At 46.2% G+C, this 42,526-nt stretch carries 27 protein-coding genes and 1 pseudogene (1 of these 28 running past the window's edge); 13 read left to right on the forward strand and 15 right to left on the reverse strand.

The genetic code is table 11. The features are described from left to right. Together QUB61_RS07210 and QUB61_RS07215 are read left to right on the forward strand one after the other, a co-directional pair. Positions 1-735: the 3' portion of an isocitrate/isopropylmalate family dehydrogenase gene (locus tag QUB61_RS07210; RefSeq protein WP_333124613.1), read on the forward strand. The gene continues 336 nt to the left of window position 1, outside the view; 735 of the gene's 1,071 nt are visible here — the last part of the coding sequence; its start codon lies beyond the left edge, outside the window; it ends in the stop codon at positions 733-735. Between the two features lie 126 nt (positions 736-861). Next, a pseudogene (locus tag QUB61_RS07215) lies at positions 862-1,749 on the forward strand (transposase domain-containing protein); the annotation flags it as partial. Positions 1,750-1,997: 248 nt separating this feature from the next. On the opposite strand, the gene QUB61_RS07220 reads toward QUB61_RS07215, so the two are convergent. Together QUB61_RS07220 and QUB61_RS07225 are read right to left on the reverse strand one after the other, a co-directional pair. Beyond that, positions 1,998-2,339 (reverse strand): hypothetical protein, encoded by a 342-nt coding sequence (locus QUB61_RS07220; protein ID WP_333131140.1) that lies wholly within the window; start codon positions 2,337-2,339, stop codon positions 1,998-2,000. A gap of 1 nt (position 2,340) precedes the next feature. Beyond that, positions 2,341-2,880 (reverse strand): group 1 truncated hemoglobin, encoded by a 540-nt coding sequence (locus tag QUB61_RS07225; protein ID WP_333131142.1) that lies wholly within the window; start codon positions 2,878-2,880, stop codon positions 2,341-2,343. Between the two features lie 383 nt (positions 2,881-3,263). On the opposite strand from QUB61_RS07225, the gene QUB61_RS07230 reads away from it, so the two are divergent. Beyond that, positions 3,264-3,458, forward strand: a complete 195-nt coding sequence (locus QUB61_RS07230) for a hypothetical protein (RefSeq protein ID WP_333131144.1) — start codon at positions 3,264-3,266, stop codon at positions 3,456-3,458. A 54-nt stretch (positions 3,459-3,512) separates the two neighbouring features. Here the strand turns inward: QUB61_RS07230 and QUB61_RS07235 are convergent, their stop codons facing one another. Further along, positions 3,513-3,983 (reverse strand): hypothetical protein, encoded by a 471-nt coding sequence (locus QUB61_RS07235; RefSeq protein ID WP_333131146.1) that lies wholly within the window; start codon positions 3,981-3,983, stop codon positions 3,513-3,515. 129 nt (positions 3,984-4,112) lie between these two features. On the opposite strand from QUB61_RS07235, the gene QUB61_RS07240 reads away from it, so the two are divergent. Further along, positions 4,113-4,325, forward strand: a complete 213-nt coding sequence (locus QUB61_RS07240; RefSeq protein ID WP_333131148.1) for a helix-turn-helix transcriptional regulator — start codon at positions 4,113-4,115, stop codon at positions 4,323-4,325. 576 nt (positions 4,326-4,901) lie between these two features. Here QUB61_RS07240 and QUB61_RS07245 read toward each other — a convergent pair. The 3 genes from QUB61_RS07245 to psaA form a co-directional block, all read right to left on the reverse strand. Beyond that, positions 4,902-7,043, reverse strand: coding sequence for an NACHT domain-containing protein (locus tag QUB61_RS07245; protein WP_333131150.1), 2,142 nt, complete (start codon positions 7,041-7,043; stop codon positions 4,902-4,904). A gap of 268 nt (positions 7,044-7,311) precedes the next feature. Then, a complete protein-coding gene (gene psaB / locus QUB61_RS07250; RefSeq protein WP_333131152.1) occupies positions 7,312-9,540 on the reverse strand; it encodes a photosystem I core protein PsaB in 2,229 nt (742 codons plus the stop codon). Between the two features lie 110 nt (positions 9,541-9,650). Continuing rightward, positions 9,651-11,945, reverse strand: a complete 2,295-nt coding sequence (gene psaA, locus QUB61_RS07255; protein ID WP_333131154.1) for a photosystem I core protein PsaA — start codon at positions 11,943-11,945, stop codon at positions 9,651-9,653. Positions 11,946-12,586: 641 nt separating this feature from the next. Here psaA and QUB61_RS07260 point away from each other — a divergent pair. From QUB61_RS07260 to QUB61_RS07275, 4 genes are all read left to right on the forward strand, one after another. After that, positions 12,587-14,215, forward strand: a complete 1,629-nt coding sequence (locus tag QUB61_RS07260; RefSeq protein WP_333131156.1) for a hypothetical protein — start codon at positions 12,587-12,589, stop codon at positions 14,213-14,215. An 85-nt stretch (positions 14,216-14,300) separates the two neighbouring features. Continuing rightward, positions 14,301-15,269, forward strand: a complete 969-nt coding sequence (arsM, locus tag QUB61_RS07265) for an arsenosugar biosynthesis arsenite methyltransferase ArsM (RefSeq protein WP_333131158.1) — start codon at positions 14,301-14,303, stop codon at positions 15,267-15,269. 162 nt (positions 15,270-15,431) lie between these two features. Beyond that, positions 15,432-16,997, forward strand: a complete 1,566-nt coding sequence (locus tag QUB61_RS07270; RefSeq protein WP_333131160.1) for a GAF domain-containing protein — start codon at positions 15,432-15,434, stop codon at positions 16,995-16,997. Positions 16,998-17,408: 411 nt separating this feature from the next. Continuing rightward, the gene (locus QUB61_RS07275) at positions 17,409-19,049 is read left to right on the forward strand and encodes a thioredoxin-like domain-containing protein (RefSeq protein ID WP_333131162.1); all 1,641 of its coding nucleotides are present in this window, start codon (positions 17,409-17,411) and stop codon (positions 19,047-19,049) included. A gap of 336 nt (positions 19,050-19,385) precedes the next feature. On the opposite strand, the gene QUB61_RS07280 is transcribed toward QUB61_RS07275, so the two are convergent. Together QUB61_RS07280 and QUB61_RS07285 are read right to left on the reverse strand one after the other, a co-directional pair. Continuing rightward, on the reverse strand, positions 19,386-20,189 hold the full coding sequence (locus tag QUB61_RS07280) for a circadian clock KaiB family protein (protein WP_333131164.1): 804 nt from the start codon (positions 20,187-20,189) through the stop codon (positions 19,386-19,388). A gap of 522 nt (positions 20,190-20,711) precedes the next feature. Further along, on the reverse strand, positions 20,712-22,004 hold the full coding sequence (locus QUB61_RS07285; RefSeq protein WP_333131199.1) for a type IV pilus twitching motility protein PilT: 1,293 nt from the start codon (positions 22,002-22,004) through the stop codon (positions 20,712-20,714). Positions 22,005-22,314: 310 nt separating this feature from the next. Between QUB61_RS07285 and QUB61_RS07290 the strand changes: the two genes are divergently transcribed. Both QUB61_RS07290 and QUB61_RS07295 read left to right on the forward strand, forming a co-directional pair. After that, positions 22,315-23,712: an amidase gene (locus QUB61_RS07290; protein WP_333131166.1), complete on the forward strand. Its 1,398-nt coding sequence runs from the start codon at positions 22,315-22,317 to the stop codon at positions 23,710-23,712. A gap of 275 nt (positions 23,713-23,987) precedes the next feature. Next, positions 23,988-25,991, forward strand: coding sequence for a cation:proton antiporter domain-containing protein (locus QUB61_RS07295; RefSeq protein ID WP_333131168.1), 2,004 nt, complete (start codon positions 23,988-23,990; stop codon positions 25,989-25,991). 308 nt (positions 25,992-26,299) lie between these two features. Here the strand turns inward: QUB61_RS07295 and QUB61_RS07300 are convergent, their stop codons facing one another. Together QUB61_RS07300 and QUB61_RS07305 are read right to left on the reverse strand one after the other, a co-directional pair. Continuing rightward, a complete protein-coding gene (locus QUB61_RS07300) occupies positions 26,300-31,768 on the reverse strand; it encodes a protein kinase domain-containing protein (protein WP_333131170.1) in 5,469 nt (1,822 codons plus the stop codon). Between the two features lie 412 nt (positions 31,769-32,180). Then, positions 32,181-33,395: a transposase gene (locus tag QUB61_RS07305; protein WP_333131172.1), complete on the reverse strand. Its 1,215-nt coding sequence runs from the start codon at positions 33,393-33,395 to the stop codon at positions 32,181-32,183. A gap of 120 nt (positions 33,396-33,515) precedes the next feature. On the opposite strand from QUB61_RS07305, the gene QUB61_RS07310 reads away from it, so the two are divergent. Further along, entirely contained in the window at positions 33,516-35,177 is a 1,662-nt protein-coding gene (locus QUB61_RS07310) for an alpha/beta hydrolase (RefSeq protein ID WP_333131174.1), read from the forward strand. Positions 35,178-36,255: 1,078 nt separating this feature from the next. On the opposite strand, the gene ilvC is transcribed toward QUB61_RS07310, so the two are convergent. After that, positions 36,256-37,305 (reverse strand): ketol-acid reductoisomerase, encoded by a 1,050-nt coding sequence (gene ilvC / locus QUB61_RS07315; protein ID WP_333131176.1) that lies wholly within the window; start codon positions 37,303-37,305, stop codon positions 36,256-36,258. 84 nt (positions 37,306-37,389) lie between these two features. Further along, complete coding sequence (locus QUB61_RS07320; protein ID WP_333131178.1) at positions 37,390-37,539, reverse strand: hypothetical protein; 150 nt, start codon at positions 37,537-37,539, stop codon at positions 37,390-37,392. A 207-nt stretch (positions 37,540-37,746) separates the two neighbouring features. Here QUB61_RS07320 and gloA2 point away from each other — a divergent pair, with 207 nt between their 5' ends. Next, on the forward strand, positions 37,747-38,133 hold the full coding sequence (gloA2, locus tag QUB61_RS07325) for an SMU1112c/YaeR family gloxylase I-like metalloprotein (protein WP_333131180.1): 387 nt from the start codon (positions 37,747-37,749) through the stop codon (positions 38,131-38,133). A 111-nt stretch (positions 38,134-38,244) separates the two neighbouring features. Next, positions 38,245-39,537 carry an endonuclease/exonuclease/phosphatase family protein gene (locus QUB61_RS07330; RefSeq protein ID WP_333131182.1) on the forward strand — a complete coding sequence of 431 codons (1,293 nt, stop codon included), beginning with the start codon at positions 38,245-38,247 and terminating at the stop codon, positions 39,535-39,537. A gap of 26 nt (positions 39,538-39,563) precedes the next feature. Here the strand turns inward: QUB61_RS07330 and QUB61_RS07335 are convergent, their stop codons facing one another. From QUB61_RS07335 to QUB61_RS07345, 3 genes are all read right to left on the reverse strand, one after another. Further along, positions 39,564-40,628: an aldo/keto reductase gene (locus tag QUB61_RS07335; RefSeq protein ID WP_333131185.1), complete on the reverse strand. Its 1,065-nt coding sequence runs from the start codon at positions 40,626-40,628 to the stop codon at positions 39,564-39,566. A gap of 123 nt (positions 40,629-40,751) precedes the next feature. Beyond that, positions 40,752-40,892, reverse strand: coding sequence for a zinc ribbon domain-containing protein (locus QUB61_RS07340; RefSeq protein ID WP_333131187.1), 141 nt, complete (start codon positions 40,890-40,892; stop codon positions 40,752-40,754). 53 nt (positions 40,893-40,945) lie between these two features. After that, positions 40,946-41,965, reverse strand: a complete 1,020-nt coding sequence (locus QUB61_RS07345; protein ID WP_333131189.1) for a transposase — start codon at positions 41,963-41,965, stop codon at positions 40,946-40,948. Between the last annotated feature and the right edge of the window lie 561 nt (positions 41,966-42,526).

Here is a 42,526-nt window from a genome sequence, read left to right on the forward strand (position 1 = left end):
TATGCGCCGAACATGAATTTAATTATTGTTCGAGAAAATACAGAAGGATTTCTTGCGGATCGCAACATGATATTCGGTTGTGGCGAATTTATGCCCACAGAGGACTTAGCTCTAGCTGTTCGTAAAATTTCTGCCAGTGCCTCAAAAAGAATTGCTGAAACTGCTTTTGAGTTAGCCCTAAAAAGGAAGAAAAAGGTAACTGTAGTACATAAGGCAAATTCTTTAAAGCTAAGTGATGGGCTATTCCTTCGTGAAGTGCGACTAGTCGCTTCTTCATATCAGGATATTGAATTGAATGAAGTTTTTGTTGATGCTATGGCAGCTCTGCTTATTCGTAATCCTGAAAAGTTTGATGTAGTATTAACTACTAATTTATTTGGCGATATTCTATCAGATGAAGCCGCCGAACTTTCGGGAAGTTTGGGACTTGCAGCTTCTTTAAATCAAGGAGTAGATTGGGCAGTAGCACAGGCTGCTCATGGTTCTGCACCTGATATTAGCGCTCAGGATAAAGCAAATCCTACAGGATTGATGCTTTCTACCGCAATGCTATTAGAATGGATTGGAAATAAGCAGAATAATCTAAGTATGATGAAAGCAGCATTATGTTTTCATAATTCTGTAGAACAGGTACTTTCAAACCCGCATACACTTACTGTAGATATTGGTGGAAACTTAGGAACAGCTAACTACGGTCGATTGGTTGTAGAAACAATTGAGGGTAGCTCTAGCTAACTTGAATCACCGATCATTATATTTAAACGGAACTTACCCCCTGCGGGGTAGTTCGGTGGTTCGCGATCGTATACGAGATATAGGTCAATACGGTTCAGTTAAGGCTCAAACCGTGGTAAATTAGGTATGGTGTCCAAAAAAGGAGAGCAAGTTAGCGTGCATCTCAAAGAATTCTCATTAGTATCTCCCAAAATCCCAAGTACCGAAATATTCAAAGCAATAGAGATAGCGATACCAGCAACTGCAATCGAACAGGCTATTACTAAAACAAATGTTGAAGAGAAACGTCATCGTGCCCTGCCTGCACAACTGGTAGTGTGTCTGGTAATCGCCATGAGCCTGCGGTCGAAAGATTCAAGGCGGGATGTACTAAAAACTTTGATTGATGGTCAAAATGAAGCATGGATAAAAATTGGTAAATATTGGCAATTTCCGTGTATATCGGCAATTACTCAAGCCAGACAAAGATTAGGAGGAGGTGTGATGAGACAGTTGTTTCATTCTGCAAGTGCGACCAATGGCTAGAGTGGAAACAGTAGGAGCTTTTATCAACGAACTCAGAGTCGTAGGGATAGACGGAACCTGCTTAGATATCCCCTCTGGGTGATGAAAATGCCAGGGTTTTTGGTCGTCCGGGTAGCCGTCCGGGTACGAGAGCTGGGTTTCCCTTTCGCTAGATTAGTCATTTTAGTAGAGGCAGGAACACATTTAATCTTTGATGCCTTAATCTGTCCATATAAAATAGGAGAAAGAGTAAGAGCGTTAAAGTTATTACGTTCAGTAACGCCGGGAATGCTATTGATGTGGGATAGAGGCTTACATTCTTATGCGATGGTGTCAGCCACATTCAGCAAAGGTTGTGAGTATTTGGGACTCATTCCATCCAACGTTAAATTCTTAAACGAAACACAACTAGATTATGGTTCATATTTAAGTTGGATTTATCTATCAGGCAAATTAAGAAAAAAAGGATTTAAGCCAATACAGGTAAGAGTAATCGAGTACATAATTGAGCCCACATTCCGCACCCCAACTGGCACACACGCAGTTGGGGTGCCTTTTGAGAGTCTCCAGTCTAAGATAAGAGTCAGTAAGGAATGAGAATTAAATAACTTCCACAAGTTTGTGGGATGGGCGTCCCGCCCGTCCAAAAAGGACGGGCGGGACGCCCATCCCACAAACTTGTGGAAGTTATTTAATTCTCATTCCTAAGGTAAGGGCGATCCTATGGAACCGGTGTATCGCTCCAAATTCTGATTTTTCTACCAATAAATGGGGGTGCTGGCCTTGTCAACGGGAGCGTTCTCCAATTTAGCATTTGTACCCGTTTCGGTGTTCTTAGCCCCACACAGTTTGCTCAAATCAACTATCGTGGTATCCGAGCGCTGATAAAAACACAAAGGTCGATCGTTGGATTGAGAATGGGGTGGAGCAAAAGTAGCAGGGCTGGAAAAGCGCTCTGAAGACTGCCTCGGCATTGGGGATACTGGAACTTTCATCTCGGTGGTTGGCTCTGACGGTTGTGCATGGGCGGAGTCTGCCGTTACCATTCCTGACAGTAGCAGAAATGCCACCGAAAGCAGGAGGAGATTGGAGCGTTTCATATTACTTTTCGACAATCGGGCCTCTGAGACTATTAACAAATGCCAGGACTTCGGCTTTCTCTGGTTGATTGACGCTATTTTTATCGAGAGCTTGGGACACACCATTGGCAAAAGCGTTAAATTCATTGTTCGTGAGACCTCCATTCATTCCACTATGGGAAAGCTTCATAGTCCGCCCTGTATAAACACAAGGCCCCCCTGCCGCTTGGCAGAATTGATCCACTAACAACTGACGCAGCCTCTGTTTTGAGTTTGTGCTCAAGCCAATAAAGTATTTACCAATTAGTTTGTCACCGAATATGTTAATTGCTGAATCATCAATGACCTTTGCGATCGCGTTGTAGCCTCCTAGCCTAGTGTAGAGAGTATTTCCAGAAGAACCTTGTGCAATCAGATCTGTAGTTACTTTTTCTGGTGATACTTGTGCTGACATCGCCGGCGTAGAACGAGCGAAACTAGGGCTTAATCTGAAAGTAGTCACAGCTATGACTGTGATACAAATTAATGTCAACAACATTCCCAAAGATTTACTGAGTTTCATTGAAAATCTCCAATTGTGATGGTAATAGGGTTAATTGAATCTTCAGCACTAAGTCATTTACAGATAGATAGGCTTAAGAAGCCGGCAGCCGAAGTATAAGCCCAAGTAAACTTAGTCTTTCGCTCTGTGCGATGGGAAAGAGGCGATGGGAAAGAGGCGATGGGAAAGAGCGATCGCTCGTCACAGCACTTAATAACTTTAGCATCAAACTATCTTAGGGTAGATTTTGTAATATTTCTTAGATAAGTCAGCATTTTCTGAGAGATTGACTTCACTTTGTGTTGCGTCTTGTCAAAACGCGGTTAAACAAGTTGCATCGCAGCTAAAAGCTCAGGTGAAAAGTGCTAAGATTTAATCGAAGTTGTTAATCTCCGGTTAGTTTTGTGACTAGAGCCAGTACCGCCATTGGAGTCAGCCCCATAATTAAGGAACTTGTGCAGAAAAAGGCGCTAGCAATCCGACTAAGGCTGAAGGAAATCATCTATGTAGGGATACTGGCGATTGACAAGCTAGAGGAAAAGCGCTGGCAAGAATTGACCGATCGGGTGCATCAGATGCAGGTGAATGGGGAGATTTGAGGGAAAAAGGGATCTCGCACTTTTGGTGAAATGAGGTTCGGGGCGATCGTATATTCAAAAATTTTCCCGCCTATTTTTTTGGTATAAATAAGCATCTCGCAGTTGTTGCAAAGCTGTTTCTGAGAACAGGGATTTGACTGCAGCTACCAAGAGGCCCCATGCAAGCTGTTTATCCGCAGTAGTAGCGTATTTGAATTGATGAATATAAAACTGTGTCCAAAAATCAGGTGCTTTTTTGCCTTTCCAGCGTTTGTACCATCTGCCAAAGTCTTGAAGTTTCGGCAATTCTACTTCTAAAATTGGCGGAAAATCGGCATAACTGACAAAGCGACTGATGCCTTTGGCGTGCACGTACACCATGTAGCGACAGCATTCGATCCGGTAAATCTGGTCTGTGGAGATATTGAACAGCAGTGCAACAGTTTCTTCTGTGACAAATCTTGCCAGCGGATGAACGACTGGGGACTTGTGGATAATTTTCGAGCAAGCCAGGGTGCTTGATTTTAGCCCAAATGCTGCTATCATGGTAATTCAGACAGCTAGTAACTGTCTATTTAAGTTTTAAAGACGATCGCCCTTTAGTTGTCTAGGCCGGGGGGCGATCGGCTTTTTAGATATCTTTATCTTAAGGTGGTATGACACCCACTGTCAAGTATGGGTTTAGTTAGAGTAAAAGTCAGAGAATTAGCAGCGGAGAAAGGCTGGACGTTTAAGGAAGTCTCTGAACGCTCTGGAGTTTTGTATAATACGGTCAAACATTATGCCCGCTGTCCGGGGATGTCAACGGTTGATTTTACTGCTTTGCTGAAGTTGGCTCGCACGTTTGACGTGATGATTGAGGATGTGGTCGAGGTTTTGGAGGAATAGGTCGATCGCCCTTAAGTTGTCTACACCCGGGGCGATCGCTTTTTTGTATTTTTTACACTATAGCGATCCTAAATCATTTGTGAATTTCTTACTCCCGGACCGAACTCGCGGGGAGGGCTGGGGTGGGGTAAAAAATTTACGACTGCGGTCAGTTCCGCGATCGAGGAAGTCATTCAAAAACAAGCGCTAGCGACCAGACTAACCCAGAAGGAAGTGGTGTACTTGGGAATGCTGGCAATTGATGCACTCGATAAGGAAAGCCGCCAAGAGTTGGCAGATAAGGTGCATCAGATGCAGGTGAATGGGGAGATTTGAGGCTGAGGAAAACCAGGTCAAACCCTGATTGAATCAGTCCTATCAAATCCGCCCTTCATCGTCCTGTATTCATCTCTCTCTTCTCTGACTCTGCGTTAAGAGCGTTCTCTGCGGTTTAATCATTCCAATGCAACCGGAATTGATATTACACATGGGCGTCCAGAAACCGGGTTTTTACGAAAAGAGGCGTTGCAACCAGCAGATTAGGAAAAAAACCCGGTTTCGAGGAGTCGGAGTGCGTCCAGGACCGTATCTAGAATCTCAAAGGGTAGAATTCTCTGGAACTACCAACATCCGCGATTCTATTTCTTCCCAGGTTTTTGCTGATATTCTCACTGCTGCTGCTTTGCATTTAATGATTAAATAATTGGCATATAAATAATCTCTCACCGCCCTTGCTTCTTCGTTATATAATTTGACTATTTCTGGATTGAGATGGAGTGCGTTACACCAGGTATCTAAAAGACAATCTAAAAATGCTAAGTCTATTAGGTCGGATTGGTTAGCATCAGCAAATCGAGCTTTGAGTGCTGTCAGTTGAGCAATCAGTTCCGTCCAATTCACATCCTTGAAGATTTTGATTTTTTGAAATTCTTCGGCGTTGGCGATGGCCTTGGCGATGACGTTGGCGATGGCGTTGGCGTAGGCGTAGCCGTAGGCGATGGCGATGCTGTTAACCATGGCGATGGCGTAGGCGTTGCGGATGGCGTTGGCGATATCGTAGCCGATGCCGTTGGTGATGCCGTTGGCGTAGGCGTAGGCGTAGGCGTAGGCATGGGCGATGGCGTAGGCGTAGAGGATCGCCGCAGCACGTTTACCCACAGGCTTAAAATCATCTTCCGAGTCTTTAGTCGCTGCATCTGCCCATTGCAATAGCCCTTGCAACTTCGGCGCGTTAATGTACTTTTGAGCCTCTTTTTCCATTAACAGCAGCAAGTCATCAGCCCCATTTTTTGCACGCACCAACCCCGCTACCAACAAAAACACCTCTCGCCAGCGTGCATCGGAAAGATGGCCGGTAACTAACTGCTCAATTAAATTATTATCAGCAATATATTGCGCCGTGAGATATTCCTGAAGCGTCAAATGCGAAAACGAGAACACATCCTCAGCTCGTTCTACCAAAATCCCCTGTTGAACTGCAATAGCATTCAGAACCGCCTCACCGTCTAAATGCTTCGGTACATTCAAATTGCCTGCTAAAAAAGTTTTGATTTCCTCAACCACTTCTCGCTGCGAAAAAAACAGCTTATCAGTCTCAAAACCAGTATAAGCAATCTCCGATAACAAACTCTCCTCTAACTCCGTGCTGAGTCCTTGATAAATTTCATCTCGCAGAATCCGCTTTTCCGCCGCCCATTCTTCCAACAATATCCGCAAAGCCTTTTTATAGAGAACGCTGCGATTATTCGGAAAGTTTTGCGATCGGTCGTAATTGAGACAGAGGAAAGTTAGCAATAAAGGCGTGTGGGCTAACTCTTTAGCTGCTGCATATTCTGGCTTTTGCAATAACTCCCAACATTTTTGAGCAGTTCCTGCTTGTTTATCGACCTCAGACTGAAACCAGTTACCAATAAATTGCTCAATTTGAGTATCGTCAAAGTCTGCTAGTTTGACATCGGTAAAACGTTGAAAGTTGTTTCTATAAGCGGCTGTACGACAAGAGACAATGAAGCTATTTTTATAATAGCGGTCAACAAAATTTTGGATTTTACTAATGACCTCATTTGTGTTGACTGTCGGCACTTCATCCAATCCATCCAGCAAGATTAACAGCTTTCCCTGCTCTAATGCCTTAGCGATAAATTGCTCGGAAGAGGGAAAGCCACAAATGCTAAACTCTTCAACAATTAATTTTTCTATGTCTATCTGGCTAGATGTAAAGCTTTTAAGTTCGATAAAAACGGGAATGCGATCCGACTTAAATCCGCCTTTTTTGCCCTTCAGTGCTTCGAGTCCTATTTTCCGCAAAAATGTAGATTTTCCAACTCCGGGCTGCCCTAAAACCATCAAATATTGCTTCTGATTAGCAATTTTTAGCCCTTCTTGCTTCTTGCAGTCTTGCTGCTGAAAATTTCGCTCTTTTGCTTGGCGGTAAGCTTCCTCTAAATTTTGGATTGATTCAAAACTGCGGATTTCTTGCTCATCCAAAAACTGCACAGCAGTATAAACCGACTCTAATGGCACAGCCTCCCGCATTCCCAATGCTTTCAGAATGCCGTGACGCTTGAAGTAGCGCTTGCCGTATTCCCCCGATGCCGTGTAAATTAGCTGTTTAGTTTGATCATCTAGCTTTTTGCCCATCAAACCGAGAAACTTGCCACCAGTTTCAAAGACTGACTGGAAAATGGGGAGGGCGATACCGCTAACACAACTTATAGCAAATGGTTCAATTCCTGTCATGGCAGTATTAATGAGGTTTTTATGATGGGACTTACGCTCAAAATTCACTGTGAAATCCAGATGCACAGTACGTTAATCATAGGGCGATCGCACTATAAATTTCTCTGTAGTCTTCAATTATCGCCAGCAGCTTTGACATAAAGGGTTTTAGAAAAACTCGATCGCCCTCAGATTTCTGATTAACAGCTTCCATTAACCCAAATACCAAAAAATCCCCCGCCAGAAGGCGGGGGATTTCATTTAATTACCTAGAAACCAGAGTTCAGAGTTACCCGAATTTCCCGGCCGTCGAGGCAATTACAAAGGCGGCGTAAGTGAGGATGTATCCCACAGTAAAGTGAGCTAGACCAACTACACGACCTTGGATGATGGACAAAGCAACAGGCTTGTCTTTCCAGCGAACCAAGTTAGCCAAAGGAGTGCGCTCGTGAGCCCAAACCAAAGTCTCGATCAACTCTTGCCAGTAACCTCTCCAAGAGATCAGGAACATGAAACCAGTTGCCCAAACAAGGTGTCCGAATAAGAACATCCAAGACCAGACAGACAAGTTGTTAGTACCATACGGGTTGTAACCGTTGATCAACTGAGCGGAATACAGCCAGAGGTAATCGCGGAACCAGCCCATCAAGTAGGTAGAAGACTCATTGAACTGAGCCACATTACCTTGCCAGATGCCCAGATGCTTCCAGTGCCAGTAGAAAGTTACCCAGCCCAGGGTGTTTAGCATCCAGAACATAGCCAGGAAGAAAGAGTCCCAAGCAGAGATGTCGCAAGTACCGCCACGGCCGGGGCCGTCGCAAGGGAAAGCATAACCGAAGTCTTTCTTGTCCGGCATCAGCTTAGTACCGCGAGAGTCTAGAGCTCCCTTGACCAAGATCAATGTGGTGGTGTGCAAGCCTAGTGCGATCGCGTGGTGAACCAAGAAATCGCCAGGTCCGATCGCCAAGAACAGAGAATTAGTACCGTTGTTAATCGCGTCCAACCAGCCTGGGAGCCATACGTTGCCGTAGTTGGGCCAAGCGGTAGAAGCAATGCTGTCAGGGTTAGACAACAGCACGTCCATGCCGTAGAGAGCTTTTCCGTGAGCAGCTTGGATGAACTGTGCGAACACTGGTTCAATCAAGATTTGCTTTTCAGGAGTTCCGAAAGCAACTACAACGTCATTGTGAACGTACAGTCCCAGAGTGTGGAAGCCCAAGAACAGCGACACCCAGCTCAAGTGAGAGATAATCGCTTCTTTGTGCTGCAACACCCGATCGAGCACGTTGCCTTTATTTGCTTCAGGATCGTAGTCCCGCACCAAGAAGATAGCTCCGTGGGCGAAAGCGCCGACCATGATGAATCCAGCAATGTACTGGTGGTGCGTATACAGCGCAGCCTGAGTCGTGAAGTCCTTACCTATGAAAGCGTAGGGAGGCATCGCGTACATATGCTGTGCTACCAGGGAGGTAATTACGCCCAAAGCAGCGAGGTGAAATGCCAGTTGGAAGTGCAGCGAGTTGTTGTAGGTTTCATACAAGCCTTGGTGAGGCAAGTTGAACTGCCCTTCACTCTTGCCGCCGATCAAACCAGCCTTAGAATCCAACATCTCTTTGATGCTGTGACCGATACCGAAGTTAGTCCGGTACATATGACCGGCAACGATAAACAGAACTGCGATCGCCAAGTGGTGGTGAGCGATATCTGTCAGCCACAGGGATTCTGTTTGAGGGTGGAAGCCACCCAAGAAAGTCAGAATTGCGGTTCCCGCGCCTTCGGAAGTACCGAAGACATGGTTCGCTGCATCTGGATTCTCGGCGTATACGCCCCAGTTACCACTGAAGAACGGACCCAAACCAGCCGGGTGAGGCGGGGTTGACAGGAAGTTGTCCCAACCTACGTGCTGTCCGCGAGATTCGGGGATAGCAACGTGAACCATGTGACCAGTCCAAGCCAAAGAGCTGACACCGAACAAACCAGCCAAGTGGTGGTTGAGGCGAGATTCAGCATTTTTGAACCAAGACAAGCTGGGGCGGTACTTGGGTTGGAGGTGCAACCAACCTGCGAACAGGAAGACAGCGGCCAGCAGTAACAAGAAGATAGCTCCTTGATACAGGTCGGCATTTGTCCGAATCCCTTGGGTGAACCACCAATGGTAGACACCGGAGTAAGAGATGTCTACTGGGTTAGAAGCGCCCCCTTGAGTGAAAGCTTCTACTGCTGGAGCGCCGAATTGCGGGTCCCAAATCGCGTGAGCGATCGGGCGGACGTTTAGGGGGTCTTTAATCCACTGTTCAAAGTTACCTTGCCATGCTACGTGGAACAGGCTGCCCGAAGTCCACAAGAAAATGATTGCTACGTGGCCGAAGTGAGAAGCAAAAATCTTTTGGTAAAGATTTTCTTCGGTCATGCCGTCGTGGCTTTCAAAGTCGTGCGCTGTGGCAATCCCGTACCAGATCCGCCGTGTGGTCGGGTCTTGGGCAAGGTCTTGGCTAAATTTTGGAAATTTCGTTGCCATAAGCCTTGATTAATCCTGAATCCTGAACAAAATTGAAGGGATTCGGTTCGGAGTTTGGATTCAGAGTTTGAGATTTCTCCCAAATCCCGAATCCAAAACCTAGGGGTAGTTTACCCTACCGAAATGATTCGCGCTAGGAAAAATGCCCACGTAGTGACAATTCCTCCTAGGAGGTAGTGAGCTACACCCACAGCCCGACCCTGAATAATGCTCAGGGCGCGAGGCTGAATCGAGGGAGCTACCTTAAGCTTGTTGTGAGCCCAAACAATGGATTCAATCAGTTCTTGCCAGTAGCCGCGGCCGCTGAACAGGAACATCAAGCTGAAGGCGAACACAAAGTGTCCGGCTAGGAACATCAGACCGTAGGCCGACAGTGCCGAACCGTAGGACTGAATTACCTGAGAAGCTTGCGCCCAGAGGAAGTCCCGCAGCCAGCCGTTAATCGTGATCGAACTTTGTGCGAAGTTGCCGCCGGTAATGTGAGAAATTGTGCCGTCTGGCGCTACTGTTCCCCACACGTCCGACTGCATTTTCCAGCTAAAGTGGAAAATCACGATCGAGATGCTGTTGTACATCCAGAACAGGCCGAGGAACACGTGATCCCAACCTGAAACTTGGCAGGTGCCGCCACGGCCTGGGCCGTCGCAAGGGAACCGGAAACCCAAGTTGCCTTTGTCAGGAATCAAGCGAGAACTGCGTGCAAACAACACGCCCTTCAAGAGAATCAGGACTGTAACGTGAATGGTGAAAGCGTGGATGTGGTGGATCATGAAATCCGCCGTACCCAACTCAATCGGCATCATCGCTACTTTGCCGGCGACTACTACTGCACCGCCGCCAAAAGCGTGGCTGACGACTTCCATAGCATTAGGCGCTGTTGTGCCCGGAGCCAAGGTGTGGATGTTTTGCACCCACTGCGCAAATATCGGACGCAACTGAATCCCGGTATCCGAGAACAAATCTTGAGGACGACCGAAAGCCCGCATCGTGTCGTTGTGAACGTACAGACCGAAGCTGTGGAAGCCCAAGAATATGCAAACCCAGTTGAGGTGAGAGATGATTGCATCTCTGTGGCGGATTACGCGGTCGAGCAGGTTATTAACGTGCTGGGCCGGTTCGTAGTCCCGAACCATGAAGATTGCTCCGTGAGCGGCTGCTCCAACAATCAGGAATCCGCCAATCCACATGTGGTGGGTGAACAGGGATAGCTGAGTTGGGTAGTCGGTCGCGATGTACGGATACGGAGGCATCGCGTACATGTGGTGAGCCACGATGATGCTCAAAGAGCCCATCCAGGCTAAGTTCCACGACAGTTGGCAGTGCCAAGACTGCGTGAAGATTTCGTACATCCCCTTGTGGCCTTCGCCGGTGAAGGGGCCTTTGTGAGCTTCCAGAACTTCTTTGAAGCTGTGGCCGATGCCCCAGTTCGTGCGGTAGAAGTGTCCAGCGACGATGAACAGCACTGCCAAAGCTAAGTGGTGGTGAGCTGTATCGGTCAGCCACAGACCGCCAGTGGTGGGGTTCAGACCGCCTTTGAAGGTCAGGAAGTCTGCGTATGCGCTCCAGTTGAGAGTGAAGAAGGGGGTTAAACCTTTAGCGAAGCTTGGGTAGATGTCAGCCATCAAGCCCGGTGTCAAAATCCACTCGTGCGGCAGAGGGATGTCGGCAACTGTTTTGATCAGCTTGCCACCGACTGTCAGCGGTGCGCCTGCATCGATCGCGTCCATGCAAGCATTGATCGGCAGCGAAACGTGAATCTGCTGTCCCGCGTAGCCCAAGCAGCCGCAGCCGAGCAAACCTGCCAAGTGGTGGTTCATCATCGATTCCACGTTCTGGAACCATTCCAGTTTCGGAGCGCGGACGTGATAGTGGAACCAACCGGCAAACAGCATCAAAGCTGCCATTACCAAGGCGCCGATCGCAGTGCAATATAGCTGGTATGAGTTAGTGATGCCGTTGGCGCGCCACAGTTGGAATAGACCAGAGGTGATCTGAATCCCGTGAAACCCGCCGCCTACATCTGCATTTAAAATTTCTTGACCAAAAATCGGCCAGACCACTTGAGCGCTGGGCTTGATGGCTGTAGGATTTGTCAGCCAAGCTTCGTAATTTGAAAATTTAGCGCCGTGGAAATATGCGCCACTCAACCATACGAAGATTACTGCCAAGTGGCCGAAGTGAGCGCTAAAGATTTTGCGCGAAACGTCTTCTAAGTCACTTGTATGACTGTCAAAGTCGTGAGCGTTAGCGTGGAGGTTCCAAATCCAAGTGGTGGTTTTTGGCCCTTTAGCTAGAGTGCGATCGAAATGACCTGGTTTTGACCACTTCTCGAAAGAAGTTGGAACCGGATTCTTATCGACTACTACCCTAACTTTTGCCTCTCGCTCTGGAGGACTAATGGTCATGAAGACTCTCCTCTCGGTAAGACAAGGAACGAGAACTGAATACTGTACCTGACACTCCCCGCGCTTTATTAGGCGGGGGATTCTCGGAAAAGCCGACACTGCTTGCACTTCACTCTTTGCAGAGTTTGACGCAGGTTCATCGTCTACCCAAGCATTTTGCTTCTTTGAAGAAGCCAGTTCCCCAGTGTCGCTAACAATGTCCCTGGGTACTGCCAACTCTTCTCGCCAGATGAGCCGCCGATCGCGTTCCTGATTTAGGCGTGATACGGCTGCTCCTTTTGAGGGAGTTTTATGAATTATAAGCTTGCTAGAGAAGTATTAATCGCTTGTTAACAATACTTAAAAAAGCCTCTCTTCTTGATGTAATAACCCTTTTAATTTCCACATACCCTTGAAAAAGTCAAGGGGTATTGCCATTAACTTTACAAAACTCAAAGATAAGGTAATAGAGGAAGACTCCTTTGTAGAGAGATGTTGCGGAAAACGGCTGCAGGATTTATGAGTCCCAGAGGAGTAGTTGCGCGCTGGGCCTCAATCCCGGCTCCTACGGGCCTGGCGAATGCCCGATCGGCAATTCCCCAATACTCAATTCAGTTTTGGGCTATAGTTCCCTATGAGAAGGCTTCTAGGAGTATAGTTGCGTGATTGGGATCAATTGGCACAGAACGGTTGCGGGCAGGCTGCTGGCATTGTTCGCAGCAGCAGTATTAATTTTGGGTTTAGCAAGTTGTGGCGCGGGCCATCCCGAATTGCCCAAATCAGGGAACAAGAGCGGCTCAGAGCCCGCCCTGGTAAATAGAATTTCAGAGGTTTCTCCCCCAGAAGCCATTCAAAAACTGCGTAAGGCTCTAGAAATCTACCAGCCTCAAATTAGTATTTTGTATCCATTACCTGACGAAGTGCTTCAGGATATAGATGTGTCTGTTCAGTTCCAAGTTAAGGGCTTGCCCATTTTCAAAGATGCAAACTTGGGTTTAGGTCCCCATCTGCAAGTTTTATTGGACAACCAACCTTATGCAGCAGTTTACGACATCAACCAACCTGTAACGCTCTCCGACTTAGAACCCGGAACCCATACCCTGCAGGTGTTCGCCGAAAGCCCTTGGGAAGAAAGCTTTAAAAACGAAGGTGCCGCCGCCCAAACCACCTTTCATATTTTTACCAAAACAGACGACAACAATCCCGTGAGAACATTGCCCCTATTAACGTACAACAGCCCCCAAGGCAGCTACGGGGAACAACCCATCCTGCTCGACTTTTACTTGACAAATGCCCCCCCGCACCAAGTGGCCCAAGAAAATTCCCAAGATGAAATACTCGATTGGAAAATTCGAGCCACAGTCAACGGCGAAAGCTTTGAGATCGACCAGTGGCAACCTATATATCTTAAAGGATTCAAACCAGGGAAAAACTGGGTAAAGCTAGAATTAATCGACGAACAGGGAAATATCGTCAAAAACGCCTTTAATAATACAGTCAGACTGATAAATTACCAACCGCTGGGCCAAGATACTCTTTCAAAATTAGTGCGGGGCGAACTAACAGCAGCAGCAGCTCGCGGTATAGTCGATCGCACCTACCAAGCCCCCGCTCCCACACCAACCCCAACCCCCGAACCCAAACCGACACCTGCATTAGAAAAAACACCTGTTACCGAGCCCCCACCTGCCGTTCCAGAAACCCCAGTTACCCAACCCAGCTTAGAGCCAACAGTTGGTCCGGAAGTTGCTCCCGTTCAAGTAATAGAACCGACACCCACAGCAACCCCTCAACTCGAAACCCCGAAAATTGTGGCTCCCGTTCAAGTAATAGAACCGACGCCCACAGCAACCCCCCAACTCGAAACCCCAAAACTTGTGGCTCCCGTTCAAGTAATAGAACCGACACCAACAGCAACTCCACAGCTAGAAACCCCAAAACTTGTGGCTCCCGTTAAAATAATAGAACCCACACCAACAGCATCCCCCCAAACAAATAAACAGGAATATAAAGGATACTACAATCGGTTCCGCAACTTTTTGCATCTAGATCCCGAACCTGCTACTCCTTCAGAGCCACCAACCCTGCCAGAAATAACAGGAAAAGCTCCAGTACCAAAAGTAGTCGCTCCTGCCATACCAGAAAAGTCTCCCAATCTTGTACCGCCAACGCCACCAGTTGCCGCTGAAACTCCTACCCAGCAAACCACCGAATTAGTAGCTCCCGAACCAACAGTTTCCCAACCCGAAAATCAGCCAAAATCCGAACAAAAAGTCGAATTTGCTACCTAACAAAAACATTCTGCATTCATCTGCGTTCATCCGCGTAAATCCGCCTACATCTGCGGTCAAAAATCAAAAATTAGGACACTAAAAAATGACCTACCTCGAAACAGCAGCCAAATTCTACAGCGATGTTGCCCAAACCCCCCAACTCGGACTTTGCTGCGTCCAAAGCAGTCCCTTGCAATTGCCAGGATTAAAAATTCCCCAACAAATGCAAGAAATGAATTACGGCTGCGGCACAACCGTTCACCCCACCGAACTTGTCAGCAATCCATTCGTGCTTTATGTAGGCGTCGGCGGCGGCTTGGAAGCACTACAATTTGCATATTTTTCTAGACACGAAGGAGCGATTATTGCCGTCGATCCGGTTCCAGCAATGCGAGACGCGGCTGCACGAAACTTGCAAATAGCCGCCCACGAAAATGATTGGTTTGATGCGAGTTTTGTAGATATTTGTGAAGGCAATGCTTTTGCGTTGCCGGTGCCGGATGCTTCTGTAGATGTTGTCGCACAAAATTGCTTATTTAATATCTTTGAACCAGCGGATTTAGCTAAAGCATTAAAAGAGGCTTATCGGGTGTTAAAACCGGGTGGCAGGTTGTTGATGAGCGATCCGATCGCAACTCGGTCAATACCTCCGCATTTGAAGCAAGACGAACGCTTGCGCGCGCTGTGTTTGTCCGGTGCTCTGACATACCCAGAATACGTTCAACACCTTGTAGACGTAGGTTTTGGGCAAGTGGAAGTGCGGGCGAGAAGGCCTTACCGATTGCTCGACAAACACAATTATCAATTGGATGCGGATTTGCTGTTAGAAAGCCTGGATTCGGTGTCTTTCAAAGTGGATGTCCCCGATGATGGAGCTTGCATTTTCACAGGCAAGACGGCGATTTATCGGGGCATCGAAGAGCTATTTGATGACGGAGCAGGCCACGTTTTGCAGCGGGGAGTTCCGGCGGCTGTCTGCGATAAAACTGCTGGGAAGTTGGGGGGATTAATGCCCGATAAGGTGTTAATTACTGATTCGACTTGGCATTATAACGGTGGCGGTTGCTGTTAGATTTATTTCGGGATCGGGAGGTAGCGTTCACCACAGAAATAGCTGCCTCTTTCAACTCTTTCTGCTAAGAGTTATCTCTGCATTGTGGCTCAGAAAAATTATCAGAGGAGTTATTGTATGAGTATTTTCGATGTGTTAAAGCAGGAGATATTCTAGGTTAGTATGAAAAATATTTTTTGCGAAGGACATCAAGAGTGTGAAATTCTAAATCTCATCCTGTCATGCGTAGAAGATAATATCCTTTACGATCGAGGATTTGATGCATTCCTTTATGAAATGTTGCCGAAGATTACTCTACAAACAGGGGAATTGTTGAATGCAGATAGAGCCACAATTTTTCTATTCGATGAAGAGCAGAATGAACTCTGGGCAATTGTAGCCAAAGATGAAAATGGCAAAAGCCTAGAACTCCGTATTCCTGCAACAGTAGGAATCCTAGGGGAAGTCGCAACCTTCAAAAAAGTTGTAAATATTCCCTATGACTTTTATGATTATCCACGTTCTGTCAATGCCAAAAAGTTTTGTGAAAGAATAGCATACCCCACCTATTCACTACTGGCTATGCCCTTGTTAAATGAGGAAACAGGCGAGTTGATCGCGGTAGTCCAACTCATTAATAAACTCAAGCCCAACCACCAAGATTATGGTACTTTAGACGAACAAATTGACAAGGTAGGGTTTACTCAAGCAGACGAACAAATTTTTAGAGAATTTGCCCCGTCGATTCGCCTACTTCTAGAGTTTTCTAAATCATTCTACGCAGCAACTCAAAGACAACGGGCCGCGATAGCGCTGAGGGAGGCCGTCAGGGCTCTTTCTCAGAGCAGTCTAGACTTAGATGATACCGTGAAGCTGGTGATGGATCGGGCCCAAGAACTGATGAACGCCGATCGCAGTATCTTGTGGGTGATCGACGAAGATAAAGACGAACTCTGGACGAAAATCCCGATCTGCAGCAACCTTAAAAAAATTCGCATACCCAGAACCGCCGGTTTGCCAGGCATCGTCGCGCAATCGGGGGAACCCCTGCTGATACCCTTTGACCTGTACGACGACCCCCGCGCCGCCATGTGCAAAGAAACCGACAAAAAAACTGGCTACCGCACTTGCAGTATGCTGTGTCTGCCAGTATTTAACTCAGACCACAAATTGATTGGCGTCACCATATTAGTTAATAAAAAACGAAAAGGAGAACACCCCCCCTACAACTCGGAAGATTGGCCGCAGGTCCCCGAACGGTGGAAAGCGAGTTTCAATCGCAACGACCTGGAATTTATGAAAGTGTTTAACATCCAAGCAGGAGTCGCCCTGCAAAACGCTATCCTGTTTTCCGAGGTCAAACAACAAGAAAACAGACATAAAGATATAGTGCGATCGCTCCCTAACGGCGTCATCTCCACTGATGAAAAAGGTAAGATTATTACCGCTAACGAGCGAGCTAAACAATTGCTAGGTGCTAGGGAGGGAGAAGTCGTAGAGGGTGTATCTTTGGGTGATTTAATTAAAATCGAGAATGAGAATTTTAGTCAATGGTTAAATGCTGCTTTGTCACCCCAAAGCGATCGAGATAGAGAGCAATATTACCCCGATCGCGTCCTATTGCCTTTGCAAGGGGAACCGCAGAAGCTCGATCTGTGGGTTAACTCAATGACAGACGCGATCGACCCGAATAAAATTAACGGTGTATTGGTTATTTTGGAAAATAAGAGCAGGAAAAACCCCGGATAAAATTTGAATAATTAAGTTCGTAAACCTGATTTAACTAATGTTTATAGTTGCGCTCTTTGTGCACATATGGCAACTCTAAAGATCGCAATTATAACAGGGCTTACGCAGCTACGCTACATAACATAGGTGGTGCGTTACGCTACGCTAATACACCCTACAGATAGAAGCTTTGGGTAAGTCCTCTAGATTGTCGGTAAAAAAGGATTGATTGAGTATTTATACGCAACAAGGACAGTGAGATGCGATCGAGTCAAGGACGGACGCATCCCTCGCCGCCCTCTTGTGGCACAGGCGTCTCGTCTGTGTCCTGAAGCAGAACCCTCCCTTAACCTGCCCTTTTCCCCATCCTGCCAAACTTCCCGCTAAATTAAAGAAGTAAAAAAATCATTCACGCCTTACCAAGGAGATGCCATGCCCCGCGTCAGAGCACCAGAATTCCCCGCAAACTACCCCTGGTTAAACACCGACAAACCTTTATCCATTGAATCTCTAAAAGGCCGGGTCGTCCTCCTCGACTTCTGGACCTACTGCTGCATCAACTGCTTGCACGTCCTCCCAGACTTAAAATACCTGGAACAAAAATATAAAGATTCCCTCACGGTTATCGGCGTTCACTCGGCCAAATTTGAAAATGAAAAAGATGTAGAGAACATCCGCCAAGCTATCCTCCGCTACGATATCGAACATCCCGTAATCGTTGACAGCGGCATGAAAGTTTGGCAAAGCTACGCTGTTCGTGCTTGGCCGACTTTAATGGTGATCGATCCTGAAAGTTATGTCGTCGGCTTTGTTTCCGGGGAAGGCAATAGAGAAGCACTTGACGCGCTAGTTGACAAGTTAATTGCTGAATACAAAGATAAAAATGCGATCGACTTAAAAGAACTCAGTTTTCGCTTAGAAAAGCAGCGCAAACCTCTATCAACCCCCCTGGCTTTTCCCGGTAAAGTGCTGGCATTTGCCATCACTGCAACGGAGGCAAAAGTGCTTCACCAACATCAAGCACTTTTGGGCGAAATGACTGAGGATAATGAATCTCTAGAGGAAACTGTATTGCCCGGGCCGGCTAACTCGGTTCAACAAAACTTGGTCGGTTCTTGCTTGTTTATTGCGGATTCGGGACATAACCGAATTGTTATTAGCACTACCGAAGGTGAGGTGCTGCACGTCATCGGTACAGGGAAACCCGGTTTAACTGACGGGGGCTTTGAGGAGGCTGAGTTTTTTGCACCTCAAGGTATGGCTTTTGATGCAGAAAGTCAAATTCTCTATGTTGCTGATACGGAAAATCATGCTCTCAGAAAGATTGATTTTACGACTCAACGAGTGGAAACTTTGGCGGGTACAGGCGAACAAAGTCACGAAATTACACTCGGCAGCGGCAAGGGTTTAGAAACGCAATTGAATTCGCCTTGGGATTTAGAAAGAGTTGGAAATAGACTTTTTATTGCAATGGCGGGTTCGCACCAAATTTGGGAAATGGAATTAGACACTGGCACGATCGGCATTTATGCGGGTATTGGCCGAGAATCCTGTGTTGACGGGCCTCTGGCAGAATCTGCTTTTTCTCAGCCCAGCGGCCTGTCTACGGATCGATCGGAGTTGTTTGTTGCTGACAGCGAAATTAGTTCGATTCGCGCTGTGGGTATTGATGATGACCCGAAGGTGCGGACTGTCTGCGGTAGCGGTGAATTGTTTGGTTTTGGGGATAAAGATGGTCGCGGTGATGAGGTCAGGTTGCAGCACTGTTTGGGTGTTGAATACGCTCAAAATTACCTCTGGGTTGCTGATACTTACAATCACAAAATTAAGCGGATCGACCACCGGGGCGGTACCTGCAGAACAATGATTGGAGATGGTACAGCAGGTTTGGTTGACGCTAAGGGTCTCAAGGCTCGATTTTTTGAACCTTCAGGGTTGAGCGCGATCGGGTCTCACTTGTTTGTTGCTGATACGAACAATCATGTAATTCGGAGAGTTGAGTTGGATACGCTGGAAGTCACAACTTTGGATTTTGCCAATTTGTGTGCTCCGGATGTTTGTCTTCCTGATTAGGTCGATCGACCTTTTTTATCTCAGGCAGGGTGCTCTATTCTTCTGATTGCCAGGATTGTCGTAACGTAGGGTGCTCTTCGGCGCACCTTACCGCAATTTTCAACCAAAGTAAGTTAACCTAATTATTTGCCGCGAGTGCAGTGTCTCAGCAGCAATTGGGTACTGGACGCAGAACCTAATTATTTATGGTGGACGGCCCAAGAACACCTGACGGCTATAAGTAGAGCATCAAACCACTTTTTGCCTCCAGGACCCAATTGCTAGATGTTTTTAATTCCAGGGCTACTCAACTTGCGATCGCCCGTCTTAAATAATCGCAAAAATCATCGCCCCAATCTAAAATTCCGAATAGGTCAGCAGCCGCATTATTTTTTCATCATCGTTCAATTCGCCGACAATTCGTCGCACGGGTTTCGGCCAGATTTTAATCAAAGTAGGAGTTGCTGAAATCTGATCTGCCTCAGCTTGTTCGGGATGTTTCAAAACATCAATTACTTTTAATGTGTAGGGACGATCGAGCCATTGCTCTAAGAACTGGTGTAAAGTTTCGAGGGTGCGTTCGGTGCTGGGGTTGCTGCCGGAAACAAACAGACGCAAAACGTACCCTTGAGTTTGTGGCGGTGGGGTGAGTGCTGTTGGTTTGGGAACTTCCGTGTGGTGCGATTGTGGCAAGTACGAGGGAGGTACTATCGGGGAACTAGACCAGTCCGATCGAGCTTCCGAGCTGGCATACTTTACAACTAAGTCGTGATTTTCCCAAAGTTCGGGGAATTGTTGGTGATAAGTAGCGATCGCCATCGGTTCGCACATTTCTTCGCGGAGGGGGTGCCACACTAAGTCGCCAGTCCCAAAAATGGCATTCAGCAGCGTTTGATGTCGCAGCACCGGGGGGTATGCCTCGGCAACAACCCGCACCTGCCGATCGCCTGAATCGAGCCACGAGTCAACGGTTGCGGTATAGCAAGGTATCAGAAAATGCGGCGGTTCCGACAAACCGAGGATCTCCTGTAGAGCTACGCACAACTGCAAGTGCCACCGAGTTTGCTTGCGGGGGTCTATGCAATAGATTAAGTCTCCCCCTGGTGTAAACAGCGCAATGCCTTTGAAAAATTCCGGCAAAATTGGGCGATCGACTTTCAATTCACTACACCCTTGACACTCCCGGGCCTAAAGGCGAGGGGATTCTTAATTCAGCGACTGACCTTTAAGTGTTACGTCATGAAAGGCAATACTCAAACCTTTTAACCGTGGGGATTCCACCAATTAACGAGCCTGAGAAAGCAGCCACCCTCCTAGGGTCTATCTCCAAAAGCTTACTAGGATACTGACAAGCGAGTTTGGGTGTGCCCCACCCTACTTAACAAGACTAGAATAGTTTGTTTTTCTGGTTTTGAGACTGTGTTAAGCCTCTAGCTGTTTAAAGAGTTTTCGCCGCTCTTTGCCCCCCGGTTTATGCCTAAAAGTGTGTCTCATGTCCCGTTTCACGAGGGCATTGCGAGTTTAACCTCGACTATTGCAGTATACCACGATTACTGGAATTGCCAGAAGTTTTAGGAATAAATTAAAGCCGTCCTAAAAGGACGGAGTTTTAGACCCAACTCCTTTGATAAAACTTAACTGTTAACAGTTAACTGTTAACAGTTAACTGTTAACACTCGACCTTTAGACTCGACCTCGGAGCATCTGAGCCATTTCGTTCGGGAACGGCGAGTTCTCTACACAAAGTTCTTCAGTAATCCGACCTTCTTGATAAAGACCGTAGAGCGACTTATTCATCGTCGTCATGCCTTCATAAGTATCTTTGATCATGATTTGATTGATTTCCTCATTCTGGCCCTTCAGAATGTATTCCTTAACCACGTCAGTATTGATCAAAACGTCGTGGAAAGCAGCCCGCTTCCCGTCTGTGGTTTTGCACAGCAGTTGAGCAATAATCGCCACTAGGGATTCGGAAATTGAAACCCGTATAGCCTCCTGTTCTTCCGCCCCGAACATATCCAGAATCCGGTTCAGGGTTTTAATCGCACTGTTGGTGTGCAGGGTTCCTGCCACTAAGTGACCGGTTTGAGAGGCTTTGAGGGCGATTTCCACCGTCTCTCTGTCCCGAATTTCTCCTACTAGCAGCATATCCGGGTCTTGTCGCAGAGCGCCTTTGAGAGCGCTCATAAACTTGAGGGTGTGCCTACCGACTTCCCGGTGCTTGATCAAGGATTTTTTGCTTTCATGTACGAATTCTACCGGGTCTTCGATCGTGATGATGTTGTAGGCTTTATTCTTATTGATGTAGTCGATCATCGCGGCCAAGGTGGTAGACTTACCCGAACCTGTCGGGCCGGTCACCAAAATCAGCCCTTTGTGGTAGCCGCATATTTTCTTAAACACCTCCGGCAGTTTCAATTCCTCCATTGTCATTATTTTGGCAGGAATTAGTCGCAGCACCATCGCCGGCCCGGCCAAAGAGTCCATGCAACTGATCCGAATGCGGACGAACCCGAAGTCGAAAGCACCGTCAAAGTCTAGGGTTTTTTGGAAAATTTCAATTTCTTCATCGCTCATGCACTCGCGCAACCAGCCAAAAAACGTATCTAAATCCGACTGTGGATAGCCGATGTCGGCAATCTCGCCCCGCGTGCGGAAGCGAGGGAATTCGTTTACTCCCAGGTGAAGGTCGGATACTCCTTCTTCTTTGGCTCGCAGGACTAGCTCTTTCAAACTCGGAATGTTGCCGTTGCTGGCTTTCGGGTCTTTAGGTGTGGCGAAGGATTGGGGCGCTGGTGCCGGCGGCGGTGCTGGTGCTGGCGCCGGCGGCGGTGCTGGTGCTGGTGCCGGCGGCGGTGCTGGCGGCATTCCTGCTGCTCTGGGGGGCATCCCTGGAGCTGGAGGGCGGGGCATTCCTGGCGGTGGGGGAGCTCCGGGTACGGGCGGGCGACGTGCTGACGGATGCTGTTGTGTCATATGCGCTACCTTAAGTTGGTGAGAAGGCTGACTCGAACAGAGAATTTGTGGAAGTTGGACAATGCCGATCGCCATTGTGCGTGTCTTGCACAAAAGCTTAACTGTTCTACTCAGTCTATCCCAAGATTGAGTCACACTGCTGCACTACTAAGCAAATATTCTGCCAATTGGAGGATGCGATCGCTCTTTCTATATGATTAAATATGGATTTTCCACATTTTGTTGAGATATTTTTTTAAAGGAAAAGATTTTTTTGGGCAAGCAAGCAATATAAATTGATACTTGAGCCAACTATTAAGGACTTAAACCGATGAATTGTGTCGATCGGGCTTTTACTCCAGCTCTGCAGTTGGCGGAGTCGATTCGCGCCAGGGAAGTGTCGCCTTTAGAAATTGTCAATCTGTACTTGGAACGGATCGATCGATTAAACCCTGAGCTTGGCAGTTATTTTACAGTAACGGCCGATCGGGCGATCGACCTGGCCTCATCTCAAACCGAGCAACTAGCCGGGTTAAACAAGTCACAGGAATTGCCACCTTTTTTCGGAGTGCCCATCGGGATTAAAGACTTGACACCAGTTGCCGGCGTTCCCTGTACCTACGGCACTCAGGCTTTGCTGGGTAACATATCTAGCTACAGCGAGTCAGTGGTATGGCGGATCGAAGCAGCGGGATTTAACATTCTGGGCAAAACAGCCACCTCTCAAATTGGCTCATTACCTTACACCGAACCAGAAGGTTTCCCACCGGCGCGCAATCCCTGGAATTTAGACTATACGGCCGGAGGTTCCAGCGGAGGCTCAGCGGCCGCTGTAGCAGCGGGTTTGTGCGCGATCGCCCAAGGTTCAGACGGCGGCGGTTCGATTCGAGGCCCAGCTTCCTGCTGCGGTTTAGTGGGCATTAAACCCTCGCGGGGGCGAGTTTCCTGGGCACCTGTCGGAGATCACCTCAGCGGCATTTCTGCAAACGGCCCACTCGCGCGCACTGTAGCTGACGCCGCCGCACTTTTGGACGTGATTTCAGGCTACACCACAGGCGATCCGTACTGGATCTCAGATTCAAATCCGACGTTTCTAGAAGCTTCCCGTCAAAAGCTGGGCAAACTGCGAATCGCTTTTTCTACCGATATTCCCCCCGTGGGCGAGGCGGATGATATCTGCCAACAAGCGGTACTCGAAACCGTAAAATTATTGACTGATTTGGGTCACGATGTCGAACCTGGATGCCCGGATTTTACGGGTTTAATCGAACCGTTTACCGCTATTTGGCAGTCTGGGGCGGCGGCAAGCGGCATTCCAGGCCCTGCTTTGGAACCAATGAATCGCTGGCTGTTAGAAAGAACTATTTCGGCTGGGGAATATTTGCGGGCGGTAAATCAAATGCAGGTTATTTCACGGCGGATTGTGGGATTCTTTGAAAAATTTGATGTGTTAGTTTTGCCGACTTATCTGCACTCGCCAATCCGGGTTGGGGAGTGGGCGGATTTGAGTTGTGAAGAAACTTTGCAGCGGATTATTAATTGGATTGCTCCTTGTCCGCCGTTTAATGCTAGCGGTTTGCCTGCGATCGCACTTCCTGCCATTTTAGATAACAACGGTTTGCCCGTGGGAATTCAAATTATCGGGCGGCCGGCTGCGGAAGCAACTTTAATTGCTTTAGCAGCGCAGATGGAAGCAGCGAAACCTTTCCCGGTTTTAGATTTTAAATAGACAACAGCAAGGGATAAAAGCACGTTTCCCTTTTTTCTGGGTATTATTCCAAATCAAAACTTGTGCGCCGGGAACTAGAAACCCGGCTTTTTTCATAAAATTCTCGTCATCAAACCAATATTTGACCGCGAAACAGGGTTTCTACCGCCCAGTCCTGCTTATTATTAAGAATTAGGCTGTAAATTATTGATAATACCTCTTTAGATTGATATATATTTTGATTATTTTATTTTAAATATGGTAGCAGCTCGCTGCCAATATGTAGGGTGAAATTTATGTTAACTTCCGGCCCGATTACCGCTCCCGTTCCCGTTTTTCTAGTTCTTTTAGCAATCATGCTACTCGCGCCGCTGTTATTTGAGCGCTTGCGACTGCCGGGAATAGTCGGTCTAATTATTGCTGGCGTAATTGTCGGGCCCAACGGTCTCAATTTGCTGCAACGGGACGCTACTATTGTTTTGTTAGGTACAGTAGGATTGCTGTTTTTAATGTTCCTAGCGGGACTGGAAACTAGCCTCGACGACCTCAAACTCAATGCCGACAAAGCTGTCATATTTGGACTGGCTACTTTTTCGCTGCCGATGATATTGGGGACGGCAGCGATGCTGCTGTTGGGATATAGCTGGCTGGCAGCAATTTTAGTCGCTTCTTGTTTCGCTACGCACACACTTTTAGCCCTGCCAATTCTCAGCAAATTGGGCTTGATGCGAACTCAGACGATTACTACGACTTTGGGGGGGACTTTAATTACAAATGTGTTGGGGCTGTTGGTGCTGGCAATTGTTGTCAAAGCTTTCAAAGGAAATCTTACTCTCGAGTTTTGGCTGTTTCTCATTCCATCTCTTGCTATCTACACTTTTGGTACTTTGTGGGGAGTTCCCAAAATCGGTCGCTGGTTTTTTAAGAAATTCGGACATGACGAAAATGCCGAATTTATATTTGTATTGGCTACCCTGTTTCTAGTTTCTTACGCAGCAGAGCTCATTGAAATTGAGGCAATTATTGGTGCTTTTTTATCTGGAATTGCCATTACTCAAATTATTCCCAAAATGAGTCCCCTGATGAATCGGATTGAGTTTATTGGCAATACGCTGTTTGTCCCGTTTTTTCTGATTTCTGTGGGGATGTTAATTGACCCGCTGATTTTGGTAAAGCAGCCGCAGTCTTTGTTGGTAGCGGCGGTGATGATTTTAGCAGAGGTGGTGAGCAAGTTTTTGGCAGCTTGGATACCGGGGAAATTATTTCGTTTTGAGTTTCCAAGCATTATGGTAATGTTCGGTCTTTCAGGTGCTCAAGCTGCTTCTACTTTGGCTGCGATTACGGTTGCTTTTGACATTAAATTGGTCGATCGCGTAACGGTGAACGGCATCATTGCCATGATTTTAGTAACTTGTGTGGCTTCTCCTTGGATTGTATCTCGGTGGGGTCAACAAATGCAGCAGCCGGAGTCGAGTTTGCCGACTGCTAGTTCGGGAAAGAATTCATGGGGAGACCGAGTTTTAGTGCCTGTTGCTAATCCGAATACGGAAGATAATTTGCTGCGTTTGGCTTTGATTTTAGCCAAAACATCTCAGGGAACTTTGCTGCCCCTGCATATTTTGTCCGATCGCGGGGAAGCAATTTCGCCCGCAGAGAAAATGCAGCAAACTCAACTTTTGGCTGCTGCGGAAACAGTCGCCCATGCTGCTGCTTGTGCGGTTGAACCGATCGCGAGGATAGATGATGCGATCGATCGCGGAATTCTGCGCAGTGCAACCGAACGCGAGGCTAGTTTAATAGTTTGCGGTTGGAAGGGATTTTCCACGACTCGCGAGAATTTTTTTGGCAGCATCATTGACAATGTGGTAAGACGATCGCCCGTACCGGTACTGATTGCTAGATTTCCCGATCCTATCCAGAATACAGCCAGAGTTATTTTGGCGATAACTGACAGCGAGTTGACTCGGTTTGGATTTCAGGAAACGGTGGATATTGCTAAGAGTTTGGCCGAGGAACTCAAGGCGACTTTGCAAGTCGTGTTGGTGGCTACACAACGGGAAAAAAGCAACAAAAGTGCGTTGGAGGTGGAAATTCTTTCTGAGATACCAGTAAATCGGGTGCGGGGAAATTTTATCAAGCTAGTTTCGCAGCAGTTGTTAGAACACGATTTGCTGATTTTAACCACAATTTCTCAGCCACAGAATGTGTGGGAACAACCGGGAACTCTCAAAGAACCGGAAGCGATCGCCCGGACTCACCCAAATATTTCGATGCTTGTTGTTTATTTTCCTATATCTTGATGAATATTTTAACCGCAGAGGATGTTATGAATCTCCATTCATCTGCGGTTAATATTTATAGCGGTTCTCAAGCGTCGTGAGGTATGGGGACGAGTCCTATGCCTATGCCCCATGCCCCATGCCCTATGCCCAATGCCCTATGCCCTATGCCCTATGCCCAATGCCCTATGCCCTATGCCCTATGCCCAATGCCCTATGCCCAATGCCCAATGCCCAATGCCCAATGCCCTATGCCCAATGCCCAATGCCCAATGCCCTATGCCCAATGCCCGCGAGAGCACCTCATGTTACTGATAAAGGCTATAATTCTAATTCAACGGAATTGCTAGGACAAATTCCGCACCTTTTCCCGGTTCGGAAAAACACTCGATCGCCCCACCGTGTTTTTCGGCAACAATTTGATAGCTAATCGATAGTCCCAATCCCGTACCTTTCCCCTCTGGTTTGGTTGTAAAAAACGGATCGAACAATTTACACCGCGTTGCTTCAGCTATCCCAGCCCCATTATCTTTAATCCGAATCACCGCAAAAGAATCGGTTTTTTCACCTGTTCCTTCTTGTTTCACTTCGGTGGAAATGCGGATAATATTAGGATGGCGTTCTATCTCAGCATAAGTGCGATCGCCATTTGACTCATCCAAAGCGTCGATCGCATTTCCCAGCAAGTTCATAAACACCTGATTGAGTTGCCCGCTGTAACACTTAACCAAAGGCAAATCGCCGTATTCTTTAATCACTTGAATTGCTGGACGTTTCGGTTTTGCTTTCAAGCGGTGCTGCAAAATCATCAACGTGCTGTCGATGCCTGCGTGAATGTCGGCGGATTTTTTGTCGATGCCGTCAATTCGCGAGAAGTTGCACAATGATTGCATTATACCGCGGATGCGATCGGTTCCTAGCTGCATGGAACCCAGCATTTTCGGCAAATCTTCGGTTAGATAATCGAGTTGAATTTCCTCTGCTGCTTCTGCAATTTCCGGCATTGGATGCGGATAATGCTGCTGGTAAAGATTGACAAGGGAAATCAAGTCTTTGACATAAGCATTAGCGTGGTGGAGATTGCCGGCAATAAAGCCAACGGGGTTATTGATTTCGTGAGCAACTCCTGCTACCAACAGCCCCAAAGTTGAAATTTTTTCCGTTTGCACCAGTTGAGCTTGGGTTTGCTGCAATTTCTGCAAAGATTGTTCGAGTTGCTGCGACTTTTCTTGTTCTTGCGCGTAGAGTCTGGCATTTTCGAGGGCGATAGCAACTTTAGAAGTGAGCAACTTTAAAACTTCCAATCTTGCGGGAGAAAATGCAGCCACGGCTAAGTTGTTTTCCAGGTAAAGAATGCCTGTGAGTTTGCCCTGATAAATGACTGGATTGCAAATAATTGACTTAGGCTTATAGCTAGAAATATACGGATCTTCGGTAAACAAGCCGTCTGAGGCTGCATTGTTTAAAACCAAATCTTTTTGAGTTCTGGCAACATAGTTGACAATCGCTACTGGCAAATCTTGACTAATTTTAACCGGAATAGATTGCAAGACCTCGGCTTGATTTCCCTCTGCCGTGCAAGTAGCTTGTATAAAAAGATTGCCATCTTTGTAGAGCATCAGCACTGCTTTTTGAGCGGCGGCATTTTCTAACAAAATTTTGATTAAACGGGCGAGCAATTTATCCAGGACTATTTCGCTGGTAATAGCTTGAGATGCTTTGATGAATGTGCCGATATCTAAAGCATTGTTAAAATCGCTGTTAGTGCTTGTTGTCGTCGCGGCGACATTTAAATCCTCGGTTTTGGTTTCTCGGTTGAGGGTTTGGGCGACTAATTGGGGATATCTGGCTTCTAAGTCTTTGACTTTCGCGATCGCTCCCCAGGCGATGTAACCGTAGTAACATTCTGTGAGATAGACTTGAGCGATTTTGTCTTTGTTGCAAGACAAATAAAACTCCGCTGCAAGTTCGTTTGCGAGTGCTTGTTCTTGGATGTATTCCTGTGCTTTGGCTCCTCGAATAGCTTTGTCATAATAATCTGATGCTTCCCAATATTTACCTAAAACTCGCGCTTTTTCTGCTTCTACTAGGTCGTACTTGTGCTGATAGTTCATGGGGGCGTGGTGCGCCCAGTTTTGCATTTTTTCCTGATTCGCTGCTACCTGCATCAAGTGTTTTTCTTGTTCTCCAGTGTCAGCAGTTGGATACACAGCCAGGAGTGCCAGCGAATAGTAAAAATTGTGCGTACCGATCATAATGAAGCCAATTGCTGCTTGTGAATATTCTGCTGCTAAAGATGCATTAGCCACTGATTCTTCTGGCTTTTTAAACAAGTAAAAAAGCATCATTTTAGCTAAATAAACATTAAAAATTGACATAGCATTATTAGCTTTGTGCAGCCGAGGTAACATTTCTTGTTCATTAAACATTTCACCTATTAATTGAGATGGATTCGCGGTTTTACCTCGTAAATTTAAAACAATTTGCCCCCATATACCCAGCATTTCCAGCGAATATTCTTGTTTTAAATTCTGTATTAAATTGAAGTATTTTACTTGCTTTATTTCGAGAATCTCTAGCGGTTCTCCAATCAAAAATGAGGAAAAACAACTGTTTAAAGCAGCATAACTACTAAATTCTAAATCTCCTGTTTCGAGGTTAGTTTGAATACCCTCTATAAAAGGTGCAATTGTTTCTCTAGCGTGTTCTTTCCAGTGCCGGACAAAAGTGTTAAATAGGTGGTTAACTTTACCTTTAAGTTGTTTAGCCTTGAATTCGTCTAATAGCTTCAAAGCTAGCTGTCCAGAATGATATCCCGCATCTATCTCTCCTAATATCCCTATCAGCAGCAAGGCGTACCAACTATAGGCGATCGCCCCAAGTGCTGAATGACCGCGTTCAATAGAAAAATTGACCATTGTGAAAATCAGCTGCGGCAAGATTTCTGGTTTTGCCACAATAACAACAGAAAGAACAGCCGAGAGTATCCGCATTATGGCTAACTGATAGCCATCAGTTATTACGGGAAGGTTTTCTAGTTCCTCAAGCTGAGGTAACTTAATTGCAGCCAGACCCTGTGGGGGGATTTCCGATAGGGTAAATTCTAATATTTCCAAAGCTTTTAAACCAGTATCGATGGCTTTAATTATCTGGTTTTGAGAGAAATAAGACTGGATTTGCAGTTCGTAAACCTTAACTTTGTCGAGCAGGTTTGTCGCTTGTTGCAAAACGACATCAGCTAATTCTTGCGATCGCCCAAAGTTAGTATTGAGATATTCCGCCTCCGCTGCTTCTACGTGAAGATTCAGCGTCAAGTCATAATCAGTCTCCCAACTGGACCCCCCTACACTTCCCGCGCCAAGGGGGTTGATGAGTCCCAAACCGACATTCAAATATCTGGCAGCAGCTTCGTAAGCATTGGAAGCTTTAGCTTTTTTCCCAGCGATCAGATTAAGTTTTGCCAGTTCATATTTTTCGGATTTTTCGGCGAGGAATTCAACGCCGACATTCAGTTGGTTGACAATATCAAAGACATTTTCTTCAATCTCAGAGGCGGGAGTATTGTTGAGTAGCAGTTGACCGATTTTTAGGTGAGTTGCTTGCTTTTCGCCGTCGGGAATCAGAGAATAAGCTGCTTGCTGCACTCTGTCGTGTAGGAATTTGTAGGAAATCTTGGATTGGGAAGCAGAAAGGATCGATCGCAAATTGTCCGATTCCCAGCCTCCCACCAGCGGAATCTTGTAAGCATTGCTCAACGGGAGAACCAATCCAGTTTGCAGCGCCGCCCAGAGTGCGCTAGCTGCTTGCGCGTGGGATTGTTCGTTGACAATTGACAAGACATCGAGGTTAAACGTATCGCCAATACAAGCCGCCAATTTTAACACCTCTTGCGTGGTTTCTGGCAGTTTTTCGATGCGGCTGGCTACCAGTTCCACGACGCTTTTATCAGTAATACCGATCGCCTGAATTTCCTCTAAATTCCACTGCCAACAACCGCTGTTTAATTCAAATTTTAACAGATTATCTTGATAAAGCGCTTGCAACAGTTGCGTGATAAAAAAGGGATTCCCGCCTGTTTTGTGAAAGATTAACTCAGCCAGCAATCTCAGCTTGTCGTTAACGGTGAGGGTATCGGCGAGTAATTCGTAGACATTGCCGAAATCCAACGGTTGCAAAACGATATGATGAACAGGAGTGCCCGTTTTTTCAATTTGCTCGATCGCCTGGATGAGCGGATGAGTCGGATTAACTTCATTATCCCGATAAGCACCGATCAAAAGCAGGTATCGACTTTCCGAATCGCCAACCAACAATTGCATTAAATTCAGTGATGCCGAATCAGCCCACTGCAAATCATCTAAAAAAATGACCAGCGGATGTGCTCGATCGGTGAAGACACCGATAAACTTTTGAAAGACTCGATTAAAGCGATTTTGAGATTCGCTAGGTCCCAATTGCGGCACTTGCGGCTGTTTGCCAATAATTAGCTCAATTTCAGGAATCACCTCAGCAATAACTGCACCGTTTGCACCCAAAGCCGCCGCTAATTTTTTCCGCCAAGCTTGGAAATTTTCGGCACCTTCTGTCAGTAACTGCCCGATTAATGACTGGAAAGCTTGAATCAAAGCTGCATAAGGAATGTTACGCTTAAATTGGTCAAATTTGCCATTGATAAAATAGCCGCGCTGTCGGACAATTGGCTTGTGAACTTCATTGACAACCGCGGTTTTGCCAATCCCAGAATAACCGGAAACTAGCACTATTTCGCTTTGGGAACAAGCAGCTAGATTTTCCGCATTTTCTGGCGGTGGCGCCTCCTCAATGCCGCTGACTCGTTCAAAAGCAGCGAGTAGGCGATCGACTTCAGCTTCTCGCCCGTAGAGTTTTTGAGGTATTGACAGTTGTCCCGATCGATCCCACTGTCCCGGTACAAAAGCAACAATTTCCCCTGTTGTCTGCAAAGAATTCAAACACTTTTCTAAATCTGCCTTGATACCTTCTGCCGTCTGATACCTATCTTCGGCATTTTTAGCCAAAAGCTTCATGACAATATCAGAAACGACTTGGGGAATTTCATCGCTATTTTCTGTATTTCTTCTGCATTTACAAGGCGGCACGGGATGTTTAGCAATGTGACAGTGCACGAGCTCCAAAATATCGGTGCTGTTAAACGGCAATTCGCCTGTCAGCATTTCGTAAAATGTCACGCCGAGGGAATAGAAATCGCTGCGATAATCTAAGCTGCGGTTCATTCTCCCGGTTTGTTCGGGAGACATATAGGCGACTGTACCCTCAACTAAGTTAGCACTGTTAATTTGGGGGTTTTCTTTACTCAGCCGGGAAGCGACGCTGAAGTCGTTAATTTTGACAGTTTCTGTTTCAATGTTGATGATAATATTGGATGGTTTTATATCTTTGTGGATAATGCAGTTTCTATGCAGTGAGTTGAGTGCTGAGGTTAGTTGAACCCCAATGTTTAAAAATGCTGTTAAGTTAAGTCTTTTTGAGAGAATTTGGCTGAGGGACTGGCCGCCAAAGTCTTCTAAAATCAGGGCGATACGGTTTTGATATGTTTCGAGGCTGTAGGATTTGACGATGCTTTCTACGTGTAAATGCTGAGTAATTTTATATTCGTTTTTTAAGCGGGTAATTTCTTCTAGGGTGGGAAATTCGGCTTTGAGGATTTTGATGATGACTGGTTGTTCGTCTGATTCTCTAATGCCTCGGTAAACGCAGGTATTCAAGCCGTCGGAAATAGGGGCGCTGATTTTGTAGCCGGGAAGTGTCAAGGTATTCATTGAAATCATGCTGATAGCTGAGGTAAGTATATTTTTTCTCATGCCTGCGGAAATGATATGATGCGAGCCCGACGATCGCACTGCACTCGAAAAATTATGATTCCGATTTCGGCGGAAACGATAGGATAGGGTTTAGTTGCTTATTCTAGTTAACACAAAATACTATGTCAACCGCAATTCCGCTTAGTGCCTTAAGCGAAATGGTTTTTTTTGCTTGACAATGATGGCTAATAAGTTCTAAAAGTCGAGATTTAACTGTAAGTAGGCAATAGAAGCATTATCGATCGGCAATTAAATATACCCAAAGGCAAAGCCTTTCGCACCCCGAGCGAGATAATTTCTCAGTATATAGGACAATTTTGAGAATATGGCGATCTAGTCTCTCTAGTTCAATAAGTTGACATTCCCCGCCCTATAAGGACGGGGATTCTTTCGTCGCCGGGAGCGCAATCGCTTTACCCTCAGAAAGCATCTTGACCGTGTGTCCCACGGCTGCAAGTCCTCGAATCAGAACAACTTGAGCGGCTGCAACGTCTCTATCCGTCCTATAGCCGCAATGTTGGCACGAATGAATACGCTCGGAGAGCTGCTTCTTGCCCGTCTCGACTAAGCAGTTAGGACATATCTGACTGGTTTTCTTGCTGTCAACCTTAAGAAAGAACACTCCGCGTTTGCCACAGCACTGCTCTAATACTTGAAAAAATTGTCCCCATCCAGCGTCTAAGCAGTGCTTCCCTAAGAAGCCTCGCACTATACCTTTGAGTTTCAAATCTTCCACAAATATCATCCCCGCCCAATCGCAGAGATTGTGGGCTACGAGCCAGTAGTAGTTTTTCCGAGTATTTGCAATTCGTTCGTACAGTTTGCTGACTTTAACTTGCGCTTTCTTGCGGTTATTCGACCCCTTAACTTTTCTTGATACTCTCTGTTGCAGTAATCTAAGCTTGCGTTCGAGCTTCTTGAAAGGTCTGGGATTGGGGAACAACTTACCGTTAGAAACCGCAGCAAAGTGACTGATTCCAACATCTACTCCAAGCGCTTCGCCATGTGGCATAACATCTGGAACGGATACATCCCACTGCAATGTCAACATGGCAAACCATCCGCTAGCACGTCTGACTATCCGAACCTGTTTTAGCTTTGCGCCATCAGGAATAGAACGCGATTGGCGGAAATTGAGCCACCCAATTACAGGTAGCTTGATAGCGCCATCTCTTACGGCATCTATCCCAACTTGAGGAAAAACGAAAGAGCGCAGGGTTCCACTCTTCTTGAATCGAGGGAAACCATGTCCTTGCTCCCACATACTGACGAATGCTTGTTCTAACCGACGAAGCGTCTGTTGTAGAACTTGAGATTGCACTCGCTGTAGGTTGTCAGAAGTTTTCCTATAGGCTGTTAATGTCTGGCATTGACTGGCATAAGTAGGGCGTTTGGTTTCTGCTGGAATGATGTATTCGGACTCGATAGAACAAGCATTTATCTGACAGCTACGAGATTTAAACCAATCCTTGCGCTCGGCTAATGCATAGTTGTAGACGCGCCGACATTGTTCGAGCCAGTCTTCAAATTGGGCAACTTGCGCTGATGTGGGTTTGAGTTTGTATTCGTATGTCAGACTAAACACTTGCATCACCTCCTCTATTTACTATAGCTTAAAAAACGTTGCATCGCTTCTTAAGCTATAGTATTTAAAGAGAAAGCCGTCTTAGAAGGACGGGGCTTTAAACCCAATTTTTCGGTAAAAATGAGCATCAGACCAACTTTCAGATGGTTTTCTTCGGTGGCGAGTGTTTTGGGCTCGATCGCTACCGACACTTTCAGTGCTGTGACATCCCCTGTAAAACCTGCTGAAACGGTTGTTGTTGTCCGAAAATGTATTTTAGAATTGTCAATATCAGTTGCAGATTTACGTGAACTCGCAGAAACAGGAAAAGTTCCCCAAAAACTGCAAGCTTACGCCAATCTCCTTTCCTCCGAACAGCGCAGTCAAATCGTTCGAGCACTGCAAGCAAAAATTCCCCTAAATGTAGTCGCCCTCACCAACTTGCTAAATACGGCCATCGGGACTGCGATCCTGACGGATTTGAGTACAGTCATACCCAGGCGCGACGGTGCCGGTGTGGAAGCGCTGCGATCTGCTCTGCTGCAGGGAGCGAACGCGCCCTCCGGCTTATCGGTATTGAGTTTCATTGAAGCTTATCCGAGCTCGCGGGTAGTGGTGGATCTGCCTCGAGCTTTCTCGGTTTTGGGAAATTTGAACGTAAGTTTTTGGCAAACTCAGCGTTTTATGGCGGCGATCGCACCTCAGTTAGCAGCGGTTAAACCCGCCCTGAACCTGCCTTTCGATCCAACCCGACCAGGCCGTAATTCCGTGCGGGTACGGGCGCTAGATTTGAACGATAGCGCTCGCAATCGGCGCATTCCGGTTGATGTGTACTGGTCGAGAGCTGCGACAGCCGACAAACCGATAATTGTCTTTTCTCACGGTTTGGGTTCTGTACGCACGGATTTGCGCTATTTAGCCGAGCATTTGGCGTCTTACGGCTATGTGGTAGCTGCTTTAGAACATCCCGGAAGCAATGAAACGAACACCAATGCTGCGATCGCGGGTAAGTCTGCCTTGCTAGCTCCTCAAGAGTTTTTAGACCGTCCCAAAGACATCAGTTTTGTGCTCGACGAACTGACAAAATTGAACCAAACTGATGATAATTTGCAGGGGAAAATGGCGATCGACCGATCGATAGTAATTGGCTATTCCTTCGGCGGCGCCACAGCCTTGTCCTTAGCCGGCGCCGAACTGCAATTGAGCCGACTCAAACACAGGTGTCAGGGGGAGTTGATTGGGTTCAGCTTGGGCGAAGGCATTCAGTGCGCGGCGGCCGGATTGCCTGCAGAACGGTATCAATTGCGGGATGCGAGGATTAAAAGGGCGATCGCCATGAATCCTCTTACATCATTATTATTTGGAGAAACTGGTTTGAGTGCAATTCAAATTCCCACCTTAATAGTAGCATCTTCTGCAGACAAAACAACTCCCGCCTTAGTCGAACAAATTGCCGGCTTTCTAAAAATTCCCTCTCCTAAATGGCTAGTCGGTTTTGTAGGAGGAACGCACTTAAGCGTCAAAGATCCCAGTACAACTTTAGGCAAAGTTCGCAGGCCTAGCACAGTAATTGCCGGCGATGAACTTGTCGGCGACAAAGCTGTTAGCATACGCAATTATATTAAAGCTGTAAGTTTGGCTACGGCCGCTCAACTGACTGCTGAAGCTGACACATATGCAGTCTTTCTAACGCCCGAATACGCGCAATTTGCTTCTACCCATGCAATTCCGGTGCGGCTGGTAACAGAAATTACCCCGGAAACTAATGCAATCATGCAAACTTTTATTCAAGGGCATAAGTAGTCATTAGTCATTAGTCATTAGTCATTAGTCATTAATCATTAGTCATTAGTCATTAGTCATTAGTCATTAGTCATTAGTCATTAGTCATTAGTCATTAGTCATTAGTCATTAGTCAACAGTCAACAGTCAACAGTCAACAGTCAACAGTCAACAGTCATTAGTCATTAGCCATTAGCTAATAACTAATGATTGAGACTTGTAGTAATATCAAATAAGGTAACATCAGAATTATACTTGAGTGCGAGCCGGACGATCGCTCCTGAGAGGGCGCAGCCAAGCGGGACAATCCCACTGCACTCGGAAAATTATGATTGCGATGTCAGCGGAAACGATATTACGACTAGCAGCCTTGCCTTTTGTATGCCCGTCCACTTCGCCCAGGGGCCTATTTTTATTCTTGAGCCGTTGCTGATATATTTTGTCCGTGCAAGGGCAAAATATAACAAAGCGCATTCACAAACTCTACTCCCAAACTGCGATGCCTAAAAAAAATCTTATCCCGCTGTTGATTCTGTTTATAGCGCTGTTTACCCTTTACGGTGACACTTTAACTTTTCTGCCCAAACCTGTAAGAGATACTAGCGTGGCAAGTCGAAAGTTCTTCGTCGGGTTGTGGCCCAAGTGGCTGAGGCCGAGAGATAACAACGAGCAAAGGCAACGGCAAATTGAGAAATTGGAAAAAAGTCCTAGTCCCAGTCGATAGTTTTGAGCTGCCAGCGAGAAACCCGGTTTCTCTAACAATACCTAGCCATTTTCTTGTAGGTTGGGTTTCGCGAAGCTTAACCCAACAGTACGATTTTAGATTTGGGATTTTAGATTAGAGATTTTTTATCCAATCTCTAATCTGTAATCGATTAAACTTCAGATTTTAGATTTTCCTCCAAGCGGTAAGGTGCTCCGCGCGCACCCTACAGATAGAGGTTCTGCGTCCAGGACTGTTTTACAGCAGATTCCGCGTTTATGAACGATACCAGCCTATCTATCTATCCCCGTGTCCCTACTTCATAAACCTGGAATACGCTGTAGATTTGTCCTCGCATCTAAAATCTAAAATCTAAAATCTAAAATCTAAAATTGATTAAGCGTGCTTTTTCAACCAGCTAAACATAGCTCGCAAATCTTTACCAACTTCTTCAATAGGATGTTCAGCTTCCTGACGGCGCATGGAGGTAAAGCCGGGTTTGCCGGCTTGGTTTTCCAGAACGAATTCGCGGGCAAATTGGCCGGATTGAATTTCGCTGAGAATTTTGCGCATTTCGGCGCGGGTTTGATCCGTGACGATGCGGGGGCCGCGAGTTAAATCGCCGTATTCTGCGGTATTGGAGATGCTGTCGCGCATTTTGGCGAGGCCTCCTTCTACTACTAAGTCAACGATAAGTTTAACTTCGTGCAAACATTCAAAATAAGCTAATTCCGGTTGATATCCCGCGTCAACTAAAGTTTCAAATCCAGCTTTAATTAATGCGCTCAAACCGCCGCACAAAACTACTTGTTCGCCAAAAAGATCCGTTTCTGTTTCTTCGCGGAAAGTGGTTTCAAGGATGCCCGCTCTGGTGCCGCCGATACCTTTAGCATAGGCCATTGCCCGATCGCGCGCTTGACCGGAAGCATCTTGATATACTGCAAACAAACTCGGAACGCCTTCTCCTTGTTCGTAAGTCCGCCGCACCAAGTGTCCGGGGCCTTTGGGGGCAACCATTACTACGTCTACATTGGCAGGGGGAACAACTTGGCCGAAGTGAATGTTAAAACCGTGAGCAAATGCTAAAACATTTCCTTCTGAAAGGTTCGGTTCGATTTCTTGTTTGTAAACGGTTTTTTGAACTTCATCGGGCAATAAAATCATGATGAAGTCAGCGGCGGCGGCTGCTTTGTCTACCGGGTGAACTGTTAAACCCGCGTCGGTTGCTTTGGCGGCAGATTTGCTACCGGGATACAAACCGACAACGACATTCATGCCGCTGTCTTTGAGGTTGAGGGCGTGGGCGTGTCCTTGGGAACCGTAGCCGATGATAGCAATCGTTTTGTTGGCTAAGAGGTCTAGGTTCGCGTCGGTGTCGTAATACATACGGGCCATAGTGCTTGTTTCCTGAGATGCAAATTGGGTGATTGACTGCAAAACTCTCATTTTATCAAAGTAGGGTGCTTTTTTTGCAGAAAATTTTCAGATTAAGATTTGGGCGGGGGAAAATTCAGGTCGATCGCCCTGAATTTAGCAGGGTTGGTGGCGGAGTCTGCGATCGTCAAATATAATTGTCAATAGCGTGCTGTGCTTTTGGAAAAACCTCACATCTTGCACCATTCTCAAGAACAGGCAAGATGCCTGTTCCACAAAAAAATTCACTCTTTGTGGAACAGGCATCTTGCCTGTTCATAAAAAGCTTATTGAGAATGGTGCAACATCTCAGAAAAACGCAACGAACTAACTTTTCTCGCTTAACAGGGAAGATGCCTGTTCCACAAAAAAATTCACTCTTTGTGGAACAGGCATCTTCCCTGTTGATAAAAAGCTGATTGAGAATGGTGCAACATCTCAGAAAAACGCAACTAACTAACTAACTTTTTTAATATGAAAATAAAAGCAATACATCATGTGGCGATTATTTGCTCGGATTACGAAGCATCGAAGAAATTTTATGTAGAAGTATTGGGATGTTTCATTATCAAAGAAACTTTCCGAAGCGAGAGGAATTCTTACAAACTAGATTTGCGAGTCGGAAACGGCGACACCATAGAGCTTTTCTCATTTCCCCATCCTCCTGAAAGAGTTAACAGTCCTGAAGCTTGCGGTTTGCGGCATTTAGCTTTTGCAGTTGAGGACATAGAAGCATCAGTTGCTTACTTAAAATCCCAACAAGTAGAAGTAGAAAAAATTCGCCTTGACGAAATTACCGAAAAACGCTTTACATTTTTCAGAGATCCCGACAACTTACCCTTAGAAATTTATGAAATTTAAGGAGTATCCCGATTTTGTAAAGTCGCTCTTAAGTCAATAGGTGGGGTGTGCATTGCCCTAAAAACTGCATGATTCATTCCCAATCTAAAATCTAAAATCTAAAATTGTATAATGGACTATCTCATCAGAAACACAATCACGATCGGATTGCCTGCTTTCATGCTATTTATAGCCATAGTAGCTACAGGTAAAACAGGTGATGCAGCCGTTTGGTCGGGTTTGGTCAAAGTAGGCGGCCCCTTTGGTATGCCGATCGGTTTAGGTGTGTTAATATTTGTAGGATTTGTTGCCAATTATTTTAGTTATTTGGTGGTAGATAGCTGGCTGGTGAGATTTTATCAAAAGCGGCGAGAGTTGGAACCGCCAGAACAACTGGTAATAGAAATTGATAAATTGCCGATTACCAACGACCTTAAAATCAAGCTCAAATGGGCGGTGATGCACAGCATCCCCAACAAAAACATTCGCTGGAAGCACGTAATTTTAAAAGGGTTTATTATCGCAGCCACGGTAAATGCCCTATTTTCAATAGTCGGTTATTTGGGAAAATTCAACCTTTTTTTTGAATTGAGTTCTCATTTTAAGCTACAATATCTGCTGGTGGGTTTCTCTACTTTTATATTCTTCGCTCTGGTGCGCTCAAAAAAAAGATGGTTGCTGGTGAGCGCATTTTGCATTATCATTAATTTGGCGGAAATTGTTCCTTGGTATTTTCCAGCGCCAGCATTTGCAGGAGCAAGTCCTGGGCAACATTTGCGGATTTTGCATTCAAATGTTTTAACGGGTAACCGACGATATTCTGATGTGATCTCGCTGGTTAAAGCAGAACAACCCGATATAGCGGTTTTTGTCGAAGTCAGCACATCTTGGGCAAAAGAGTTATCGGTTTTAAGCGAGATGTTTCCTTACTATTCCCAGCAGCAAGAATCGGATGAATTTGGCAGTGCAATATACAGCAAGCTGCCTTTAGAAAATGCTTCTGTTAAAGCCTTTTCAAAGCGAAGAAAGAGCTTGTTGGTGGATGTGAAATTTCAAGGTAAAATCATTTCTCTGATTCTTGTTCATCCGACTGTACCGATAAAACAGCAGAGTTTTATCGGTCGCAATAAACAGCTAGCAGCCATCGGCGAGTATGCGGCCCAAGTAAAAAATCCGCTGATTGTGGTTGGGGATTTCAATACCACAATGTGGTCGCCGTTCTACAAAAATATGGTAAAAACCGCAAAACTGCGAAATGCGCGATCGGGCTTTGGCATTTTACCGACTTGGCCGACTTTTCTGCCGCTGGCTTATATTCCGATCGATCACTTTCTAGTCAGCAAAGAAATTGGTGTTTTGAAGATTCGTACTGGCCGCAATGTCGGTTCGGATCATTTGCCGTTAATTACAGATTTAGTCCTTTGAAGCCAGGATTCGATATTTTCTAACAATTATCCTAGCCAGGATGGGTTCATTGCGGTACTGTCAAATTGGTTGGTAGTTTTATACGGTTCGTATTGCCCTTTTGCGGCCGCTGCGCGCGTGCGAGTCAGCATCGCCGCAACTTGTGCTCGATCCATCGGCTTAAAGGTGCGAGCGGCCTCAAACGCTTGATCGAGTAGCTGCATGCTATCAATGCCAGTAATCACAACTGAAGTAGGCAGATTCATCGCATAGTGGAGACATTCGATCGGACTTACTGTATTACTTCTAAGCACGTAGGGGTCGCCCATAGATTTCATCCCCAACACACCGATTTGGTTCTTTACCAACACGGGCAGAACTTGTTGCTCAAAACTTCTAAAATGAGCATCCATCACGTTCAGCGGCATTTGTACCGCGTCGAAACGGAAATTGTTTTGAGCGGCAATTTCCAGCACTCGCAGGTGAACTAAAGGGTCTTTGTGTCCTGTAAACCCGATGTAGCGAATCTTGCCCGCTTTCTGCGCTTCCACCACAGCCTCCATTGCCCCACCGGGGGCAAAGATGCGATCGGGGTCTTCCATCCGAATAATTTCGTGATGCTGCATCAGGTCGATGCGATCGGTCTGCAACGCCTTCAGTGACTCATCAATCTGCATCATAGCAGCGGTTTTGGTGCGACCGTCGATCTTTGTCATCAGGAAGACCTTTTGGCGATAGCCATCCTTGAGCGCTTGCCCCATCCATCGGTGGCTGCGCCCGTTGTGATAATCCCAGGAGTTGTCCATAAAATTGATGCCGCGGTCGATCGCACTGCGGATGAGCTTAATACTTTCTTCCTCCTCTCGAATGCGTCCGATATGGTGTCCCCCTAAGCCGATCGCAGACACTCGCTCTCCCGTGCGTCCCAGCGTCCTGTAACTCATCTCGCCGCTTTGAGTTTGACCTTGGGCAACTGCACTTTCAGCGTATACTTGGGTCGGTTCATCTTGAGCTAACAAAGGTTTGAAAAACCCTTCGGAAGCAGCCAGCCCTGCTGCAACCAAACCCGAAGCAGAAGTTACTTTTAACAAATCGCGTCTCGTGATACCCATAAATGTCTCCTTTAAGAAATAACTAGGACTTACTGCTACATAAGATTGACATAAAGCGGACAAGACTGACATCTCGGACACTTAAAACTTATTTCCTGTGTCTGCTTCGGGAGTCGGCTCCTTCTACTGGTCAGGCGTTAATTCAGGACTAGCCATCCTTACTCGATCTTTTGGGACTGATGCTAAATTAATCGCAGCATTCAAGTCTCGATTACAATTATTACCACACGCCTCACAAACAAACACTCGCGCTTGAAGCGACATCGGTTGAACGTGACCGCAACTTGAGCAAGTTTTAGATGAGGGATACCATCTATCTACATCGGTTGAACGTGACCGCAACTTGAGCAAGTTTTAGATGAGGGATACCATCTATCTACAACTTCGACAACAGTGCCGTAAATGGGAGATTTATAAGTGAGAAAGCGTCGGAATTCATAAAATCCTGAGTCTACAATTGAAGAAGCCAGTTTGTGATTTGCCACCATCCCAGAAACATTTAAATCTTCGATGCGGATGTGAGCATACTTCTGACTGATTTCTGTCGTTGTTTTCTGCAAGAAATCCCGCCGTCTATTGGCAATATCGGCGTGTTGTTTAGCAAGCTCGCGATAAAATTTCTGAGCGTTTTTCGAGGCTTTAATGCCCATTTTTCTATTGCCTAATTGCTTGTTTCGATTGCGGTACTGTAGTTTCCCTAGCTTGATTTTCGCTGTTTTTAGGGAATAGGGCAGTTGGTATACCGTACCGTCACTCAAGGTGGCAAAGGTGGAAACTCCTAAATCTATGCCAGTAGTTTCGGAGACTGAGTGATACAAAGGGGGGATTTTGTCGGCTTTTATTGTAAAACTGACGTACCATTTATCCGCAGTGCGGCTGATGGTAAATGTTTGAGAGCAACAGTTGTACCGGATAGCTTCTTTCAGGCGAAACGTTCCCATTGTGGGAATTTTTATCCGATTGCCACCTCTCAGAAATACTAGCCCATTGCTGCTGTCTACAGTAAACGAGTCCCCGGATTTCTTGCGTTTGAAATTAGGAAAGCCACTGACTCCGTTAAAAAAACGTTCTAGGGCGCTATTGAAAGCAATGAAAGCATTTTGATAAACGCGGGATGATAAAGTGTTAGTCCATTGATATTCTGGTTGTTTTTTGATGAAGTTTGTGAAGGTTTTTTTGATGAGGGCAATTTTTCGAGTACGGCTGACTTTGATATCCATCACGCCCAAGTAAAGGGTACGGGCCAAGTTGTAGCAAAACCGAGCGTAACCAGCGTGTCGCGCCATTATTGTACGTTCAGAATTGTTGAGTTTGAGTTCTAGCTTGAGGGCGTACATAGGCTGGGGAGAGAGTCAGGACTGCCTTCTTCTGATAGTTATTTTACCAGTCACAGCTCACGGAAGACAAGAAAACCGTGTTTTTTTGTCCAATATGTCTTTAAGGTCACCAAAAGTATAGGAAACTGCCGTGTAGTATCTCCTCACAGTATTGGAGGAACAGATGCAAAAAGCCTCTATCCAAGTAGGTCACAGAAATAATCCTAAAGAGCTAGAAGCACTCTTTTCTCTAGCTGTGGTCGGAGGTGCTTGAGTTATGGGACTCTCTAAAGGAATAAGTCACTGCTAAGTCTCCTTATGTTCGTGAATACAAAAGCCCTAATGCAAAGTGTCTAAAACACATATAACTATAGACTTTTGCAAAAGGTCTAGTGTAACTTGTGGTTATATTCCGATCGAGCAGTTTCTACTCAGCAAAGAAATTGATGTTTTAAAAATTAATACTGGCCGCAATGTCGGTTCGGATCATTTACCGTTAATTACAAGACCTCTTGCAAAAGTCCTTTTCCTCAATTGATGGGACGGGCAAGATGCCCATCCCACAAGAAAAAATAATTCTTG

The organism is Microcoleus sp. C2D2, from assembly GCF_036702495.1.
Taxonomy (GTDB): Bacteria; Cyanobacteriota; Cyanobacteriia; order Cyanobacteriales; family Microcoleaceae; genus Microcoleus.

What these genes read in the sequence shown, in the direction of transcription:
- QUB61_RS07220 (WP_333131140.1), bottom strand. Translation starts at nt 2,339, where the DNA reads ATGAAACGCTCCAATCTCCTCCTGCTTTCGGTGGCATTTCTGCTACTG.
- QUB61_RS07225 (WP_333131142.1), bottom strand. Translation starts at nt 2,880, where the DNA reads ATGAAACTCAGTAAATCTTTGGGAATGTTGTTGACATTAATTTGTATC.
- QUB61_RS07235 (WP_333131146.1), bottom strand. Translation starts at nt 3,983, where the DNA reads ATGATAGCAGCATTTGGGCTAAAATCAAGCACCCTGGCTTGCTCGAAA.
- QUB61_RS07240 (WP_333131148.1), top strand. Translation starts at nt 4,113, where the DNA reads ATGGGTTTAGTTAGAGTAAAAGTCAGAGAATTAGCAGCGGAGAAAGGC.
- QUB61_RS07245 (WP_333131150.1), bottom strand. Translation starts at nt 7,043, where the DNA reads ATGACAGGAATTGAACCATTTGCTATAAGTTGTGTTAGCGGTATCGCC.
- psaB (WP_333131152.1), bottom strand. Translation starts at nt 9,540, where the DNA reads ATGGCAACGAAATTTCCAAAATTTAGCCAAGACCTTGCCCAAGACCCG.
- psaA (WP_333131154.1), bottom strand. Translation starts at nt 11,945, where the DNA reads ATGACCATTAGTCCTCCAGAGCGAGAGGCAAAAGTTAGGGTAGTAGTC.
- arsM (WP_333131158.1), top strand. Translation starts at nt 14,301, where the DNA reads ATGACCTACCTCGAAACAGCAGCCAAATTCTACAGCGATGTTGCCCAA.
- QUB61_RS07270 (WP_333131160.1), top strand. Translation starts at nt 15,432, where the DNA reads ATGAAAAATATTTTTTGCGAAGGACATCAAGAGTGTGAAATTCTAAAT.
- QUB61_RS07275 (WP_333131162.1), top strand. Translation starts at nt 17,409, where the DNA reads ATGCCCCGCGTCAGAGCACCAGAATTCCCCGCAAACTACCCCTGGTTA.
- QUB61_RS07285 (WP_333131199.1), bottom strand. Translation starts at nt 22,004, where the DNA reads ATGACACAACAGCATCCGTCAGCACGTCGCCCGCCCGTACCCGGAGCT.
- QUB61_RS07290 (WP_333131166.1), top strand. Translation starts at nt 22,315, where the DNA reads ATGAATTGTGTCGATCGGGCTTTTACTCCAGCTCTGCAGTTGGCGGAG.
- QUB61_RS07295 (WP_333131168.1), top strand. Translation starts at nt 23,988, where the DNA reads ATGTTAACTTCCGGCCCGATTACCGCTCCCGTTCCCGTTTTTCTAGTT.
- QUB61_RS07300 (WP_333131170.1), bottom strand. Translation starts at nt 31,768, where the DNA reads ATGAATACCTTGACACTTCCCGGCTACAAAATCAGCGCCCCTATTTCC.
- QUB61_RS07310 (WP_333131174.1), top strand. Translation starts at nt 33,516, where the DNA reads ATGAGCATCAGACCAACTTTCAGATGGTTTTCTTCGGTGGCGAGTGTT.
- ilvC (WP_333131176.1), bottom strand. Translation starts at nt 37,305, where the DNA reads ATGAGAGTTTTGCAGTCAATCACCCAATTTGCATCTCAGGAAACAAGC.
- QUB61_RS07320 (WP_333131178.1), bottom strand. Translation starts at nt 37,539, where the DNA reads ATGCCTGTTCCACAAAGAGTGAATTTTTTTGTGGAACAGGCATCTTGC.
- gloA2 (WP_333131180.1), top strand. Translation starts at nt 37,747, where the DNA reads ATGAAAATAAAAGCAATACATCATGTGGCGATTATTTGCTCGGATTAC.
- QUB61_RS07330 (WP_333131182.1), top strand. Translation starts at nt 38,245, where the DNA reads ATGGACTATCTCATCAGAAACACAATCACGATCGGATTGCCTGCTTTC.
- QUB61_RS07335 (WP_333131185.1), bottom strand. Translation starts at nt 40,628, where the DNA reads ATGGGTATCACGAGACGCGATTTGTTAAAAGTAACTTCTGCTTCGGGT.
- QUB61_RS07340 (WP_333131187.1), bottom strand. Translation starts at nt 40,892, where the DNA reads ATGTCGCTTCAAGCGCGAGTGTTTGTTTGTGAGGCGTGTGGTAATAAT.
- QUB61_RS07345 (WP_333131189.1), bottom strand. Translation starts at nt 41,965, where the DNA reads ATGTACGCCCTCAAGCTAGAACTCAAACTCAACAATTCTGAACGTACA.